At 70.0% G+C, this 57,671-nt stretch carries 46 protein-coding genes and 1 pseudogene (1 of these 47 running past the window's edge); 19 read left to right on the top strand and 28 right to left on the bottom strand.

The annotated features are described in order from the left end of the window. The 5 genes from ACIA8E_RS35185 to ACIA8E_RS35165 all read right to left on the bottom strand — a co-directional run. On the bottom strand, positions 1-582 hold the 5' portion of the coding sequence (locus ACIA8E_RS35185) for an SIS domain-containing protein (protein WP_399304421.1). 555 nt of this gene lie to the left of the window's left edge; 582 of the gene's 1,137 nt are visible here — the first part of the coding sequence; its start codon is at positions 580-582; its stop codon lies beyond the left edge, outside the window. Between the two features lie 101 nt (positions 583-683). Then, positions 684-866 (bottom strand): Trm112 family protein, encoded by a 183-nt coding sequence (locus ACIA8E_RS35180; RefSeq protein ID WP_399304419.1) that lies wholly within the window; start codon positions 864-866, stop codon positions 684-686. Between the two features lie 306 nt (positions 867-1,172). Further along, a complete protein-coding gene (locus tag ACIA8E_RS35175) occupies positions 1,173-2,564 on the bottom strand; it encodes a phosphomannomutase/phosphoglucomutase (protein WP_399304417.1) in 1,392 nt (463 codons plus the stop codon). A gap of 189 nt (positions 2,565-2,753) precedes the next feature. Then, positions 2,754-4,370 (bottom strand): L-lactate permease, encoded by a 1,617-nt coding sequence (locus ACIA8E_RS35170; RefSeq protein ID WP_399304415.1) that lies wholly within the window; start codon positions 4,368-4,370, stop codon positions 2,754-2,756. Positions 4,371-4,518: 148 nt separating this feature from the next. Then, complete coding sequence (locus tag ACIA8E_RS35165) at positions 4,519-4,896, bottom strand: DUF3499 domain-containing protein (protein WP_399304413.1); 378 nt, start codon at positions 4,894-4,896, stop codon at positions 4,519-4,521. Positions 4,897-5,218: 322 nt separating this feature from the next. Between ACIA8E_RS35165 and ACIA8E_RS35160 the strand changes: the two genes are divergently transcribed. Beyond that, positions 5,219-5,662 carry a metallopeptidase family protein gene (locus tag ACIA8E_RS35160; RefSeq protein ID WP_399304411.1) on the top strand — a complete coding sequence of 148 codons (444 nt, stop codon included), beginning with the start codon at positions 5,219-5,221 and terminating at the stop codon, positions 5,660-5,662. Positions 5,663-5,805: 143 nt separating this feature from the next. Here ACIA8E_RS35160 and ACIA8E_RS35155 read toward each other — a convergent pair whose 3' ends face one another. From ACIA8E_RS35155 to ACIA8E_RS35145, 3 genes are all read right to left on the bottom strand, one after another. Beyond that, a complete protein-coding gene (locus ACIA8E_RS35155; protein ID WP_399304409.1) occupies positions 5,806-7,329 on the bottom strand; it encodes a DUF5719 family protein in 1,524 nt (507 codons plus the stop codon). Next, positions 7,326-11,177, bottom strand: a complete 3,852-nt coding sequence (locus tag ACIA8E_RS35150; protein ID WP_399304407.1) for a glycosyltransferase — start codon at positions 11,175-11,177, stop codon at positions 7,326-7,328. The genes ACIA8E_RS35155 and ACIA8E_RS35150 overlap by 4 nt, the downstream gene beginning before the upstream one ends. Positions 11,178-11,627: 450 nt before the next feature. Further along, the gene (locus ACIA8E_RS35145) at positions 11,628-11,891 is read right to left on the bottom strand and encodes a WhiB family transcriptional regulator (RefSeq protein WP_030927001.1); all 264 of its coding nucleotides are present in this window, start codon (positions 11,889-11,891) and stop codon (positions 11,628-11,630) included. 751 nt (positions 11,892-12,642) lie between these two features. On the opposite strand from ACIA8E_RS35145, the gene ACIA8E_RS35140 reads away from it, so the two are divergent. The 3 genes from ACIA8E_RS35140 (at position 12,643) to ACIA8E_RS35130 (ending at position 15,596) form a co-directional block, all read left to right on the top strand. Then, positions 12,643-13,182, top strand: a complete 540-nt coding sequence (locus ACIA8E_RS35140; protein WP_399304405.1) for a cysteine dioxygenase — start codon at positions 12,643-12,645, stop codon at positions 13,180-13,182. Positions 13,183-13,278: 96 nt separating this feature from the next. Beyond that, positions 13,279-14,235: a 2-phospho-L-lactate transferase gene (gene cofD / locus ACIA8E_RS35135; RefSeq protein ID WP_399304403.1), complete on the top strand. Its 957-nt coding sequence runs from the start codon at positions 13,279-13,281 to the stop codon at positions 14,233-14,235. Beyond that, positions 14,232-15,596 carry a coenzyme F420-0:L-glutamate ligase gene (locus tag ACIA8E_RS35130; protein WP_399304401.1) on the top strand — a complete coding sequence of 455 codons (1,365 nt, stop codon included), beginning with the start codon at positions 14,232-14,234 and terminating at the stop codon, positions 15,594-15,596. Before cofD ends, ACIA8E_RS35130 begins: the two co-directional genes overlap by 4 nt. A gap of 146 nt (positions 15,597-15,742) precedes the next feature. On the opposite strand, the gene ACIA8E_RS35125 is transcribed toward ACIA8E_RS35130, so the two are convergent. The 3 genes from ACIA8E_RS35125 to ACIA8E_RS35115 form a co-directional block, all read right to left on the bottom strand. Continuing rightward, positions 15,743-16,804 carry a DNA-3-methyladenine glycosylase family protein gene (locus tag ACIA8E_RS35125; protein WP_399304399.1) on the bottom strand — a complete coding sequence of 354 codons (1,062 nt, stop codon included), beginning with the start codon at positions 16,802-16,804 and terminating at the stop codon, positions 15,743-15,745. 57 nt (positions 16,805-16,861) lie between these two features. Then, complete coding sequence (locus ACIA8E_RS35120; RefSeq protein WP_399304397.1) at positions 16,862-17,953, bottom strand: sugar phosphate nucleotidyltransferase; 1,092 nt, start codon at positions 17,951-17,953, stop codon at positions 16,862-16,864. Between the two features lie 124 nt (positions 17,954-18,077). After that, complete coding sequence (locus ACIA8E_RS35115) at positions 18,078-19,505, bottom strand: peptidoglycan recognition protein (protein ID WP_399304395.1); 1,428 nt, start codon at positions 19,503-19,505, stop codon at positions 18,078-18,080. 138 nt (positions 19,506-19,643) lie between these two features. On the opposite strand from ACIA8E_RS35115, the gene ACIA8E_RS35110 reads away from it, so the two are divergent. From ACIA8E_RS35110 to ACIA8E_RS35095, 4 genes are all read left to right on the top strand, one after another. Continuing rightward, entirely contained in the window at positions 19,644-20,396 is a 753-nt protein-coding gene (locus ACIA8E_RS35110) for a TIGR03089 family protein (RefSeq protein ID WP_399304393.1), read from the top strand. Between the two features lie 236 nt (positions 20,397-20,632). Next, positions 20,633-21,949 (top strand): LCP family protein, encoded by a 1,317-nt coding sequence (locus tag ACIA8E_RS35105; RefSeq protein ID WP_399304391.1) that lies wholly within the window; start codon positions 20,633-20,635, stop codon positions 21,947-21,949. Between the two features lie 223 nt (positions 21,950-22,172). Next, a complete protein-coding gene (locus ACIA8E_RS35100; RefSeq protein ID WP_399304389.1) occupies positions 22,173-23,933 on the top strand; it encodes an LCP family protein in 1,761 nt (586 codons plus the stop codon). 49 nt (positions 23,934-23,982) lie between these two features. Beyond that, positions 23,983-25,695 (top strand): LCP family protein, encoded by a 1,713-nt coding sequence (locus tag ACIA8E_RS35095; RefSeq protein WP_399304387.1) that lies wholly within the window; start codon positions 23,983-23,985, stop codon positions 25,693-25,695. A 68-nt stretch (positions 25,696-25,763) separates the two neighbouring features. On the opposite strand, the gene ACIA8E_RS35090 is transcribed toward ACIA8E_RS35095, so the two are convergent. After that, positions 25,764-26,777, bottom strand: coding sequence for a glycosyltransferase family 2 protein (locus ACIA8E_RS35090; RefSeq protein WP_399304385.1), 1,014 nt, complete (start codon positions 26,775-26,777; stop codon positions 25,764-25,766). A gap of 275 nt (positions 26,778-27,052) precedes the next feature. Here ACIA8E_RS35090 and ACIA8E_RS35085 point away from each other — a divergent pair, with 275 nt between their 5' ends. Further along, a complete protein-coding gene (locus ACIA8E_RS35085) occupies positions 27,053-28,417 on the top strand; it encodes an LCP family protein (protein WP_399304435.1) in 1,365 nt (454 codons plus the stop codon). A gap of 74 nt (positions 28,418-28,491) precedes the next feature. On the opposite strand, the gene ACIA8E_RS35080 is transcribed toward ACIA8E_RS35085, so the two are convergent. After that, on the bottom strand, positions 28,492-29,043 hold the full coding sequence (locus tag ACIA8E_RS35080) for an acyl-CoA thioesterase (protein ID WP_030977033.1): 552 nt from the start codon (positions 29,041-29,043) through the stop codon (positions 28,492-28,494). Between the two features lie 140 nt (positions 29,044-29,183). Here ACIA8E_RS35080 and ACIA8E_RS35075 point away from each other — a divergent pair, with 140 nt between their 5' ends. Further along, positions 29,184-30,488, top strand: a complete 1,305-nt coding sequence (locus ACIA8E_RS35075) for an LCP family protein (protein ID WP_399304383.1) — start codon at positions 29,184-29,186, stop codon at positions 30,486-30,488. A gap of 92 nt (positions 30,489-30,580) precedes the next feature. Here ACIA8E_RS35075 and ACIA8E_RS35070 read toward each other — a convergent pair whose 3' ends face one another. The 3 genes from ACIA8E_RS35070 to ACIA8E_RS35060 all read right to left on the bottom strand — a co-directional run bounded on the left by ACIA8E_RS35070 (position 30,581) and on the right by ACIA8E_RS35060 (position 33,174). Continuing rightward, positions 30,581-31,387, bottom strand: a complete 807-nt coding sequence (locus tag ACIA8E_RS35070; RefSeq protein ID WP_399304381.1) for a class I SAM-dependent methyltransferase — start codon at positions 31,385-31,387, stop codon at positions 30,581-30,583. Further along, complete coding sequence (locus ACIA8E_RS35065) at positions 31,384-31,860, bottom strand: hypothetical protein (RefSeq protein WP_399304379.1); 477 nt, start codon at positions 31,858-31,860, stop codon at positions 31,384-31,386. Before ACIA8E_RS35065 ends, ACIA8E_RS35070 begins: the two co-directional genes overlap by 4 nt. 156 nt (positions 31,861-32,016) lie before the next feature. After that, entirely contained in the window at positions 32,017-33,174 is a 1,158-nt protein-coding gene (locus ACIA8E_RS35060) for an acyl-CoA dehydrogenase (protein ID WP_093776593.1), read from the bottom strand. A 189-nt stretch (positions 33,175-33,363) separates the two neighbouring features. On the opposite strand from ACIA8E_RS35060, the gene ACIA8E_RS35055 reads away from it, so the two are divergent. After that, on the top strand, positions 33,364-34,707 hold the full coding sequence (locus tag ACIA8E_RS35055) for a UDP-glucose dehydrogenase family protein (protein ID WP_399304377.1): 1,344 nt from the start codon (positions 33,364-33,366) through the stop codon (positions 34,705-34,707). A gap of 101 nt (positions 34,708-34,808) precedes the next feature. Here the strand turns inward: ACIA8E_RS35055 and ACIA8E_RS35050 are convergent, their stop codons facing one another. From ACIA8E_RS35050 to ACIA8E_RS35040, 3 genes are read right to left on the bottom strand one after another with little or no spacing between them, the layout of a single operon-like run. Continuing rightward, positions 34,809-36,050, bottom strand: coding sequence for a dipeptidase (locus ACIA8E_RS35050; protein ID WP_399304375.1), 1,242 nt, complete (start codon positions 36,048-36,050; stop codon positions 34,809-34,811). Between the two features lie 21 nt (positions 36,051-36,071). Then, positions 36,072-36,611, bottom strand: coding sequence for a 5-(carboxyamino)imidazole ribonucleotide mutase (purE, locus tag ACIA8E_RS35045; RefSeq protein WP_399304373.1), 540 nt, complete (start codon positions 36,609-36,611; stop codon positions 36,072-36,074). Then, positions 36,608-37,747: a 5-(carboxyamino)imidazole ribonucleotide synthase gene (locus ACIA8E_RS35040; RefSeq protein ID WP_399304371.1), complete on the bottom strand. Its 1,140-nt coding sequence runs from the start codon at positions 37,745-37,747 to the stop codon at positions 36,608-36,610. The genes purE and ACIA8E_RS35040 overlap by 4 nt, the downstream gene beginning before the upstream one ends. 167 nt (positions 37,748-37,914) lie before the next feature. Here ACIA8E_RS35040 and ACIA8E_RS35035 point away from each other — a divergent pair, with 167 nt between their 5' ends. Then, entirely contained in the window at positions 37,915-38,418 is a 504-nt protein-coding gene (locus ACIA8E_RS35035) for a GtrA family protein (protein WP_399304369.1), read from the top strand. 132 nt (positions 38,419-38,550) lie between these two features. Here ACIA8E_RS35035 and ACIA8E_RS35030 read toward each other — a convergent pair whose 3' ends face one another. Both ACIA8E_RS35030 and ACIA8E_RS35025 read right to left on the bottom strand, forming a co-directional pair. Next, positions 38,551-39,816, bottom strand: coding sequence for an ATP-binding protein (locus tag ACIA8E_RS35030; RefSeq protein WP_399304367.1), 1,266 nt, complete (start codon positions 39,814-39,816; stop codon positions 38,551-38,553). Positions 39,817-39,831: 15 nt separating this feature from the next. Then, positions 39,832-40,509, bottom strand: a complete 678-nt coding sequence (locus ACIA8E_RS35025) for a response regulator transcription factor (RefSeq protein WP_030926954.1) — start codon at positions 40,507-40,509, stop codon at positions 39,832-39,834. 491 nt (positions 40,510-41,000) lie between these two features. Between ACIA8E_RS35025 and ACIA8E_RS35020 the strand changes: the two genes are divergently transcribed. The 4 genes from ACIA8E_RS35020 to ACIA8E_RS35005 all read left to right on the top strand — a co-directional run bounded on the left by ACIA8E_RS35020 (position 41,001) and on the right by ACIA8E_RS35005 (position 46,309). Continuing rightward, positions 41,001-42,491 carry an oligopeptide:H+ symporter gene (locus tag ACIA8E_RS35020; RefSeq protein ID WP_399304364.1) on the top strand — a complete coding sequence of 497 codons (1,491 nt, stop codon included), beginning with the start codon at positions 41,001-41,003 and terminating at the stop codon, positions 42,489-42,491. 527 nt (positions 42,492-43,018) lie between these two features. Next, positions 43,019-44,182 (top strand): transcription termination factor Rho, encoded by a 1,164-nt coding sequence (gene rho, locus ACIA8E_RS35015; RefSeq protein WP_399304362.1) that lies wholly within the window; start codon positions 43,019-43,021, stop codon positions 44,180-44,182. 72 nt (positions 44,183-44,254) lie between these two features. Continuing rightward, positions 44,255-45,253, top strand: coding sequence for an aldo/keto reductase family protein (locus ACIA8E_RS35010; RefSeq protein WP_399304360.1), 999 nt, complete (start codon positions 44,255-44,257; stop codon positions 45,251-45,253). A gap of 183 nt (positions 45,254-45,436) precedes the next feature. Next, positions 45,437-46,309 carry a sigma-70 family RNA polymerase sigma factor gene (locus tag ACIA8E_RS35005; RefSeq protein WP_399304358.1) on the top strand — a complete coding sequence of 291 codons (873 nt, stop codon included), beginning with the start codon at positions 45,437-45,439 and terminating at the stop codon, positions 46,307-46,309. A gap of 278 nt (positions 46,310-46,587) precedes the next feature. Here the strand turns inward: ACIA8E_RS35005 and ACIA8E_RS35000 are convergent, their stop codons facing one another. The 4 genes from ACIA8E_RS35000 to ACIA8E_RS34985 all read right to left on the bottom strand — a co-directional run bounded on the left by ACIA8E_RS35000 (position 46,588) and on the right by ACIA8E_RS34985 (position 51,822). Further along, entirely contained in the window at positions 46,588-47,949 is a 1,362-nt protein-coding gene (locus ACIA8E_RS35000) for an NAD(P)/FAD-dependent oxidoreductase (RefSeq protein ID WP_399304356.1), read from the bottom strand. Between the two features lie 133 nt (positions 47,950-48,082). Continuing rightward, positions 48,083-48,424 carry a hypothetical protein gene (locus tag ACIA8E_RS34995; RefSeq protein WP_399304355.1) on the bottom strand — a complete coding sequence of 114 codons (342 nt, stop codon included), beginning with the start codon at positions 48,422-48,424 and terminating at the stop codon, positions 48,083-48,085. Between the two features lie 43 nt (positions 48,425-48,467). Continuing rightward, a complete protein-coding gene (gene ctaD / locus ACIA8E_RS34990) occupies positions 48,468-50,180 on the bottom strand; it encodes a cytochrome c oxidase subunit I (RefSeq protein WP_399304433.1) in 1,713 nt (570 codons plus the stop codon). A 436-nt stretch (positions 50,181-50,616) separates the two neighbouring features. Further along, positions 50,617-51,822 carry a TetR/AcrR family transcriptional regulator gene (locus ACIA8E_RS34985; protein WP_399304353.1) on the bottom strand — a complete coding sequence of 402 codons (1,206 nt, stop codon included), beginning with the start codon at positions 51,820-51,822 and terminating at the stop codon, positions 50,617-50,619. Between the two features lie 648 nt (positions 51,823-52,470). Here ACIA8E_RS34985 and ACIA8E_RS34980 point away from each other — a divergent pair. Together ACIA8E_RS34980 and ACIA8E_RS34975 are read left to right on the top strand one after the other, a co-directional pair. Continuing rightward, positions 52,471-53,919 carry an aldehyde dehydrogenase gene (locus tag ACIA8E_RS34980; protein ID WP_399304351.1) on the top strand — a complete coding sequence of 483 codons (1,449 nt, stop codon included), beginning with the start codon at positions 52,471-52,473 and terminating at the stop codon, positions 53,917-53,919. A gap of 42 nt (positions 53,920-53,961) precedes the next feature. After that, positions 53,962-55,038, top strand: coding sequence for a zinc-binding dehydrogenase (locus ACIA8E_RS34975; protein ID WP_399304349.1), 1,077 nt, complete (start codon positions 53,962-53,964; stop codon positions 55,036-55,038). 304 nt (positions 55,039-55,342) lie between these two features. On the opposite strand, the gene ACIA8E_RS34970 is transcribed toward ACIA8E_RS34975, so the two are convergent. The 3 genes from ACIA8E_RS34970 to ACIA8E_RS34960 form a co-directional block, all read right to left on the bottom strand. Beyond that, complete coding sequence (locus tag ACIA8E_RS34970; RefSeq protein WP_399304347.1) at positions 55,343-56,206, bottom strand: 3-hydroxybutyryl-CoA dehydrogenase; 864 nt, start codon at positions 56,204-56,206, stop codon at positions 55,343-55,345. A 74-nt stretch (positions 56,207-56,280) separates the two neighbouring features. After that, positions 56,281-56,670 carry a Zn-ribbon domain-containing OB-fold protein gene (locus tag ACIA8E_RS34965; protein WP_399304345.1) on the bottom strand — a complete coding sequence of 130 codons (390 nt, stop codon included), beginning with the start codon at positions 56,668-56,670 and terminating at the stop codon, positions 56,281-56,283. 110 nt (positions 56,671-56,780) lie between these two features. Continuing rightward, the gene (locus tag ACIA8E_RS34960) at positions 56,781-57,482 is read right to left on the bottom strand and encodes a TetR family transcriptional regulator (RefSeq protein WP_399304343.1); all 702 of its coding nucleotides are present in this window, start codon (positions 57,480-57,482) and stop codon (positions 56,781-56,783) included. Between the two features lie 108 nt (positions 57,483-57,590). On the opposite strand from ACIA8E_RS34960, the pseudogene ACIA8E_RS34955 reads away from it, so the two are divergent. Continuing rightward, positions 57,591-57,671: pseudogene (locus ACIA8E_RS34955) on the top strand (electron transfer flavoprotein subunit beta); the annotation flags it as partial.

The following is a 57,671-nucleotide window of genomic DNA, read 5'->3' as shown; positions in this document are numbered from 1 at the left end:
CCGGTCGAGCAGTGCGAGGAGCGGCGTGAACAGGGCCCAGAGAGTGCCGGGGCCGGCGGCCGACGTCTCGGCGTCGTACTCGCCGTGCGGGGCGGACGCCATCGGTACGACGAGGCCGTGCACCCCGTCGACCGCTTCACGCAGCGGGGACTGCCGGGGGGCGACGGCGACGACCGTGCAGCCGCGCCGGTAGGCCTGTTCGGCGAGCAGGGCGAGGCCCGGTTCGGAGCCGTCCGCCGTGACGATGAGCAGCAGGTCGACGGAGCCGGCCCAGCCGGGGAGCGTCCAGCGCATGGCGCCCGCGGCGGGTGCGACACCCGTGGGGCGGATACAGGTGACGGGTGCGGACGCTCCGGCCAGCGCGCCGATCAGGTCGGCGACGCCGGATGCGGCGGTGCCGGAGCCTGCGACCAGGACGGCCCGCGGGCGGCCCTCCGGGGCCAGGTCGGTGATCCCGGCCTCCGCCGCGTGCCGGGCGGCGGTACGGACGCGCGCCCCGGCCTCGGCGGCGCCGCGGAGCAGACCGCGGCGGTCGGCTCGGGCCAGGGCTTCCGGGGCGTCGAGCAACGACTCGTCGAGCATGGGGACGGGCCTCCGATCACGTGCTGATCACCGTGCGGGCTGCGGGTGTACGGGGGTGGGGGCGCCCGGCCCGGTGGGCGGCGGCGCTCCCGTGCCTCGCGCTACGCGGGGCGGCGGGCCTCGTCGACCAGGAGTACGGGGATGCCGTCCCGTACCGGGTAGGCCAGGCCGCAGTCCCTGCCGGTGCAGACCAGCTCGGGGCTGTCGGCTGCCGACCGGTCGTCGAGCGGGGAGTGGCAGGCCGGGCAGGCGAGGATCTCCAGGAGGCCGGCTTCGAGCGGCATGGGGTGAGTCCCTTCAAGCATTCGAACAGAGGGTTCGGATTCGCGCGGATCGGGCGACGTCAGCCTACCGCCGGGGTGGCGGGGGCGCGGCCTGGCCGGGGGTGGTGCGGTCGCCCTGCGGGTGCGGGTGGGGGCACCTGCGGCCGGCGGTTCCCCTGCCCGCCCCTTCCCGGAACCGGGACTCCCCCCGGAAACCCCGGTCCTCGAGCGCCGGACGGGCTGGAAGCATTCCCTCGAACGGCCGGGCGGGCCGGGGCTGCCCGCGGCCCCGGAGGGGCCCGTCGGGCGCTCTGTCAGGTGGTGCCCTCACACATCGGGGTCGTTTGACGCTGCCTGGCTGCGGACCAAGGTCAGGACTTCGTCGCGTACCGCCGTCATCGTCTCTTCGTCCCGTGCTTCCACGTTCAGGCGCAGCAGCGGTTCCGTGTTGGAGGCGCGGAGGTTGAACCACCAGTCCGGTGCCGTGACCGTCAGGCCGTCGAGTTCGTCGAGCGTGATGTGGTCGCGGGTCTCGAAGGCGGCGCGCACCGCCGCTGTGCGGCCCGGCTGGTCGTCGACCGTGGAGTTGATCTCGCCGGAGCCGGTGTAGCGGTCGTACTGTGCGACCAGTTCCGACAGCGTGCCCGGCTGGCCGCCGAGGGCGGCCAGGACGTGGAGGGCGGCGAGCATGCCCGTATCGGCGTTCCAGAAGTCGCGGAAGTAGTAGTGCGCGGAGTGTTCGCCGCCGAAGATCGCGCCGTGCGCGGCCATCTCCGCCTTGATGAAGGAGTGGCCGACACGGGTACGGACCGGGGTGCCGCCGTGTTCGCGGACGACCTCGGGGACCGACCAGGACGTGATCAGGTTGTGGATGACGGTGCCCTTGCCGCCGTTGCGAGCGAGTTCGCGGGTCGCGACCAGGGCGGTGATGGCGGACGGGGAGACGCCCGCGCCGCGTTCGTCGACGACGAAGCAGCGGTCCGCGTCACCGTCGAAGGCGAGGCCCAGGTCGGCGCCCTCGGCCAGGACTCGGGCCTGGAGGTCGACGAGGTTCTTCGGGTCGAGGGGGTTGGCCTCGTGGTTGGGGAACGTGCCGTCCAGCTCGAAGTACATGGGGACGACGTCGAGCGGGAGCCCTTCGAGGACGGTGGGGACGGTGTGGCCGCCCATGCCGTTGCCCGCGTCGACCACGACCTTCAGCGGGCGGATGGCCGTCAGGTCGACCAGGGACCTCAGGTGGGCCGCGTAGTCGGTGAGGGTGTCGCGCTCGGTGACGGTACCGGGGGTGGCGGCCGGCTGCGGTACGCCCTGCTCGGCCCACTTCTCGATCAGGGCGCGGATCTCGGAGAGCCCGGTGTCCTGGCCGACCGGCGCGGCGCCGGCCCGGCACAGTTTGATGCCGTTGTACTGCGCCGGGTTGTGCGAGGCCGTGAACATCGCACCGGGCAGGCCGAGGCTGCCGGAGGCGAAGTACAGCTGGTCGGTCGAGCAGAGACCGATGAGGGTGACGTCCGCACCGCGCGCCGCCGCACCGCGCGCGAAAGCCGCGGAGAGGCCGGGCGACGAAGGCCGCATGTCGTGGCCGATCACGATCGCTTCGGCGTCCGTCACCTGGACGAACGCCGCCCCGAACTGCTCGGCCAGCGATTCGTCCCACTGGTCGGGCACGACTCCGCGCACGTCGTACGCCTTGACGATCTGCGACAGATCAGCAGCCACGGGCCGGTCCTCCTGAGGTTTCTGCGGACCGCCCAAACTACCCGGCGGCCTTCTGGGCAGGCCGTGGGGTCTTGTGGCTGAGCGATGGCGCAGTGGCGCGGCTGTGCGGTTGCCCGGCTGTGCCCACGATGACCGGGGGCGTCCGGTCACTGCTCGGTCGTCAATCGGTGGCCGGACCTGGTCCTGTGCTCAAGGGAGCATCCAGCCCAGCACCGTCGTGCTCTGCGCCAGCACGATCAGGCACATCACCAGCAGCAGTCCCAGGCTCCACGGCAGCACCTTGCGCAGCAGGTCCCCCTCGCGCCCGGCCAGCCCGACTGCCGCACACGCGATCGTCAGGTTCTGCGGGGAGATCATCTTGCCGAGCACCCCGCCGGAGCTGTTCGCCGCGGCGAGCAGCTCCGGCGAGAGACCCGATTCGCGTGCCGCCGAGACCTGGAGTGCGCCGAAGAGTGCGTTCGCGGAGGTGTCGGAACCGGAGACCGCGACGCCGAACCAGCCGAGCACCGGCGAGAGAAAGGCCAGCCCGGCGCCCGCAGCTGCCACGAACTGGCCGATCGTGGCAGCCTGCCCGGAGAGGTTCATGACGTACGCGAGTGCCAGTACGGAGGTCACGGTGAGGATCGCGTACCGCAGTTCATACACCGTGCCCGCCCACTCGCGCGCCGCGTCCCGGGGTCGTACGCCGAGTGCGACGGTGGCGACCAGGCCGGCCAGCAGGACGAGGGTGCCGCCCGTGGCGATGACCGGGAGCGTGAAGAGGTTGGCGCCGACCGGTTTGCCCGCCGGGTTCGCGACGTCGAGAAGGGGCCAGTCGAAGACCCGGGTCGCCTCGGCCAGCACCTCCTTGACCGGCGGGATCTGGGCGACGGAGAAGACGACGACGATGAGGGCATACGGGACGTAGGCACGCAGCACTTCGCGGCGCGGGTCCCCGTGATCGAGGTCCCCGCTCCGTACGCCTGTCAGGACTGCCGCACGCACCGGTTCCTCGGCCGGCCTGCGTGCCCCGGGGACGGCCATCAGCGCTGCCGCGCCCACGAGCGCGGCAGCGATGTCCGCGAGCTGGGCGGAAACGTAGTTGGAGGCGGCGAACTGGGCACCGGCGAAGGCGATTCCGCAGACGAGTGCGGGCAGCCAGGTCTCGCGCAGCCCGCGCCTTCCATCCACCAGGAAGACCAGAATCAGGGGTACGAGGAGGGCCAGCAGTGGGGTCTGGCGACCCACGACGGAGGCCACGTCGTCCAGCGGCAGCCCGGTGATCTGGGCGAGCGTCACCACCGGGGTGCCCATGGCGCCGAACGCGACCGGTGCGGTGTTGGCCACGAGCGAGACGACGGCCGCCTTCACCGGGTCGAAGCCGAGCGCCACCAGCATCACGGAGGAGATCGCGACGGGCGCGCCGAATCCGGCGAGGGCTTCGAGGAGCGCGCCGAAACAGAAGGCGATGACCAGCGCCTGGATGCGAGGGTCGTCCGAAAGCCGGCCGAAGGAGCGGCGGAGGATGTCGAAGTGCTGGGTACGCACGGTCATCCGGTACACCCAGAGGGCGTTGACGACGATCCACATGATGGGGAAGAGGCCGAAGAGCACGCCCTGAGCGCCTGCGGAGAGGGTCTGCCCGAGAGGCATGCCGTACGCGAGCGAGCTGACGGCGACCGCGACGACGAGGCCGATGAGTCCGGCGCGGTGTGCCCGCATCCGGACCACCCCGAGCAGCACCAGCACGGTGACCAGGGGAAGCGTCGCGACCAGAGCGGACAGGGCGAGCGAATCGGCTATGGGCTCGAGTTGCTGGACAAACACACAGACCTCCCCGGATTCCGTGATGCGGAAAACCATTTCTCACGGGTGGGGGAATAGTCGTGTCCACGACAAGATTTGGTCAATGGCCCGTGCGCGAAAACTTGTAACGGGAAATCATGGGCGGAGGACGCCGAGCAGCACGCCGTGGTCAGGAATCCGGCGAGCGCAGCACCCGAAGATGGCCGCGGCGCGCGACCTCCATCGGGTCCGCGGCGTGCGGGCCGCCGCCTCTGGTCTCGGCTGCGCGCTCGTGCGGACGCGCCGCTTCCCGTACGGCATTGGCGAGCGCTTCGAGGTCGTCACCGCTGGGGCGGGTGGGCGCGGAGGGGTCGGAGAGCCGGACCACTTCCCAGCCGCGCGGCGCGGTCAGCCGCTCACCGTGCTCGGCACAGAGGTCGTAGCAGTGGGGCTCGGCATAGGTGGCGAGCGGGCCGAGGACCGCAGTCGAGTCGGCATAGACGTACGTCAGTGTCGCGACGGCAGGGCGGCCGCACGCGGTGCGCGAACAGCGACGTACAGGGCTCACGATGTTGGACGGTACCGCACTCTTGAGCGGGCTGCGACGACTCTCCCTCAGGTCACCCCACCGTGTCGCACTGTGACCTCCGGCACAACCGCCTTTCGGGCAACTACCCTGACCTGCACCGGAAGAGAGAACCGCAGGTCGCAACGGCAACGATTCCGGTTACCACTCGATACAAAAGCTGTCATTACGTAAGAGATCAGCGATCGCGGACAGGGCCTGAAACGGGCTCAACGTTGGCCGGAATGTTCAACAGTGGACATGCCGCTGCCCTGCCGGTGAGCGGCGATCCCACTGCCCCGCCGGGAGTTACGCTGCGTCGGTGATGGACAGTCCTGTACCGCCGCCCCACCCGTCCGAGCCGCGATCCGAACCGCGTCCGCGCCGTCGTGACCGCCACGGCCGCGGCATGCGTGGGCCGGTGGCTCCGCCCCAGGTGCCGCTCTCGGTCAGCAGGGCGGAGACCTTCCGTGATCTCGTACAGGATTCGGTGGAGCGGCTGGAGCGCCGCTGGCCCCAGCTGGCCGATGTCGACTTCATGGTCCTCGATGTACCGGGGACGCACGAAGAGACCGTGCCGCTGGGGCATGCGGTGGCCGCGGCGAAGGACCGGCCCGCTCAGATCGTCGTCTACCGGCGCCCCGTCGAGATCCGGACCAAGAACCGCGACGAGCGTGCGCTGCTGGTGCACGAGGTCGTGGTGGAGCAGGTCGCGGAGCTGCTCGGGCTGTCGCCCGAGTCGGTGGATCCGCGGTACGGCCAGGACTAGGGCCTCCCGTTTCGATCAGGCTGGGCTCGCGGGTGTCCGACGGATCACGCGCGGCCCCGGCCACGGATCCGCCGGGAACTCCCTGAAGGGTGTGAGTGCGGTACGGGGCGGCGCTGCGTTCGGCGCCGCCCCGTACCGGTTGCTCAGTCGTCCAGGACCGAGAGGTCCTGCTCCGCCGTCGGCACCTCGACCGTTCCGCCGTCGTCCGGCAGCGTCTGCACCGTGAACATCGGGATGCCGTCCTCCGGAAGAGTGAGCGTGCGGGCGGCGTGCACCGGGCCGCCCGACTCCGTCTCGACGGTCAGCGCGTAGCTTCCCTTGAGCCCGGCCGGCACCTGCGGGGTGACCGCGAGCGTCGTACCGCCCTTCACCGTGTACGTCTTGACGGTCTGTTCGCCGCCTCCGCTGCCCGCGGACGCCGTGACCTTCACCGTACCGGTGGCGCCCGGAGCGGTGAGAGAGAGGACCGACCCCTTCGCCCGGTTGCCGGCCACCGTGGCCCGCGCGCCCACCGGTCCGGTCGCCGGGATGTACGCGACCTCCTGCTTGTCACCGGTGCCGCGGACCACACGCAGCGCGGCCACCACCGGGGTGGCCTGTCCGCTCTCTGCCGGGGTCAGCAGCAGGGAGCCCGCTTCACCCCTGGTGATGTCCTTCAGGTCGATACCCGCGGTCATGTTGGACTTGATGTGGAGATCCTCGTGCCCGGCAGGCGAGAACGCGCCGGTCTTGCCCAGCAGTTTCACCTTCAGGTCGGCGTCCTCCTCGCCCGGGGCGAAGGCCACCAGCCGTACGGAGGTGGCGTCCGCCGGGATGCCGGGGAGGACCAGGGTGCCCGTCGGGTCGACGGAGGCGGTGAGCCAGTCGCTGCCCGTCACGCCGTCCGCCGCCCTCACGACGGCTCCGACGCGTCCGGTACGGGTGGTGACGTGGATCGTCACATCGTCGGCGGCCTCGCTGGTCAGGGTGGAGATCAGGACCGGGACGCTGGATCTGGCGGGGACCGTGATGCCCTCGCCCACATCGGACTTGAGCGAGCCGTCCGGCCCGTACAGCTCGATGTCGGCGACGGCGGCGGTGTCGTCCGGGTTGGTGAGATGGACGTAGTCCTCGCGGGACTTCGCCGTACTGGCGGCCGGGAACCAGAAGTCCGTGTCGGGTCCGGTGCAGCTGAGCCCGAGCAGGCCGCGGGAGGCGCCCGTGCTGACCGTGGTGGTCTGCTGGGTGGTCCAGCCGGGGGCCAGCTTGCCGGTGGCGGTTCCGACCAGGGCGGGGGCGTCGGAGCCGGACGCTTCTGCGGTGGCCGGTTTGCCGGGCTCCTTGAGGGAGACGACCGGCTTGTCGGAGTCCGCGGCCTTCTTCTTCGTGTCCTTCTTGGCGGTGGTCCCGTCGCCCCCGTCCGCGTTGGTGGGCACGGACGGCTTGAGTTCCGCGGTGCCCGCCTCGCCGCCGCCCGCGGACGCCGGGGTGAAGGACGTGTATGCCGTCTCCGCGAGCTCCGAGAGGCCGGGTACCGGGCAGAGCAGGCTGGACCGCTCCACGGGCAGCCGCGCGGCGGCCGCCGCCCCCGTGGCGCCCGCGTCACCGGGCGCGGAGAGCGCGGCGAAGCCGGTGACGGCGGCGAGGGCTACGGTGCCCGCGATGAGGGACAGGTTGGTGGACTTCACTCGGACTCGCCTCGCGATGCGTTACCGGTCGGCCACGGGTTCTGGGCCGGGGCGGGGTTCTCGTCGGGGTGCTGCGGGTCGTACGGGGCCTGCGGGCTGTACGGCGCCTGCGGGTCGTACGCGCCCTGCTCGTACTGGCTGTACTGACCCTGGTCGTACTGGCCGCCCTGGTTCGGGTCGTACCGGCCCTGGTCGTACTGCTGCTGCGGGTAGCCGTACGGGTCGTACGCCTGGGCGGCGCCCTGCTGGTACGGATCGGCGTCGGGCTGCTGCTCGCCCTGGTACTGCGCGTACTCGCCGCCCTGGTACTGCTGCGCGTCCCACTCGCCGTACTGGTGCTGCTGCGGAACGGACGCATACCGGCCGTCCTCGCCCTGCGGCGCGTACTGGCCGTCGCCCTGCGGGTCGTAAGGATCGGGGGCCTGGTGCCGGTGGCCGTAGGCGTCGATCCCTTCCGGCTGCTGCGCGTACGGGTCGGTCGTCTGCTGTGCGGGGATGTATTCACCCGTCGCTTCCGCCGGCCGCTCCCCGCCGTCGCCGTAGTCATCGCCGTCGTAGTCGCCGTCCTCGGCCGCCGCCTCCGCCTGCGCGGCCGCGCGCAGCCTGCGGGCCCGGCGTCCCTCGCCCGCGACCGGCTCGGCCGGAACCGTCGCGGACTCCTCGGGCAGGTCGTCGTCGATCTCCCGGCGGCGGCCCGGCAGGGCCAGGACCAGCAGGACCACGCCGAGCGCAGCCTGGGCCCAGATCCATGCGGTGTGGGTGAGCGGCGTGTCGTGCGTGAGGTCCAGCCTGCCGCCCTCGGCGGGGAGCTCGAAGCCCTGCGCCCAGCCGTCGACGGTCCTGCCGGTCAGCGTCCGGCCATTGAGCGTGGCGTGCCAGCCGGAGTCCGCCGTGTCGGCGATCCGCAGCACCCGGCCGGAGGCTCCCGCCGGGATCTTGGAGTGTGCCTCGACGGGCTGGGAACCGACGGGCAGCTGTTCGCCGCCGGCGCCGGACGGAACGATCACGATCCGGGCGATCTGGCGGTCGACGCGCCACAGGGCGCTGCCGTCCAGCTGGCTCAGCCGGCTCAGCCCCGGGGTCGCGTCGAGCACTCGGCTCATCTCGCGCGGTGCGCCGTCCCGTACCAGTACGTAACGGATCGCGAACCCGCTGAGCTGGCTGCCCTGGTCGGCGCCGGAGCCCGCGACCAGGTTGGCGACGACCTTGTCGAGCCGGCTGTTACTGCCGCCCGACACGGCCAGCTCGGCGTCGCCCAGCCGCGCACCGGATCCGCGGACCAGGGTGTACGAGACGGAGGCCGGCGAACTTCCGCCGAGCACCAAGGTCCGCGGCTGGTCACGGGTGCTGCTCTCCTCCGCGACGAACGCGGGCACCTGCACCGGGTCCCGGCGCTCCAGCGGACCCGCGGCGCCGCCGATCATCCAGCCGACGGCGGCCACCGCGGGGGCCAGGACCGCGGCGACGACGATCAGCGCGGCAACGGGCTGGCGCCAGCCGAAGCTGAGCTCCGCGACGCGCACCCGCGCGCCGTCCGCACCGACGAGCGCGGCCGCGATCAGCGCGATGCCGTAGACGAGGGTGGCGGGTCCGGCCCAGCCGGAGCCGTTGGTGAGCCCGGCGAAGACCAGGGCGACGAGCGCGACGGCCCAGGCGGCGCGCACCGCGAACTGCCGCTCCCCGCGCAGCAGCGCGGCCAGTGCCGCGAGCACGATGCCGAGCAGCAGCACGCCGCCCGTGGCATTCGGGCCACCGGGGCTGATCCCGAGCAGATCGAGTGCGGAGGCCGAGCCCGTACCGAACTCCAGGCCCGCTTCCTTCAGGAACGACGAGGGGTTGCCCAGCAGCGACAGCGACCACGGCGCGAGGACGAGCAGCGGGGTGCCGATCGTGGCGAGGAGGCGGAGTCCGTACGCGGCGACGTCGTGGCGGCGCAGGGCGAGGACACCGATGCCGAGGACCACGGCCAGCGGCCAGACGACGGGCGTGAAGGCCATCGCCAGGGTGAGGAGCAGGGTGTACGCCCAGGTGGCACGCCAGCTGCCACGGGTGTCCCCGCTGCCGTGCATCCCGTACGCGGAGACGGCGGTGCGGGCGATGAGCGGCAGCAGGATCGCCAGTACGGCGGTGCCGAGGCGGCCGGTCGCGAGGGCGCCGGTCGCGGCGGGCAGGAAGGCGTACGCGATGCTCGCCCAGGCCCGCAGGAGCCGCGATTCGAGCAGCGGGCGGGAGACGAAGTACGCGGTGAGTCCGGCGAGCGGAACCGAGCAGACCAGCAGCAGAGTGAGCGCGAAGCCGGTCGAGCCGAGGAACAGCGCGGACAGGGCGGAGATCACGGCGAGGTACGGCGGTGCGGTCTGGGTGCCGCCGGTGCCGACCGGGTGCCAGCCGTCCGCGTACCGCCCCCACAGGTCGGAGACGTCGGCGGGCGCGGGCAGCAGCGCGCCGCCCGCCAGTGCCCCGCCACCGAGCAGGCCGCGGCAGGCGACGAGCGAGACGAGGAGCAGGACGGCGAAGAGCACCGGGCCGGGCTTGCGGCCGATCCGCTTGAGCCGTGCGAACTGCTCGATCTCCAGGAAGTCGGCGTCGTCACCGCCCGGTCCGGACTCGACGGCGCCGTGCCGTGAGCCGCCCGAGTCGGCTTCGGACCCGCTGCCGATGTTTCCGGCGACCTGTTCGAAGGTGGCACGGACGGTCGCGCCGGGCGGCGGGAACAGCCCGCGCAGTTCCGCCGCGTCCACCACTCCCTTGCCGCGTCTGCGCCGGGCCGCGAAGATCCTGCCGGGTCGCAGCAGAGTGCCGAAGAGTCCGGCGACCTCGTCGAGCGCCTGGCCGGGGACCTTGCCGACGAGATAGGCGAGGGTACGCACCAGGGTGCCGAGGACGAGCCTGAGCAGCACCCACGGCAGCATCTTGCCGCGGGCGTTGACGAGCATCGTGTAGACGGCACCGGCCTTGTCGACCCGGTGCGGGGAGGCGACGAAGCGGCCCGCGCAGTCAATGGGCCGGCGTTCCCTGGCGGAGGCCTCGGCATGCCGCAGGATGGCGTCGGGGGCGACGAGCACCCGGTACCCGGCGGCATGCGCGCGCCAGCAGAGGTCGACGTCGTCACGCATCAGCGGGAGTCTGCGGTCGAACCCGCCGAGCTCCTCCCAGAGGTCACGACGGATCAGCATGCCGGCGGAGGAGACGGACAGCACGGTACGGACCTGGTCGTGCTGGCCCTGGTCCTGTTCGCGCCGGTCGAGTCCGGTCCAGCGGCGCCCGCTGTTGGCGATGGAGACGCCGACTTCGAGGAGCTGCTTGCGGTCGTACCAGCCGCGGAGCTTGGGGCCGACGATCGCGGCGTGCGGGTCGGTGTCGACGACGCGGAGCAGCTCGGCGAGCGCGTCGGGCTCGGGCGCACAGTCGTCGTGGAGCAACCACAGCCACTGCACCGGTTCGCCGTGCGGCAGTTCGGGCAGGTCGTACGTGTCGTCGCGCCAGCTTCTGGTGACCGGGTCCCAGCCGCTGGGACGCTTCAGATACGGCAGGTCGTCCGGGGTGAGCTCACCGGCCGTGCGCACCGCCTCGTCGACGGCCGTGCCGAAGCTCGTACGGCGTGCGAGGTGCAGGACGCGCTCGGCACCGAGCGCGTCGGTGACCAGGCGCGCGGAGTCGTCGGCGCTGCCGGTGTCGGCGGCGACGACGTGCTGTACGGGGCGTTCCTGCCCGAGCAGCCCGGCGAGCACATCGGGCAGCCAGCGTGCGCCGTCATGGGAGACGAGCACGGCGGTGACGACATGCCGGGGGAACTCTGGGGCGGCGGCGGCCGCGTACGGCGCCGTCGATTGGCTGTGCACGGACATCGAGGTACGGGCCCTCCGGCCGGGTCCGGGGGGCGTCCCCCCGGGGGCTGCATCGGTGTACACGCGCGCTCTGTCGGGGCGTTGGCGCGTCTCGGACGGAGCCCCACACTAACGGTACGGATAGCCGGGGCGACGCGGAGCGGTTGAACGAGGACGGCGGCGGACCGGCCGCACGACGGTCCGTGGACATGACAATGACCCGTCGCCTGCGGGCAGGGTGCAGGCGACGGGCCATGGCGGTCGGGGGCCGCAGCGTTGTGCGGGCAGCGCGGAGAGGGTGGTCCGGAGCGTGGTCGGTGGCGCTCCGGCGGCCATGCGGCTCCGGTCCGACGGCCGGTTGCACTGCGGGCTTCGTGGACGTCGCGCCTTCGTGGACGTCGCGGCTCGTGGACGTCGCGGCTTCGCGGGCTCCGCGGCCCGGTCGGCTGCGTGGTCCTGTGTGCTTCGCGGTCAGACCGCGGCCTTCTTCAGCCGTCGCCGTTCCCGCTCGGAAAGGCCGCCCCAGATACCGAAACGTTCATCATTGGAAAGGGCGTACTCAAGGCATTCGGACCGGACTTCACAGGCGAGGCATACCTTCTTTGCCTCGCGGGTCGATCCGCCCTTCTCGGGGAAGAAGGACTCGGGATCGGTCTGGGCGCACAGTGCGCGCTCCTGCCAGCCGAGTTCCTCGTCCGCGTCCTCGACCAGCAGTTGCTGGAACAGCTCGGTCATGTGCGCCCCTCGTCTGTCTCTTGCGTCCCCGTGATGCAGCCGTTATCGAATCGGCCGAACGACACGAGTGAAATTACAAGTGTGTGGATCCAGGCCAGTCAAGCGGAGATCTGCTATTGGGCCCGGTATTCACTCTGCGGAACCAAGCCTATGCAGTAAGTGTGCAAATAACCAAAAACCTGACATATGCCACAGGCTCCGCCACGCCCCCGTCCGCCACAGAGTGAGACGCCCAAGAGGACGGTCATGTTTCGATTTGATCACCGAAGCGATCAAGATCACAGTCGGGTCACGAGACCGCTGCGACGTTTAAGGGTGCGGTTGTTGCGCCACATCTCCGTTACAACGACTGCACAAACCTTTCTCCGACTGGAGTAACCGGATGAGGTGAAACATTGCCGCCAAATCGGTCATTGAGTTGACAGTGGGAGCTTTGCTCGGTTCTCCTTGATGCCATGCCAGCAAACTCAGCGATGCGCACCACCCACGTCCGTGGGTTCCGTACCGCTGTCCAGGCTCGCTGTTGCTGTTCCAGCTGTCTCAGCTGTTGATGCCGTCCCCGCTGTCGAAGCCCTCGCGCTCCAGCTAGTCACGGCCCACCCCCGGACCCCGGCCTCTCCGGTTCCGCTCCGCCAAGCCGCTTCTCCGGCCCGGCGGCCGCTCGGCCTCCACGGCCTCCGGTCCACGCGACACCCCCGCATCTGCGTCCGCACTTCTGCCCGCACTCCCTTGCCGAGGAACCACCGCACCCATGAACAGCGACAGCGACCTCCAGATCGCCGGCGACATCCTCGAGGTTCAGCACCTCCTCCAGCCCGCACGCAAGCACCCGTCCACGGTGGCCGAGTTCGTCGGACTCGCCCGCACCATCGCCGCCGACCGTGAGCAGTGGGCACCGCTCGTCCAGTACGACGCGACCACCCGCTGGTACCACCGGCTCCGCGCCGTTCCTCAAGCTCTCGGCTCCGCTCGAGCAGGGGAGACCCCACTCGGCTACGAGGTGTGGCTGCTCAGCTGGGTCCCCGGCCAGGGCAGCGGGATGCACGACCACGGGCTGTCATCCGGCGTACTGACCGTTCTGGAAGGCGAGTTGACCGAGCGCACGGAGCGCGGCAGCCGGTCGCTGGGCTCCGGCGTGCAGCGCGTCTTCGCACCCGGATATGTCCACGAAGTGGTCAACGACTCCCTCGAACCGGCCGTCAGCCTGCACATCTACTACCCGGGTCTGACCGAGATGCCGATGCACACGGCGCAGTGCGCCCCGACGGCCGCCGACGTCGTACCCGCCTGACAGCCCACCCGCCACCCACCACCACCCCACCACCCCACCACCCCACCACCCCACCACCCCGCCAAGGATCAGGCTTCGCCTGACAGACTGTTGTGCATGCGCATTGTGGTTCTGGCCGGTGGTATCGGTGGTGCTCGTTTTCTGCGTGGCCTCAAGCAGGCCGCGCCCGACGCGGACATCACGGTGATCGGCAATACCGGTGACGACATCCATCTGTTCGGGCTGAAGGTCTGCCCCGACCTCGACACCGTGATGTACACCCTCGGCGGTGGCATCAACGAGGAGCAGGGCTGGGGGCGTACCGACGAGAGCTTCCAGGTCAAGGAGGAACTCGCGGCGTACGGCGTGGGACCCGAGTGGTTCGGGCTCGGCGACCGTGACTTCGCGACACACATCGTCCGTACGCAGATGCTGGGCGCGGGCTATCCGCTCAGCGCCGTCACCGAGGCACTCTGCTCACGCTGGAAGCCGGGAGTCCGGCTGCTGCCGATGTCCGACGACCGGGTCGAGACGCATGTCGCGATCGAGGTGGACGGCGAGAGCCGGGCGATCCACTTCCAGGAGTACTGGGTGAAGCTGCGCGCCTCCGTCGAGGCCCGTGCGATCGTGCCGGTCGGCGCGGATCTGGCCAAGCCGGCGCCCGGTGTGCTGGAAGCCATCGCCGAGGCCGACGTCATCCTCTTCCCGCCGTCCAACCCTGTCGTGTCGGTGGGGACCATCCTCGCCGTGCCCGGGATCCGGGAGGCCATCGCCGAGGCCGGGGTGCCGGTCGTCGGTCTCTCCCCCATCGTCGGGGACGCGCCGGTGCGGGGCATGGCGGACAAGGTGCTCGCCGCGGTGGGCGTCGAGTCGACGGCGGCGGCCGTCGCCCAGCACTACGGTTCCGGGCTGCTCGACGGCTGGCTCGTCGACACGGTGGACGCCGGGGCGGTCGAGGATGTGGAGGCAGCGGGCATCCGCTGCCGCGCCGTGCCGCTGATGATGACGGATGTGGACGTGACCGCCGAGATGGCGCGTCAGGCGCTGGCGCTGGCCGAGGAGGTACGGGCGTGAGCGGCGGCGCTGCCTCCGGCGAGGCACCCTCGTACCGGGTGTGGGCGCTGCCCGGGATGCCGGAGGTGCGGGCCGGGGACAACCTCGCGAAGCTGATCGCCGCCACCGAACCGGGGCTGGTGGACGGCGACATCCTCCTTGTCACCTCGAAGATCGTCTCCAAGGCGGAGGGCCGGATCGTCGAGGCGGCGGACCGGGAGGCGGCGATCGACGCCGAGACGGTACGGGTGGTGGCCCGCCGCGGCACGCTGCGGATCGTCGAGAACCGGCAGGGACTCGTCATGGCCGCTGCCGGGGTCGATGCCTCGAACACCCCCGCCGGGACGGTGCTGCTGCTGCCCGAGGATCCGGACGCGTCGGCCCGGACGATCCGCGACGGGCTGCGGGACACGCTCGGCGTCGAGGTCGGGGTCGTCGTCACGGACACCTTCGGGCGGCCGTGGCGCAACGGACTGACCGATGTCGCGATCGGGGCGGCCGGGGTGCGGGTGCTGGACGATCTGCGGGGCGGGACGGACGCCTACGGCAACCCGCTGAGCGCGACCGTCGTGGCCACCGCCGATGAATTGGCCTCGGCCGGTGACCTGGTCAAGGGCAAGGCCGAGGGGCTGCCGGTCGCGGTGGTGCGGGGGCTTTCGCATGCTGTGGACACAGGGGGCGGGGCGGAGGTGTCCGGGCGCGGTGCCGATGGCGGTGACGTCGAGCCGGGAGCTCGGGCGCTGGTGCGGGTCGCGGCCGATGACATGTTCCGGCTCGGGACGTCCGAAGCGGTACGGGAAGCGGTGACCCTGCGGCGTACGGTGCGGGAGTTCACGGACGAGCCCGTGGACCCGGGGGCGGTACGCCGCGCCGTGGCCGCGGCGGTGACGGCTCCGGCGCCGCATCACACGACACCGTGGCGGTTCGTACTCCTGGAGTCCGAGGAGTCGCGGACGCGGCTGCTCGACGCGATGCGGGATGCGTGGATCGCGGACCTGCGGCGTGACGGCAAGAGCGAGGAGTCGATCGCCAAACGGGTGCGGCGGGGCGACGTGCTGCGCCGGGCGCCGTATCTGGCGGTGCCGTGCATGGTGATGGACGGCTCCCACACGTACGGGGACGCGCGGCGGGATGCCGCGGAGCGCGAGATGTTCGTGGTCGCGGCGGGGGCGGGCGTCCAGAATTTCCTGGTGGCGCTGGCCGGTGAGCAGCTCGGGTCGGCGTGGGTCTCGTCGACGATGTTCTGCCGGGACGTGGTGCGTGAGGTGCTGGATCTGCCGCCGGAGTGGGATCCGCTGGGAGCGGTGGCCGTGGGGAGGGCTGCGGGGGTGCCGCGGGAGCGGGGCGATCGGGATGTGGCGGCGTTTGTCGCGGTGCGGTGAGGGGTGCGGGGTGGCTTCCCTCCCCGACCCGCCCCTTCCCGAGACCGGGGCCGGCCCCGGGACCCCGGTTTCGCGACCTCCGGCCGCGGTGCGTCCTCAATCGCCGGACGGGCTTGATTTTGCCGGCTGTGCTTGAGGCCTCGGGCCTACAGGCGGGCGATGTCGCCCCTTGTCATGCGGGGGGCTCGGCGCGGTGGGGTGTGGCCCGAGAGCAGGATCAGGCGGGTGGCCCGATGGCGTTGGCCCTCGTAGGGGGCGAGCAGGGTCAGCATTTCCTCGTCGTCGGCGTTCCTGTTGCCTGCCAGGGCGTGGCCGATGATGCCGGGGAGGTGGAGGTCGCCCACCGTGACCGCGTCGGCGGCGCCGTTGGCTCGTTGGAGCGTTTCCGCGGAGGTCCAGGGGCCGATACCGGGGATCAGTTCGAGCCGGGCGGCGGCCTCCGGGAGGGGCATCGTGGCCGCTTCCTCCAGCCGTCGGGCCACGCGTACCGCGCGCAGGATCGTGGCCGATCGTTTTGAGTCGACGCCCGCGCGGTGCCATTCCCAGGACGGGATCAGCGACCAGGTGCGCGGGTCCGGCATCACATGCAGGCCGTGCGTGGTGAACAGAGTGGCCGCAGGGCCGGGGGCCGGGGTGCCGTAGGTCCGGACCAGAAGGCGCCAGGCGCGGTAGGCCTCGTCGGTGGTGACCTTCTGTTCCAGGATCGACGGGATCAGCGACTCCAGCACCAGGCCGGTGCGCAGCAGCCGCAGCCCGGGGCGGCGGTGCTGGGCCGCGGCGACCAGACGGTGGCGCGGACGGAATGCCTCCGGTTCGTCCTCCGCACCGAGCAGGGTCGGGAGCTGATCCAGGAGCCATGAGGCGCCGGGACCCCAGGCCGTCGCCCCGATCCGGCCGCCCCGGTCGGTGATGTGCAGCGCGCCGGGGCCGGCCGGGGTACGGGTGGCACGCCAGACCGAGCCGTCCCGGTCGATACGGAACGTCGGATCGGCGGGGCCGCGGCGCAGTGGGGCGAGGACGAGGCGCAGGTCGAGCGGTCCGGGTGGGGTCCACTCCCGGGTCAGTGCCTCGGGTGCCTGCTGTGCCCCGGGTGCCTGTTGTGCCTCCGGTCGGTGCAATGCCCCCGGTGCCTGCGGCGCGTCGTCCGCTGCGGCCTGGCGCGGGACGGACCTGCTCGGGGCGCTGCGGGGGGCGAATCGTCCTGCCACGGGTGAGGTCCTCGGTCGTCGGGGATACCTACTGAGCGTACGCGCCGCGGGGGCCCGTCATTCGTCCGACGAGAAGCGCACGGACGCGTCGGGCAGAGTCGCCCCGCACCAGATGCGCACGCCGTCGCGCAGTTCGTTGTCGGCGCCGACCTGTGCGCCGTCGCCGACGACCGCGCCGGCCAGCACCGTACGGCTGCCTATCCTGGCACCGGCTCCGACCAGGGAGTCCGTGATCACGGCGCCGGGTTCGACGACCGCGCCGGCCAGCACCGCGGAGCCGTCGATCCGGACGCCCGCGCCGATCAGGGCGCCTTCGCCGATGACCGTACCGCCGCTGAGTTTGGCGTCGGGTGCGACGGAGGCCGTCGGCAGGACGAGCCGGTCGCCGCACCGTCCGGGGACGGCCGGGGACGGGGCGCGGCCGAGGACCAGGTCTGCGGAGCCGCGTACGAACGCCTGCGGGGTGCCGAGGTCCAGCCAGTACGTGGAGTCGACCATGCCCTGGAGATGTGCACCGGAGGCGAGCAGTCCGGGGAAGGTCTCGCGCTCCACGGAGACCGGGCGGTCGGCCGGGATGGTGTCGATGACCGACCGGCGGAAGATGTACGCCCCCGCGTTGATCTGGTCGGTGACGATCTCTTCGGGCGTCTGCGGCTTCTCCAGGAACGCGGTGACCCTGCCGGTGTCGTCCGTCGGTACGAGGCCGAAGGCACGCGGGTCCTCGACCCGGGTGAGGTGCAGCGAGACGTCCGCTCCGGACGTGGCGTGCGAGGTGACCAGCGCCCGGATGTCGAGGCCGGTGAGGATGTCGCCGTTGAAGATGAGGACGGGTTCGTCCGGTCCGGAGACGAGGCGGGACGCCACATTGCGGATGGCCCCGCCGGTGCCGAGCGGTTCGCGTTCGGTGACGTACTCGATGTGGAGGCCGAGTGACGAACCGTCGCCGAAGTGCGGCTCGAAGACCTCCGCCAGGTACGACGTGGCGAGGACGATGTGCTCGACCCCGGCGGCCCTCGCCCGCGCCAGTTGGTGCGTCAGGAACGGGACGCCGGCCGCCGGAACCATCGGCTTCGGAGTGTGCACCGTGAGCGGGCGCAGTCGAGTGCCTTTGCCACCGACCAGGAGAATCGCTTCTTTTGCCTCTGTCACAGCACTGTCTCTGCTTCCTGCTGGGGCCTGGCCTGGTTTCGGCTGGCCAGTGTAAGCAGACCGGTCGGATCTCCCCCGGTCGGCGGCCCGGCCGTCCGGGGCCCCGCCGGAGCCGCACGGGCCGTCAGCGGCCTTGCAGGTGGGCAGAGCTGGTCCGGGTCGAGCCGAGCTTCTTGTAGAGACGGGTTCCAGGGCATTCGGTTACGAAGCCGTCCCGATGTCCGGAGATGACGTTGAGTTTGACCTTTGTTCCCTTCTTGAACCGGTTTCCGCCGCCCGACACGAGGGTGGTCCTGGAGCTCGGGTTGGCGCCGAACAGGCCGAGTTTCCAGGCGGTGAGCTTCGCGACGGCGTTCACCGCGGCGGCGGGCGGGTCGGACGTGGTGAAGGTGCCGAGCACGGCAATTCCCATGCTGTCGGTGTTGAAACCGAGAGTGTGCGCGCCCTGGACCGCCTTCGTCACGCCCCCGGCACGTCCTTCGTAGATGTTTCCGCACTTGTCGACGGCGAAGTTGTAGCCGAGGTCGCGCCAGCCACTGCTCTTGACGTGGTAGCGGTAGATACCACGAAGGACCGACGGCGCCTGGGAGCACGTGTACTTGTTGCCCGTGGCGCTGTGGTGGATGAAAGCCGCCTTGACGCTCTTCGTGTACGCGAAGGCTTTCTCGCGGAGCTTCTCGTCGGCTCCCCAGCCCTTGCGGGTGATGATGGTCGGGCGGGGGCCGATGTACGGCTTGCTGCCCGGCGCGACACCGGCCTCGGCCTCGCTCTCCGTCTCGGTCTGCGCCTTGCTCAGTGCGGGCAGGACGCGGCCTTGGCCGGATGCCTGGAGAGATGTCCGGGCGGATCCCTGAAGGGACGCCTGGAGAGATGTCGCGAGGCCGCTGCCGGACCCGACGCCCGCGAACTCGGCACCTGCGGCTTCGAAGTCGCCTTCGTCGGTGCCTGCCACGGGCGACTGCTGCGGGTCCTCGCCGGGGTCGACGAGTTCGAGCCGCAGGCCTTCGGGCAGCGGTACGCGGGCGGTGGCCCGGTCATGGGCGTCGGGCACCTCCGGGATGACCCGGACCTCGACGCCGTCGCAGTTGCCGACCCAGAGCGGAGCGGTGGAGCCGCGGACGGTCCCGGAGTCACGCTCGGCTGTCCCGGGGTCGGCGGCGTGCTCGGCATTGTGGGTCTCCAGGTCCTGCCAGTCGGACCAGCGATCGGAGCCGATGGCGCGGGTGCGGACCTCGACGGCGCCGTGGAGTTCGACGTCGGCGTCGTCCCAGACGACGCCGACCAATGAGAAGGGGTGGACGTCGCGTCGAGACAGACCTTGTACGGCATTGGCCTCGGCGGTGCCGCTGGGGGCGTCGGTCGCCCGCGTGGACGCGTCGGGCAGTGGCGACAGCGGCAGGGACTGCGTCGACCCGGGCACTTCCGCGGGATCGGCGGCCTCGGTCGCTGCGGTGGCGGAGGTGTCGGGGGCGGCGCCCGCGGGCGCGGCGTTCGGCAGCACAAGGACTGCCGAACAGGTGACACCAATGGCAGATGTGATGAAGGCACGCATACGAATGATATTGACCACAATGCGACAACGACGGCTACCGGGGTATCTCAGGACAATTGACGGGCCGTCTGCCGAACCGGTGTACCCGATGCCTGTGGCATCAGGCCCCGCCCGGCACCGCCGCGTACCCTTGCGCGGATGAACGCCAGCGACCGCACCCCTGCCGACCTGCTGCGTTCCGCGCTCGCCGCGGACCCGGCCCGCCCCATGGTCACTTTCTACGACGACGCCACCGGAGAACGGGTCGAACTGTCGGTGGCCACCTTCGCCAATTGGGTGGCCAAGACCGCCAACCTGCTGCAGGGAGACCTGGCCGCGGAACCCGGGGACCGGCTCGCCCTCCTGCTCCCCGCGCACTGGCAGTCCGCGGTCTGGCTGCTCGCCTGCTCCTCGGTCGGCGTCGTCGCCGATGTGCAGGGCGACCCCGCCGCCGCCGACCTCGTCGTCACCGGTCCGGACACGCTGGACGCCGCACGCGCCTGCCGCGGCGAACGGATCGCTCTGGCCCTGCGCCCGCTGGGCGGCCGGTTCCCGCAGCCCCCCGAAGGGTTCGCGGACTATGCCGTGGAGGTGCCGAGCCAGGGCGACCGGTTCGCGCCGTACGCGCCGGTGGACCCGGACGCGCCCGCGCTGACCGTCGGCGGGCTCGGGCTGACGGCGGCGCAACTGGTCGCGCGCGCCCGCGAGGACGCCGTGGAGCTGGGGCTGACGCCCGGATCGCGACTGCTGACGGGGCGCACGTACGACAGCTGGGACGGACTCAGCGCCGGGCTCTTCGCCCCGCTGGCCGCCGGCGGCTCCGTGGTCCTGTGCCGACATCTGGGGCAGCTGGACGAGGGCGGACTCGCCAAGCGCGTCGAGAGCGAGCGAGTCACCAACACCGCGGTGTGACAAGCCCGCTGACGGCCACTCGTCCGGCCCACAGCGGGCCGAGCCCCCGGACCTGCGCATCAACTCCGGTACATCATCGGCGGTACAGACCACTCAGGCCCTGGGGTCTTCCGTCTTGACCGGGCCGGGCCCCGCGAGCCCGGCCCGGTCAAGACGAATCCCTGGGCACAACCAAGCGTGAGGTTCAGCCGTCTACTCCTGCAACCGGCGGCCCAGCGCGCCGCCGAACGTGAAGGATGGACGCAGACGTGACCGAAAGCGCCGGCACGCCGGCCGACCCCGACCGCTCGGCCGCGGACCAGGACGGGCACAGCGACGAGTCGCAGGACAGGGACGAGTCTCAGGGCGAGGGCGGCTCTCGGGGCGACGGCAGCTCTCAGGACGGGCCGGAAGGCGAAGGCCGCCCTGAGGAGCCACTCGACCCGGACGTCCCCGCCGAGCGCAGACACCGCTGGCTGCGTTGGGCTGCGCTCGCCACGTCACTCTTCGTCCTGGTCGCCGCGGGCGGCGGCTGGTGGCTGTACAGGAAGCTCGACAGCAACATCAGGACCGATACGTCCGCGGCCGCCGAACTGCGGGTGTACGAAAAGGAACGCCCCGTGTCCGTCGTGCACGACGCGGAGAACATCCTGCTCATCGGTTCCGACAGCCGCACCGGCGACAACCGCAAGTACGGCCGCTCCTACGGCAGCAGCCAGCGCTCCGACACCACGATCCTGCTGCACCTCGCCGCGGACCGGAAGAGCGCCACGGCCATGTCCATCCCGCGCGACCTGATGGCGGAAATCCCCAGTTGCCACCAAGCGGACGGAAAGCCCACCAGGAAACAATTCGCCCAATTCAACTGGGCCTTCCAATTCGGCGGCACCGCCTGCACGATCCGCACGGTCGAGCGGATGACGGGCATTCGCATCGACCACCACATGGTCGTCGACTTCAACGGCTTCAAGGACATGGTCGACGCGGTGCACGGCGTCGAGATCTGCCTCAAGGAGCCGATCGACGACTCGGACGCGCACCTGAAGCTCCGCGCGGGACGCCAGAAACTCGACGGCGAGGAGGCACTGGGGTACGTACGGGCCCGCAAATCCATCGGCAACGGCAGCGACACCGACCGGATGGAACGCCAGCAGAGATTCCTCGGCGCCCTGGTGAACAAGATGCAGAGCAACGGTGTCCTGCTCAACCCGACCCGGCTCTATCCGGTACTGGACGCGGCCACCAAGTCGCTGACCACGGACCCGGGCCTGGACAGCCTCAAGGACCTGTACGAGCTGGTGCGCGGCATGCGCAACGTACCGACCAAAAAGGTGCAATTCCTGACAGTTCCTCGACAGCCGTACGCTGCCGACCCGAACCGGGACGAACTTGTCCAGCCCGAGGCCAACAAGCTCTTCAAGCGGCTGCGCGAGGACACCCCTGTCGCAGTGGTCCCGGCGGATGACCTGAAACACAAAAAGGGCAAGAATTCGGACAGCGCGGACTCCATGAGTCCGACGCCCACACCGACCTATTCAGGCAGCAATGCGGCCACCGACCTGTGCAAGCAGTAAAGCAATTCCCAAGTAGGCACCGACAATCGGAGCGTAATGAGCAGTATGACCGGTTGTAAGGGCCGTGGAATGTGTCACGCTCGTCGCTTGACACCGAACCGGGCGGATAGTGTGACGCGATCCGGTGCTTCCGACCGTCAGGTCGCGCACTGCTGGAGCGAAAGATCGAGCGCCTCTCGGGGGATGGCGCCTCGCGTGGCACCGACGGAGGACTCAAACAACCGTGGATGCGCAAAGCCGTGGGCGGGCGGACGAAATCGACCCCGCAGACCAGTGGGTCCTCAACCCGCAGACCGGCGATTACGAATTGCGACTGCCCCAATCCGGAGGGGATTCACACCGCACGCCGAGTGCGTCGGGCCCGCGTGGTTCCGGGCGCAGAGGCACGGCGCATGAGGGCGGCGGCGAGCGCAGAAGCGGTGGACGGAACGGCGAGGGCCGGGGGCCGGTGCCCGCGCAGCGTGGTCGCCGTGCCAATGGCCCGCGCGGTCAGGAGGGTTCCGGTCCCGACTCCGCCGGTCGGCGCAAGCGCAAGCAGCCGAAGGCCCGCCGCAAGAAGGCGCTGCTCTGGACGGGCGGCGTGATGGCCTTCGTGCTGGTCGGCCTGTCGGTGGGCGGGTACGCGCTGTACCAGCACTTCAACGGCAACCTGAACTCCGTGGACATCGGCGACGCCGGCAACAAGGACGTCATCACCGCCAACGCGCCCCTCAACATATTGGTCATCGGCACCGACAAGCGGACCGGTAAGGGCAATGAGGGGTACGGCGACAAGAGCAGCCCCGGCCACGCCGACACCAACATCCTCTTCCACGTGTCCAAGGACCGGACCAACGCCACGGCGCTGAGCATCCCCCGCGACCTGATCACCGACATCCCGGACTGCACCACCAGGCAGCCGGACGGTTCGGACAAGGTCATCCCGGGCACCCAGAACATCCGGTTCAACGTCAGCCTCGGTCAGGAAGGCCGCGACCCGGGCTGCACCATGCGTACGGTCGAGGAGATTACCGGCGTGAAGCCCGACCACTTCATGATGGTCGACTTCAACGCGGTCAAGGAACTGACCACGGCGGTCGGCGGCGTCAAGGTGTGTCTGGCCCACCCGGTCAAGGACCCCGACTCGCACCTCGATCTCCCGGCGGGCGAGAGCAAGATCCAGGGCGAGGACGCGCTGGCGTTCGTGCGGACCCGGCACAGCTTCGGCAATCAGAGCGACCTGGACCGGATCAAGGTCCAGCAGCAGTTCATCGGCTCGATGATCCGGCAGATGAAGTCGGACGACACGCTGAGCAGTCCGACGAAGATGTACAGCCTGGCGGACGCGGCGACCAAGGCGCTGACGGTCGACAAGGGCATCGGCTCGATAAAGAAGCTGACCTCGCTCGCCAAGGAACTCGGCAAGATCGACACGAAGAACATCACCTTCGTAACGGCCCCGGTGATAGACAACCCGGCCGAGAAGGTCCATGCGACGGTGGTGCTCAACAAGGCCAAGTCCGACCCGCTGTTCCAGATGATGCGCGAGGACACCTCGCTGACCGAGGTGAAGAAGCAGAAGAAGGCCGCCCAGAGCAAGCAGGACGCGCTGCTCAAGGGCACCAAGGCCGCTGCCACCGACGTACGGGTCGATGTCCTCAACGGTGGCGACCGGGCGGGCGCCGCCCAGGAGACGGTCACCTGGCTGCAGAACGAGCAAGGCGTACTCAAGTCGACGAACAAGGCCAACGCCCCGGAGAAGATCTCCAAGACGACGCTCGAGTACGCACCGAACCAGGCCGACCAGGCCCGGGCACTCGCCGCGATGATGGGGCTGCCCGGCTCGGCCCTGAAGATGGGCACCACGGACGCCGAGGGGCTCCAGGCGATGGTCCTGACCCTGGGTGCGGACTTCAAGGGCGCAGGTGTGCCCGTCACCGGACCGGCAAAGGTGCCGGACGACATACCGCTGGCAAACGCCGACAAGGCAGTGTGCGCCAAGTGACACGGGGTCACTGCGCCATTCCGAGAGTCTGAGCAGCAGGGGGGACCTGGTGGGACGGAGCAGCACACCCGGGGAGGGAACGCGACCACGCGTCCGGCATGCCGGACAACTCGGCTGGGACGACGGCCTGTACGACGACGGCCCGTCGGCCGGTCCCGACGACGGGCACGACAGCGGACGGGACGGCCGGCGGAACAGCGGCGGCGCCGGGGACCGGGACCGCCCGGACCCCGGCCGCGCCGGGCGCCGCCGCGGGCAGTCACACCGGCACGGCCGACGCGGGAAGCGCCGCATACTGCGCTGGATCGCCTGGGTTCTCGCTGTGGTCATACTCGCCGGCGCCGGCGCCGGATACCTCTACTACCAGCACCTGAACGGGAACCTCAAGAAGGCGGACCTGACGCTCGGCGACAAGAAGATGACCGAGCACAAGGCCAACGCCGCCGGTCAGACCCCGCTGAACATCCTGCTCATCGGCTCGGACGCACGGGACTCCAAAGAGAACCAGAAACTCGGCGGGGCCAAGGACACCTTCGGGGCGCCGCCCCTCGCCGATGTGCAGATGCTGCTCCATCTCTCCGCGGACCGAAGCAACATGTCGGTGATCAGCATGCCGCGCGACACGCTGCTGAAGATCCCGAACTGCACCGATCCGAAGTCGGGGCACGTCTACCCGGCCACCACGAGTCCGGCAATGACCAACGAGACCCTCGGCCGTGGCGGCCCCGGGTGCACCGTGGCCACCTGGTACGAGCTCACCGGCATCACCATCGACCATTTCATGATGATCGACTTCTCCGGTGTGGTCTCGATGGCCGACGCGATCGGCGGCGTCCCGGTCTGTGTCAAGGGCAACGTCTACTCCCACACGAGCGACGGCAAGGGCTCCGGACTGAAGCTGGAGGAGGGCACCACGAAGGTCAAGGGCAAGCAGGCCCTCCAGTGGCTGCGGACTCGCTACGGCTTCGAGGACGGCACCGACCTCGGCCGTACGCACGCCCAGCACATGTACATGAACTCGATGGTCCGTGAGCTGCGCAAGGGCACCAAGCTCACCGACCCCAGCAAGCTGACGGGCCTCGCCGAGGCGGCGACCTCCGCGCTGACCGTCGACAAGGGTATCGACACGGTCAAAAAGCTGTACGACCTCGCGGGCGAGCTCCAGAAGGTCCCCACCAAGCGCATCACGATGACGACGATGCCGAACGTCTACGGAACGGGTGCGAACAACGGCCGCGTGCTCCCCAAGCCCGTCGACGCGGACCAGCTGTTCCAGATGGTCCGCGACGACATCCCGCTCGATGGCAAGGCGTCCAAGCGCAAGGCTCCGGCCGCCAAGGAGCCCACGGCCCCCGTCGCCGAGATTCCGGTCAGTATTCGCAACGGGACCCGTACCGACACCGAGTACCCGGTCGAGGGACGCGCCTCGGCGATCAAGAAGCTGCTGGCCGGGAAGGGCTTCGCCCAGGCCACGGTCGACGTGCAGAACACCGACGCAGCGGCGCGGACCGGGGTGCTCTTCCCGAGCGAGGACGTGGAGGGCAACGCCCAGGCCGTCGCCAAGGCGCTCGGCATCCCGCTGACGGCGGTGAAGAAGTCGACCGCCGTCTCGGGCATCACGCTGACCGTGGGGGCCGACTGGCGCGAGAGCGGGCCCTATCCCGCCCCCAGTGCCGAGGAGAAGACGCCGAAGAGCGCACGTGCCCTCAACGGCGACGACGAAACGGCCTGCATGGACATTCAGCCAGGTTTCGGCTGGTAGCTCCGAACCGGGTACAACGCACTGTGGGGGCCTTCCGGCACATCGGAGGGCCCCCACGGTGTCCTCACTTACACGGTAACCACCGGGCGGCGGCCGGCCATGACCTTCTTCGCCAGAGAGCGCGGGCTGGTCAGGAAGCCGTAGCCCCAGGACATGTGCATGGTGGCCAGCGCCACCGGGATCTGCAGCCGTGCCTTCAGCGGCAGGCCCTTGCCCGCCGGGAGGGACCCGGCGACTATGGCCGCGGCGTAACCGGCCGGGACGACGAAGGCCCACGGGGTGACGGCCGCGCCGACGACGATGCCCGCCGCGATCGCGCAGACGGCGGTCGGCGGGGCCAGGTAGCGCAGGTTGATCGAACCGGCGTGGTAGCGGGCGACGACGTGGCGCCAGCGGCCGTAGTCCTTGTACTGCTTGGCGAGGGCCTTCACCGAGGGACGCGGCCGGTACTGCACCTTCAGCTCCGGCGAGAACCAGATCAGCCCGCCCGCCTCGCGGATCCGGAAGTTCAGCTCCCAGTCCTGGGCGCGGATGAACTCCACGTTGTAGCCGTCCGCCTTCTCCAGCGCCTCTCGGCGGAAGACCCCCAGGTAGACGGTCTCGGCCGGGCCCGCCTGGCCGCCGGTGTGGAAGGCCGCGTTGCCGACGCCGATCCTCGACGTCATGGCCGCGGCGACGGCGTCCTCCCAGGCGTTCTCGCCCTCGGCGTGCATGATGCCGCCGACGTTCTGCGCGCCGGTCTCCTCCAGGAGCCGGACGGCGGTCGCGATGTAGTTCGGCGAGAGCATTCCGTGGCCGTCGACCCGCACCACGATGGGGTGTGAGGAGGCCTTTATCGCGGCGTTGAGCGCTGCCGGGGTGCGGCCGGTCGGGTTCGGCACCGTGTGCACCCGGGAGTCCTCGCGTACGAGCTCAGCGGCGATCTCGTCCGTACGGTCCGTGGACGGGCCGAGCGCGATCACGACCTCCATCTCACCGGCGTACTCCTGCTCGAGGATGTGCCGGACGGAGTTCCTGAGATGGCGTTCCTCATTGAGCACCGGCATGATCACGGAGACGGCGGGGCACTGCGCGGCAGACATGTGGTCCTCGGGGGGTCCTCGGGGGCGCCGGGGGTTCGCACCCCAGGAGGCGGCGTTATTCGGCCGCCACGTTACCGCGAATGGGGGACACGGGCGCGCGCCACCGGGTCGCTTCCCGGAGTGGTGATCGTATGGACCTACTGTGCGAACGGTCCCCCATGCACCGCGGAGGTCCCCCCGTGCCCACACCGCACAGCTCCCCCCGTCCGCCGCGCCGCCACGCCACTCCCCCGCAGCGCAGGTCGAGAAAGCAGGACGAGCGGCCCCGCTGGGGCATGCGGGTGGCGACCAGTCTGTCCGTGTTGGTGCTCGGGGCAGGCGGGATCGGTCATGCGGTCGTGACCAGCCTGGAGACCGGGATCGACCGGGTCGACCCGTTCAAGGACATGAAGAACCGGCCGCGGGCCGGCAACGGCATGAATCTGCTGCTCGTCGGCACCGACGGCCGCGACAAGGTCGGCCGGGAGGAGAAGCGGAAGTACCGGCTGGGCGGTGCGCCCTGCCACTGCACCGACACGATCATGCTGGTGCACCTGTCGGCGGACAGGGAACGCGCGACCATCGTCTCGCTGCCACGCGACACCTACACCGAGCTCCCCGAGCGCCGGGACCCGGCCACCGGCGCCGAGCGCGCCGCGCATTCGGTGAAGCTGAACGCCGCCTATGCGGAGGGCGGCCCGAGTCTGACCGTACGGACGGTCGAGCGCCTGACCGGTGTCAAGGTCGATCACTACCTGGAGGTCGACTTCACCAGCTTCATGAAGACGGTGGACACCCTCGGCGGGGTGCAGATCTGCACGGCCCGGCCGATGAAGGACTCGTACACCGGACTCGATCTGGCCGCGGGCACCCACTGGCTGGACGGCGGGCAGGCGCTTCGCTACGTGCGCTCACGCCATATCGACGCGGCCGCCGACCTGGGCCGGATGCAGCGCCAGCAGAGGTTCCTCGCGTCGCTGATCAAGCGCGCGACGAGCAGCGGTGTGCTGATGAACCCGGTGAAGTTCCGGGACGTCGCGTCGACGATGCTCCGTTCGGTCCGGGCGGATCGGGGGTTCGGCACGGACCAGCTGCTGGACCTCGGCCAGGCGATGCGCGGCTTCACCCCGGCGTCGTCCGAGTTCGCCTCCGTACCGATCAGCGATCCCTCCTTCCCGGTCAAGGGCATCGGCTCGACGGTCAAATGGGACCCGGAAAAGTCGAAGAGGCTCTTCGAGGCGCTGCGCGAGGACAAGCCGCTCGCTTCGAAACCGCCGAACGCGCCGGTGGCGAAGCCGGTCGATGTCGCACCGGGTGAGATCCGCGTCCAGGTCTACAACGGAACCGTGCAGGACGGACTCGGCAGAAGGGTCGACGACGCACTGCGCGCCACCGGCTTCGTCACGACACGGGCCCCGCTCAACGCGGAGCCGCGCAGCCTGAAGCACACGCTGGTCGAGTACGACCCGCGGTGGGACCGGTCGGCGAAGACCCTGACGGCAGCTCTGCCGGGGGCCGAGCTGCGGGCGGTCACGGGGCAGGGCAAGACGATGAAGGTGACCGCGGGCGAGAATTTCGGCAAGGTGGAGCGGGTGCAGGCGGAGGCGAGGCACGGGGGCGAGTTCGGCACGGTCACGGGCGACCAGGTGGTGTGCCCGTAGGGGGCGGTGCCCCGTGCGGGGCGATGCCCTGGGGCGGCGGCCACCGGGGCCCACGCCGGACCCGGGGCCTGCCGTCAGTCGACGTCGATGCCGTCCGCGATGCGCTTCTCGCGCAGTTCCTTGATCGCGCGGCGCCGGGCGAGGCGGTGCGTACGCCGGATCTGCGCCTCCTGGTAGCGCCGCTTGTCGCGCTCCGTCTCCGGGATCACGGGCGGTACGGGGCGCGGCTTGCCGTCCCCGTCGACCGCCGCGAACACCAGGTACGCGCTGCCGACCTGCTGGGCGGGGGTCGATTCGTTCCACCGCTCGGCCATGACCCGGACGCCGACCTCCATCGAGGAGCGGCCGGTCCAGTTCACCTGCGCGCGGACGTGAACAAGGTCACCGACACGGACCGGCTCCAGGAAGACCATCTCGTCCATCGAGGCCGTCACCGCGGGGCCGCCGGAGTGCCGTCCGGCCACGGCGCCCGCCGCGTCGTCGACGAGTTTCATGATCACGCCGCCGTGCACGGTGCCCAGCAGGTTGGTGTCACTGCCGGTCATGATGTGGCTGAGGGTGGTCCGGGACGCCGCGGTCGGCTTGCCCGGAATATCGCCCTCCGGGCGCGGGGCCTGATCTGTCATGCCGTCCACCTTATGCGGGGGCCATGCGCCCTTATGCGGGGGCCGTACGCCGCGGACATTGCATCAGCTTGGCAACAGCCCAGGCCCGATATCTCACACCCCCTGTAATACCGACAGGTCCGGCCTGCACACTGGTCCGCATGAGCGACAGGCCCGGTGGATGGACCGACGACAACCGCGACGACCGCTACGGACGGGGCAGTGACAACGCCCAGCCCGAAGGTGCCCGTGTGATGCGGCACGTCCAGCGGCACCCCGCACCGCCGCCGCAGCGCCCGGCGCCGCCGCGGCAGTATCCGGCGCCGCCGCAGCAGCGCCGTCCGGAGCCGCCGCGGTACGCCGACGGCTATGACGACAACGCTGGGTACGACAACGGTTACAGCAACGGTCAGGTCTACGGCGGCGGCAACGGCGGCGGCCGGGGGTACGGCGGCGGTGACGGCGGTTACGTCCAGGGCCGGCCCGCACCGGACTGGCGCCGTCGAATAAAGATAGGCGCGCTGACCCTCGTGGTCGTGGTGCTGGCCGTCTCCATCAGCACGTACTTCTGGGCCGACTCCAAGCTGAAGCGCGAGGTCGACCTCTCCAAGGTGATCGAGCGTCCCGGCGAGGGCGACGGCACCAACTATCTGATCGTCGGTTCCGACAGCCGCGCGGGCATGTCGGCCGATGACAAGAAGAGGCTCCACACCGGCTCCGCCGAGGGCAAGCGGACCGACTCGATGATGATCCTGCACGACGGATCGAACGGCCCGACGCTGGTTTCCCTGCCGCGTGACTCGAACGTCGAGATCCCCACCTTCGTCGGCTCGGAATCCGGCAAGACCTTCAAGGGCACGGGCCGCATGGTGAAGCTGAACGCCGCGTACGCGGAGGACGGCCCGGAGCTGCTGGTCCGCACGGTCGAGTTCAATACCGGACTGCACATCGACCACTACGTCGAGATCGGCTTCGGCGGCTTCGCCAAGATCGTGGACGCGATCGGCGGGGTGGAACTCGACATCCCCAAGGCGTTCAAGGACAAGAACTCCGGCGCCGACTTCCAGGCCGGCAAGCAGACCCTGAACGGCGAGCAGTCGCTCGCTTTCGTACGGACCCGGTACGCGTTCGCGCGCAGCGACCTGGACCGTACGAAGAACCAGCAGAAGTTCCTCGCGGCGCTGGCGAGCCAGACGGCGACGCCGTCCACCATCCTCAACCCGTTCAAGCTGTATCCGACGATGGGCGCCGGTCTCGACACCCTCATCGTCGACAAGGACATGTCGCTGTGGGACCTGGGCAACATGTTCTTCGCGATGAAGGGCGTCACGGGCGGTGACGGCAAGTCGATGAACATGCCGATCTCGGGCAGCACCGGCGGGAACCTGGTCTGGGACAAGGCCAAGGTCAAGCAGCTGGTGCAGCAGCTCAACGACGACGAGAAGGTCACCGTCTCCGGCAACTGACGGCAGACAGAAGCCGGGCCCGGACGGTTCGCCGACCGGGCCCTGCCGCACGCCACGGTCGTCACCGCACGTGCGACCGCGGCCCGCCGCCGCTACACGCTCCCCCGTGCCAGCAGCGCCACGTGCGGCAGAGCCAACTCGCCGTCCCCCTTGGCGAATTCGGCGCACAGCACGTCGTACTCCCGCTTGGCCGCGGCCACTCCTTCCGGCCCCCGGCTGTTGACCAGCTGCCCGATCTCGGCGACCCCGGACGCGGGGCCGGCCCACCAGTCCTCCGCGCCTACGTGGTGATCCCATGCGAGGGCCTCGGCCCGTACGTCTCCGAGGCCGGCCGCCGACATCAGCGCACCCAGCCCTTCCGGGGTGCGCGGGAAGTTGTGCTCGGCTTCGACCGTGGCCAGCCACTGCGGGCGGGTCAGCCCCGCCGCCTGCGCGGCCCGTCCCACCAGTGCCTGCCCGGCGGCGCTCGGCACCTGCCAGATGGTGACCGCGACCCGGCCGCCGGGACGGGTGATCCGGCGCAGCTCCTCGATGGCGGCCGCCGGACGGCCCACGTGGTTGAGCACGAAGTTCGCCACAACCGCGTCGAACTCGCCATCCTGGTAAGGAAGTTCGGGCAGCCGACCGAGTCGGACATCGACTCCGGGCGCGGCCCGGCGGGTCGCCTCGACCATGCCGGGTTCGGCGTCCACGGCCCGTGCGACGGCACCGCGCCCGACGGCCGCCACCGTCACGCTGCCACTGCCGCACCCCACATCGAGCACCTGTGTCCCGGTACCGACCCCGGCCGCGTCCAGCAGCGCGGGCACGGGGTGGGCGCACAGGCCCGCGAAGGTGCGCGCGTAGGCTTCGGCGCGGCCGTCCCAGATCCGTCGCTCACTCAGATCGAACGCGGTCACCGCACACCTTCCACAGGTCCCTGCGGTTCGAGCTCGTCCAGGTCCTCGTACAGCGCATCCAGAATCCGTCCTGTGGGCTTGCCCTGCGGGGACAGCTCCGCCAGGCACCAGCCGGGCAACTGTTCCTCGACGTCGGGCGGAAGATCGCCGTCCGTCGAATCGGCCAGGCTGTAGAGCAGGCCGAACGCGGTCTCCTTCGCCACCTCGCGGGCTATCTCGCCCAGTTCACCGGCGGTCAGCCCGAGCCGCACCGCCCGCTCGACGGCACCGCCCGCGAGGCCCTCCTTCCGGTACACCTCGACCCAGTCGGGTGCCGCCGAGCTCCAGGCGTCGATGTCCTGCCAGACCTTGCGCAGGAACCGGTAGCGGGCGAGCTGCGGAATGTTCTCCTCGACTTCCGAGTCGGCCCAGTCCGGTGCGTCGTCGGCCCCCAGCGCTTCGAACAGGCCGGTGAGCTTGTCGATGTCGGTCATGGACAGGGAAGTTACGCCATCGCGAGCCACCGCTCCCGCAGCGTCCACGAACCCGCTGTGCCGGGGAAACGCGATCGGCCCCCGGCAGGGAGCCGGGGGCCGGTCAATGTACGCAACCCGTTCGGAACGGACGACGAGTCGGGAGATCCCGCCGGGTTACGGCAGGTTCCGCGCCATGACTATGCGCTGGACCTGATTCGTGCCTTCATAAATCTGCGTGATCTTGGCGTCGCGCATCATCCGCTCCACCGGGTAGTCCCGCGTGTAGCCGTAGCCGCCGAGCAGCTGGACCGCGTCCGTGGTGATCTCCATCGCGACGTCGGAGGCGAAGCACTTGGCCGCGGCGCCGAAGAACGTCAGGTCGCCGTCGAGGCGCTCGGACTTGGCGGCGGCCGAGTAGGTGAGCTGGCGGGCCGCCTCCAGCTTCATGGCCATGTCGGCGAGCATGAACTGGACACCCTGGAAGTCGCCGATCGGCTTGCCGAACTGCTTGCGCTCCTGGACGTAACCCTTGGCGTAGTCGAGGGCGCCCTGCGCGATGCCGAGGGCCTGCGCCGCGATCGTGATGCGGGTGTGGTCCAGGGTCTTCATCGCCGTGGCGAAGCCGGTGCCCTCCTCGCCGATCATGCGGTCGGCGGGGATCCGGACGTTGTCGAAGTAGACCTCGCGGGTCGGGGAACCCTTGATGCCGAGCTTCTTCTCCGGGGCGCCGAAGGAGACGCCCTCGTCCGACTTCTCGACGACGAACGCCGAGATGCCCTTGGAGCGCTTGGTCGGGTCGGTGACGGCCATCACCGTGTAGTACTCGGAGACACCCGCGTTGGTGATCCAGCGCTTCACGCCGTTGAGGACCCAGAAGTCGCCGTCGCGGACGGCCTTGGTCTTCATGCCGGCGGCGTCGGAGCCCGCGTCGGGCTCGGAGAGGCAGTACGAGAACATCGCGTCGCCCTTGGCGAGCGGGCCCAGGTACTTCTTCTTCAGCGCCTCGGAGCCGGAGAGGATCACCGGGAGCGAGCCGAGCTTGTTCACGGCCGGGATCAGGGAGGAGGAGGCGCAGACGCGGGCCACCTCCTCGATCACGATCACGGTGGCGAGGGCGTCGGCACCGGCGCCGCCGTACTCCTCGGGGACGTGCACGGCCTGCAGGTCGGAGGCGACCAGGGCGTCCAGCGCCTCCTGCGGGAAGCGGGCCTCCTCGTCGACCGCCGCCGCGAACGGGGCGATCTTCGCCTCGGCGAGCGCACGGACCGTCTCGCGGAGCATGTCGTGCTCCTCGGCCGGACGGTACAGGTCGAAATCGGTGGAACCCGCCAAGACTCTCACTCCCCAGGGATGCTAACTACCGTTAAGTAACCCAATTTTAGGCGCCGTGCCCCGCAAAGACCTATGCGAGCCGTACGTGAGCTACGCGACAGGGGTCCGCAAGACCGGTAAAACAGGGCGTCAGGGGGCACGACTATGCTCGTTCACCGCACGTCCGTCCGCATCTCCCAGGAGCACTTCATGGCCCTCAGGATCACTGTGATCGGCACCGGCTACCTCGGCGCCACCCACGCCGCGGCCATGGCGGAGCTCGGCTTCGAAGTGCTCGGGCTCGATGTCGTGCCCGAGAAGATCGAGATGCTGAGCGCCGGCAAGGTCCCGATGTACGAGCCGGGTCTGGAGGAGCTGCTCCGCAAGCACGTCGCGGGCATCGAGGGATCCAGCGGCCGGCTGCGGTTCACCACCTCGTGGGAAGAGGTGGGTGCCTTCGGCGATGTGCACTTCGTCTGCGTGAACACCCCGCAGAAGCACGGCGAGTACGCCTGCGACATGTCCTATGTGGACAGCGCCTTCGAGTCGCTGGCGGCGCAGCTGACCCGGCCCACCCTGGTCGTCGGGAAGTCGACCGTGCCGGTGGGCTCCGCGGCCCGGCTCGCGGCGCGGCTGGCCGAGCTGGCGCCCGTGGGTACGGACGCCGAGCTGGCCTGGAACCCGGAGTTCCTGCGCGAGGGCTTCGCCGTGAGGGACACCCTGCACCCCGACCGGATCGTCGTCGGTGTGGAGAGCGAGCGGGCCGAGAAGCTGCTGCGCGAGGTGTACGCGGTTCCGGTCGTGGAGGGGTCGCCCTTCGTGGTGACGGACTTCCCGACCGCCGAGCTGGTGAAGACCGCCGCGAATTCGTTCCTGGCGACCAAGATCTCGTTCATCAACGCCATGGCGGAGGTCTGCGAGGCCGCCGACGGTGATGTGAAGAAGCTCGCCGAGGCGATCGGCCACGACGAGCGGATCGGCAGCAAGTTCCTGCGGGCCGGGATCGGCTTCGGCGGCGGCTGTCTGCCCAAGGACATCCGCGCGTTCATGGCGCGCGCCGGTGAGCTGGGCGCGGACCAGGCGCTGACGTTCCTCCGCGAGGTCGACTCGATCAATATGCGGCGCCGCGGCCACATGGTGGAGCTGGCCCGGGAGGCCGTGGGCGGCGACTCGTTCCTCGGCAAGCGGGTGGGCGTGCTGGGTGCGGCGTTCAAGCCGGACTCGGACGACGTACGCGACTCGCCCGCGCTGAACGTGGCCGGGCAGATCCACCTCCAGGGCGGCCAGGTCACCGTGTACGACCCGAAGGGCATGGACAACGCCCGACGGCTCTTCCCGACGCTCGGATACGCGGAGTCGGCGCTGGACGCCGTGCGCGGCGCGGATGTGGTGCTGCACCTGACGGAGTGGCACGAGTTCCGTGAGCTGGACGCGGTGGCGCTGGGCGAGGCCGCGGCGCACCGGATCATTCTGGACGGCCGTAACGCGCTGGACAGTGCGGTGTGGCGCGAGGCGGGCTGGACGTACCGGGCGATGGGCCGGCCCCGGGCCTGAGCCGCTGGTTCATGGGCCGGCCGCTGAGCGCCGGTCCGCCTTGAGCCGTTGAGGGCCCGAGCCGCCTCCCTTGGAGCGCTCGGGCCGCTGTCGGGTCGTTGTTAGGCCTCGGGAGCGTCGAGTTCGTCGATCGTGGCGTGGGACGGGCCGCGCCGTGTACGCAGCTCGCGGGCGACGTCCTCCGCGCCGCGCAGCACCCGTACCGCGTTGCGCCAGGTGAGCTTGGCGAGGTCGGCGGCGGACCAGCCGCGGCCCAGGAGTTCCGCGATCAGGTTCGGGTAGCCCGAGACGTCCTCCAGACCGGCGGGGAGGAACGCGGTGCCGTCGTAGTCGCCGCCGATACCGACGTGGTCGATCCCGGCGACCTCACGCATGTGGTCGAGGTGGTCGGCGATCGTCGCCACCGTGGCCATCGGGCGCGGGTTGGCCGCCTCGAACGCGGCGTGGATCTTCATCGCCTGCGAGGTGGTGTCGAGATGGTGCAGGCCGTGGGCGCGCATGTTCTCGTCCGCGGCCCGGGTCCAGGCGACGGCGGCCGGCAGGACGAACTTCGGTACGAAGGTCGCCATGGCGATGCCGCCGTTGGCCGGGAGCTGCGCGAGGACGTCGTCGGGGATGTTGCGCGGGTGGTCGCAGACCGCCCGTGCCGAGGAGTGCGAGAACATCACCGGCGCCCTGGAGGTGGCGAGCGCGTCGCGCATCGTCGTGGCCGCCACGTGCGAGAGGTCGACGAGCATGCCGGTGCGGTTCATCTCCCGTACGACCTCGTGGCCGAACGGGGAGAGTCCGCCGACGCCCGGTGCGTCGGTCGCCGAGTCCGCCCACGCGATGTTGTCGTTGTGGGTCAGCGTCATGTAGCGGACGCCGAGAGTGTGCAGGGCGCGCAGGGTGCCCAGCGAGTTGTTGATGGAGTGGCCGCCCTCGGCGCCCATCAGGGAGGCGATACGGCCCTCGGCGCGGGCCGCCTCCATGTCGTCGGCGGTCAGGGCACGCCGCAGGTCGGCGGGGTGGCGGTCCAGTAGCTCGGCGACCACGTCGATCTGTTCGAGGGTGGCGCTGACGGCGGCGTCACCGGCCATGTCGGACCGTACGTAGACGGACCAGAACTGGGCGCCGACGCCACCGGCGCGCAGCCGCCGGATGTCGGTGTGGAGGTGGGCGGACTGGTCGGTGGCGATGTCCCGGGCGTCCAGGTCGTAGCCGACCTGTTCCCGCAGTGCCCAGGGCAGGTCGTTGTGGCCGTCGACGACGGGGTACTCGGCAAGCAGTTCCCCGGCCCGGGTGAGCCGTTCCGCCAGGCGGTCGGCAGTGTGGTCCGCGATGTTGTCGGCGCTGTGATCCATGGTCGCCCTCCCCCTCTGCCGCTACTTGCCGAAGCCGAAGGAGTCGCTGCCCTCGACCTTGTTGCGCAGCCGCTTGCCCTTCTCCGTCGCCTGGTCGTTCAGCTCCTGCTGGAACTCCCGCATCCGGGCCAGCAGCTCGCTGTCGTGGGCGGCGAGGATGCGCGCGGCGAGCAGGCCCGCGTTGCGTGCGCCGCCGACCGAGACGGTCGCGACCGGGACACCGGCCGGCATCTGCACGATGGAGAGCAGGCTGTCCATGCCGTCCAGGTACTTCAGCGGGACCGGGACACCGATGACGGGCAGCGGGGTGACGGAGGCCAGCATGCCGGGCAGGTGGGCGGCGCCGCCCGCACCCGCGATGACCGCCTTGAGGCCGCGGTCCGCCGCGTTCTCCCCGTACGCGATCATTTCGCGCGGCATCCGGTGGGCGGAGACGACGTCGACCTCGTACGGGATCTCGAACTCGTCGAGGGCCTTGGCCGCTGCTTCCATGACGGGCCAGTCGGAGTCCGAGCCCATGACGATGCCGACGACGGGCGCGGCGGAGGCGGGGGAAGTCATTCGGTGATCGTTCCTCGCAGGTAGTCGGCCGCGTGCCGGGCGCGCTCCCGCACGTCCGCCAGGTCGTCGCCGTAGGTGTTGACGTGTCCGACCTTGCGGCCGGGCTTCACGTCCTTGCCGTACATGTGGATCTTGAGCTGCGGGTCACGGGCCATGCAGTGCAGATACGCCTGGTACATGTCCGGGTAGTCGCCGCCGAGGACGTTGGACATGACCGTCCAGGTGGCGCGCGGGCGCGGGTCGCCGAGCGGCAGGTCGAGGACGGCCCGGACGTGGTTGGCGAACTGCGAGGTGATCGCGCCGTCCTGGGTCCAGTGCCCGGAGTTGTGCGGGCGCATCGCGAGCTCGTTGACGAGGATGCGGCCGTCGCCGGTCTCGAAGAGTTCGACCGCGAGGTGCCCGACGACGCCGAGCTCGGCGGCGACCCTGAGGGCCAGCTGCTGGGCCTCGCCGGCGAGCTTCTCGCTCAGCTCGGGGGCCGGGGCGATGACCGTGTCGCAGACCCCGTCGACCTGGATCGACTCGACGACCGGGTAGGCGACGGCCTGCCCGTGCGGCGAGCGGACGATGTTCGCCGCCAGCTCCCGTACGAAGTCGACCTTCTCCTCAGCGAGGACCGGGACGCCGGCCCGGAACGGTTCGGCCGCGTCCGCCTCGGAGCGGACCACCCAGACACCCTTGCCGTCGTAGCCGCCGCGGACCGTCTTCAGGATGACGGGGAAGCCGCCGACCTCGGCGGCGAACGCCGCGGCGTCGGCCGGGTCCGTCACGATGCGGTGGCGGGGGCAGGGCACACCGATCTCCGAGAGCTTGGCGCGCATCACCCCCTTGTCCTGGGCGTGCACCAGCGCGTCGGGACCAGGGCGCACGGGGATGCCGTCCGCCTCCAGGGCCCGCAGGTGCTCGGTCGGGACGTGCTCATGATCGAAGGTGATCACGTCACAGCCGCGCGCGAAGGCACGCAGCGTGTCCAGGTCGCGATAGTCGCCGACGACGACTTCGCTCACCACCTGGGCCGCCGAGTCCTGAGGGGTGTCGCTGAGGAGCTTGAATCTGATGCCGAGGGGGATACCCGCCTCGTGGGTCATACGGGCGAGCTGACCGCCGCCGACCATGCCGACTACCGGAAACGTCACTCCTCCAGGGTATCCGGCGTCCCGGGGACCACCGGACGATGCCCCTGCGGGCGGTCCCGTGACGGTTCCATGTCGCCGGGTTCTGCGTCAGCTCACAGGCATCCCACAGGGGTGCTGGTTAGCATGACCGGGTTGACCGAATCCACGGACGGGGCTGAGCGATCACCATGAGCGAACGGGGCGCACTGCGAACCCGGCTGGATCGGCTGGCCCGGGAGGTCGCCAAGTTCGGCGCCGTCGGCGCGCTGGGTCTGCTGGTCAATATCGCGGTCTTCAACCTGCTGCGGCACAGCACGGACCTTCAGGTGGTGCGGGCCAGTCTGCTGGCGACGTTCGTCGCCATCCTCTTCAACTACGTGGGCTTCCGCTACTGGACGTACCGGGATCGTGACAAGACCGGCCGGACCCGGGAGCTGATGCTGTTCCTGCTGTTCAGCGCGGCGGGCGCAGTGATCGAGAACGGTGTGCTGTACGCGGCGACGTACGGGTTCGGTTGGAACAGCCCCGTCCAGAGCAACGTGTTCAAGATCCTGGGAATCGGGATCGCGACGCTGTTCCGGTTCTGGTCCTACCGGAGCTGGGTCTTCAAGGCGCTGCCTGCCAAAGACGGTGTAGGTGTGGTGGCGCAGGGGCGGGTTCCGGTGGCGCCGGCGGAAGCGGTACGGCGTTGAGGCACCGGGGCCGCCCGGTGACCGGTCTGCCCTCGATCTCCCCCAGAGTCCCAAGGGCATGGGGGGGACCCCTCGACGGGCTCGATCCCGGCTGATGCCGTCCTGCGCGTGTGCAGGCGGACCTCGCTCGCGTCAGCGCACCGGGCGTTCCGGTTCCTGGCGAGGGACGGGCACTCGGCTCAGGAAGAGGGCGAAGACCGCCGGCTGCTGCTGGAGCAGTTCCAGACGGCCGCCGTCCGCCTCCGCCAGGTCGCGGGCCACCGCCAGGCCGATCCCCGTGGAGTTGCGGCCGCTGATCGTCCGCTCGAAGATCCGGGCGCCCAGGTCGGGCGGGACCCCCGGGCCCTCGTCCGTCACCTCGATGACCGCCTGGTTGCCGGTGACCCGGGTGCGCAGCGCCACCGTGCCGCCACCGTGCATCAGTGAGTTCTCGATCAGTGCGGCCAGCACCTGGGCGACCGCACCCGGGGTGCCGACGGCCCGCAGGCCCTGCTTGCCGGAGCGGACGATGGCGCGGCCCTCGCCGCGGTAGGCCGGGCGCCACTCCTCGATCTGCTGCTTGACGACCTCGTCGAGGTCGAAGACGACCGCGGAGCCGGTGCGCGGGTCGCGGGCGTTGGTCAGCAGCCGTTCCACCACGTCGGTGAGGCGCTCGACCTGGGTGAGGGCGAAGTTCGCCTCTTCCTTCACCGTGTCCGGGTCGTCGGTGACGGAGATCTCCTCGATCCGCATGGAGAGCGCGGTCAGCGGGGTGCGCAGCTGGTGGGAGGCGTCGGCGGCGAGCCGGCGTTCCGCGGTCAGCATCCGCGCGATCCGCTCCGCGGAGGAGTCGAGGACGTCGGCGACCCGGTCCAGTTCCGGCACCCCGTACCGCTTGTGGCGCGGTCGTGGGTCACCGGAGCCCAGGCGTTCCGCCGTCTCGGCGAGGTCGGTGAGCGGCGAGGCCAGTTTGTTGGCCTGGCGTACCGCGAGGAGCACCGCGGAGACGATCGCGAGGAGCGCCACCGCGCCGATGATCATCAGGGTGCGGCCGACCTCGCGGGTGACGGCCGAGCTGGACTCCTCGACGGTGACCTTCTCGCCCCGCTCCCCGGACGCCGTACTGCTGATCACTCTGCCGGTGGGGCGCGTGCCCACCTCGAGGGGGGCACGGCCGGGGATCCTGACGAGCGCGTACCGGTTGTCGTCGACCTGTTCGGCCAGCACCGAGGGGTTGATCCGCTCGGCCCCGAGGAGCCGGCTCTCGACGACGCTGATCAGCCGCAGCGCCTCGGAGTCGACGCTCTCCTGGGCGCTGTTGCTGATGGTGCGGGTCTCGACGATGACGAGGGAGACGCCGAAGACGGCGATCACCACGAGCACCACGGCGAGGGTGGAGTTGATCAGTCGGCGGCGCATGACTGTTTCTGTACGTCAGCTCTTCTCGAAGCGGAAGCCGACGCCCCGGACGGTCGCGATGTAGCGGGGGTTGGCGGCATCGTCGCCGAGCTTCTTGCGGAGCCAGGAGATGTGCATGTCGAGGGTCTTCGTCGACGACCACCAGGTGGTGTCCCAGACCTCGCGCATCAGCTGGTCGCGGGTGACGACCCGGCCCGCGTCGCGGACCAGGACCCGAAGCAGATCGAACTCCTTCGCGGTGAGCTGGAGTTCCTCGTCGCCCATCCAGGCCCGGTGCGACTCGACGTCGATTCGCACGCCGTGCGTGGCGGGCTGCGGCGAGGGCTCCGTGGCACCGCGCCGGAGCAGCGCCCGGACCCGGGCGAGGAGCTCGGCCAGGCGGAACGGCTTGGTGACGTAGTCGTCGGCTCCGGCGTCCAGGCCGACGACGGTGTCCACCTCGTCGGCACGGGCGGTGAGCACCAGGATCGGCACGGTGTGGCCGTCGGCGCGGAGCCTTCGGGCCACTTCGAGGCCGTCCATCCCGGGCAGGCCCAGGTCGAGCACGACCAGGTCGATGCCGCCCTGGAGGCCGGCGTCGAGAGCGGTCGGACCGTCTTCGCGGACTTCGACCTCGTAACCCTCCCGACGCAGGGCGCGAGCCAGGGGCTCCGAGATGGAGGCGTCGTCCTCGGCGAGCAGTACACGGGTCATGGGGTGATGGTAGTCCGCATGAGGCGGCTGTCGTGAGGTGATCGACAAGGCCTGCGGGTCCCCGGCCCGAACCGAGGCACGCCTTCGAATATGCGACCCTGGTTGCATTCCTCCCTGTGATCCATCTCTCAAGTCCTTCCATATCCCGCACTGTGGTGTCGTATGGTGGTTCGACGCCTGTTGCACTACTCAAAGACCTTTGGGCAGCTTTAAGCGCCGAGGGTCTCTTTTGTATGCGGGCTGGTATTCGCCAGCCTTTGGTTCAGTGAATGACCTGTGGCCGGGCCCGGAGCGCAAAGAAGTACTCCGGGCGTGGATCCCGATGCGGTCCGTCCCGCGACTCCGACATCGACTCCGTACCCAGGTACGGGGTCCGGAGCGAATCCCCTCTCAGGCGTGAGGGGTGGGCGCAGCCACATCGGTGCCGGCCTCCCCCCACCGGGCGCTCAACGCTCACAAGGCGTCGCGTCCCGAGCAAGCAAGGATCGACCATGGCGTCCAGCCTGACGAAGGACTCAGCCAGCACGTCTGGCTCCGAGAAGACCTTCTTCGGCCACCCCCGCGGCCTGGCCACTCTCTTCATGACCGAGATGTGGGAGCGTTTCAGCTACTACGGCATGAGGGCCCTGCTCCCCCTCTACTTGATCGCCCCCAACGGGCTTCACATGAACCCCGCCACGGCCACGGCGATCTACTCGGTCTACGTGTCGCTGGTGTACCTGCTCGCGATGCCCGGTGGCTGGTTCGGTGACCGCGTCTGGGGTCCCCGCAAGACCGTCGCCGTCGCCGGTGTGGTCATCATGATCGGCCACCTGGCGCTGGCGCTGCCCACGCAGGGCACGTTCTTCGCGGGTCTCGGCCTGGTGGCCATCGGCTCCGGTCTGCTGAAGTCCAACATCTCGACGATGGTCGGCCAGCTCTACGACGGCCCGGACGACGCGCGCCGCGACGGTGGCTTCACGATCTTCTACATGGGCATCAACGTCGGCGCCTTCGCCGCGCCGCTGGTCATCGGCACCGTCGGCGAGAACGTGAACTGGCACCTGGGCTTCGCGCTCGCCGCGGCCGGCATGGCGCTGGGACTCGTCCAGTTCCTGCTGGGCACCCGCCACCTGAACGAGCGCAGCCTCGTCGTCCCGAAGCCGCTGTCCGCCGCCGAGCGCACGAGCACGCTGCGCAAGGGCATGATCTGGATGGCCGTCGCCGCGGTCTTCTACATCGTCACGGTCGTCACCGGCGTCTACACGCTCAACTGGATCCTCGTCCCGATCACCGTCGCGGGCCTGGTCATTCCGGTGCTGGTCCTGGCGCGGATCAAGCGCGACAAGGAGCTCAGCGCCACCGAGCAGTCGAAGATGTCCGGCTACATCTGGTTCTTCGTCGCCGCTGCCATCTTCTGGATGATCTACGACCAGGGTGGTTCGACCCTGGCGATCTTCGCCGACTCCTCGGCCGACAACAGCGTCCTCGGATGGGACTTCCCGGTCTCCTGGTACCAGTCGGTCAACCCGGTCCTGATCATGGCGCTGGCCCCGGTCTTCGCCGCCTTCTGGCTGTCGCTGAACCGGCGCGGCAAGGAGCCCAGCACCATCGTGAAGTTCAGCTCCGGCCTGGTGCTGGTCGGTGCGTCGTTCTTCCTGTTCCTGATGCCGCTGGCGATCGCCACCGACGGCCACAAGGCCGCCGCGATGTGGCTGGTCGCGATCTACTTCGTCCAGACGGTCGCCGAGCTCACGCTGTCCCCGGTGGGTCTCTCCGTCACCACGAAGATGGCTCCGGTCAAGTACGCCAGCCAGATGATGGGTGTCTGGTTCCTGGCCGTCACCGCCGGTGACTGCACGACGGGTCTGCTCTCCATCGCGGGTGTCGACCTCAACGGCACCGGTGTGGTCACTCTGCAGGCCGCCCTCGCGGTGGCCGCGGGTGTTGCGATCTTCATGTACCGCAACAAGGTCAAGCAGCTCATGGGCGACGTGCGCTGACGCACCGATCGCTGATGCGCTGATGCGCTGACCGCTCGTACGAAGGGGGGGGGGGGGGGGGGGGGGGGGGGGGGGGCGGGCCCCGGGGGGGGGGGGGGGGGGGGGCCCCCCCCCCCCCCCCCTTCCCGCATTCCCGGAACCTAAGGCCTGTCCCGTAGCCCCCGGTGGATCAGCGCGCGGCGTCAGATGCGGTGCATCGCAAGGCGGAGGGGCGTCCTCGTACTGGGCGTATTCGGGCGTTCCGACAAGGCAGGGGGGTGCCGAAACTGTCGCCGTGCGCCCGCCAGGGGTTACGGGACAGCCCTTACCGCGTCCGCCAGGTGGTAGAGTGCAAGCGGCACGCGTGTAACGCCCCGATTCGGGCGCCGGTGCCGGTTCTCCTTCCTGTTGCTGCTCCGTCCGTCCTTTTTTGACCGGCGACGCAGCTTCCCGCATCACCTTCCTCCAGTCCGGTACGGACTTTCCTGCCCGTCGTCCGGGGCGTGATCCCACCGCCCTTTCGCATCCGCCGGGCCCCTTCATTCGCCATGTCCGCGAAAGGACCACCCCGCATGACCACCACCCTGAAGCACCCTCTCGACCAGCAACAACTCCCCACGAACGTGGCAGGAGTCCTCGACCTGACGCACCAGGGGCACGGCGCGCTGCGCACTGACGGCGGCCACCCCTCCCCCGCCGACGTCCAGGTGTCTGCGGCCCTCGTCCGCCGGCACGCCCTGCGCAGGGGCGATCTCATCGAAGGCCTCTGCGACCGGCCGCGCGTCCTGTCAGCGGTCGAGCGGATCAACGGCCGCCCCCCGAAGGCGCTGAGCGGCCGGCCGCGCTTCGCCGACCTCACTCCGCTCCACCCCGGGCAACGACTGCGCCTGGAGACACCCGGCGGCAGCCCGGCAACCCGCATCGTCGATCTCGTCGCCCCCGTCGGCAAGGGACAGCGCGGACTGATCGTCGCCCCGCCGAGGACCGGCAAGACAGTGCTGCTGCAGCAGATCGCCGCCGCCGTCGCAGCCAACCATCCCGAGTGCCATCTCATGGTGGTGCTGCTCGACGAGCGCCCTGAGGAGGTCACGGACATGCGCCGCTCCGTTCGGGGCGACGTCCTCGCCTCGACGTTCGACCGGCCCGCGAAGGAGCACATCGCCCTCGCCGAACTCGCGGTGGAACGCGCCAAGCGGCTCGTCGAGCAGGGCCAGGACGTGGTGATCCTGCTCGACTCGCTCACTCGCCTGTGCCGGGCCCACAACAACGTGGCGTCCGCCGGAGGCCGCACCCTCAGCGGTGGCGTGGACGCCGCCGCCCTGCTCGGCCCCAAGCGGCTCTTCGGCGCCGCACGCCGCGCCGAGGAGGGCGGCTCGCTGACCATCCTCGCCACCGCGCTGGCGGACACCGGGTCCCGTGCCGACGACTACTTCTTCGAAGAGCTCAAGAGCACCGGGAACATGGAACTCCGGCTGGACCGCGCACTGGCGGACAAACGGATCCACCCGGCCGTGAACATTCCGCAGTCCGGCACCCGCCGCGAGGAGCTGCTGCTCCCCGCCGCCGAGCTGACCGCCGTACGAGGGCTGCGGCGCGCGCTTCACACGAGGGACCCGCAGGCGATGCTGGAGGTGCTGCTGGACAGGATCCGGCAGACGCCCGACAACGCGACCTTCCTCCGCCGGATCCAAGGCACCGTGCCCGACGCCTGAGTCCTCCCGGCAGTCACGGTGGCGCACACATAGCATGACGTGTTCACGCACCAGCACAGGGAGAGCAGGCACATGGAATTCCGCCGACTCGGCCGCAGCGGTCTGACGATCAGTGAGATCGCCTACGGCAATTGGATCACCCACGGCTCCCAGGTGGAGGAGGACGCGGCCGTCGCCTGCATCCAGGCCGCCCTGGACGCCGGAATCACCACCTTCGACACCGCGGACGTCTACGCCGAGACCCGGGCCGAGGCCGTCCTCGGCCGGGCGCTGAAGGACCAGCGCCGCGAGAGCATCGAGGTGTTCACCAAGGTCTACTTCCCGACCGGCCCCGGGCACAACGACCGCGGTCTGGGCCGCAAGCACATCCTCGAATCGATCGACAGCTCGCTGCGCCGGCTGCAGACCGACTATGTGGATCTGTACCAGGCACACCGCTACGACCACAGCACCCCGCTGGAAGAGACCATGGAGGCGTTCGCCGACGTGGTCCGCTCCGGCAAGGCCCTCTACATCGGCGTCTCGGAGTGGACGGCGGACCAGTTGCGCGCCGGACACGGTCTGGCCCGCGAGCTGAACGTTCCGCTCGTCTCCAACCAGCCGCAGTACTCGGCACTGTGGCGGGTCATCGAGGGTGAAGTCGTTCCCGCGTCCGAGGAGCTCGGCATCGGTCAGATCGTCTGGTCGCCGATCGCCCAGGGCGTGCTGACGGGCAAGTACAAGCCGGGGGCGCAGCCGCCGGCCGGTTCGCGGGCGACGGACGACAAGGGCGGTGCATCGTTCGTCGCCGGGTGGCTCCGCGACGACGTCCTGGAGCGGGTCCAGCGGCTGCGGCCGCTGGCGGACCAGGCCGGTCTGAGCCTTGCTCAGCTGGCCGTCGCCTGGGTGCTGCAGAACCCCAACGTCTCCGCCGCGATCATCGGTGCCTCCCGGCCCGAGCAGGTCACGGAGAACGTGAAGGCAGCGGGCGTGAAGTTCGACGCGGATCTGCTGAAGGCCATCGACGACGTACTGGACCCGGTGGTGGAGCGCGACCCGGCGCTGACCGCGGGTCACGAGGGCAACGACTGAGCCGGCCGGTCACGGCTCCGGGAGGCCGGTGCCCGCTGTCCGGCGGTCACCGCCTCCCGCCCGGGGCGACGCGGCGGCGTGTCGGCGTGTCGGCGTGTCGGCGTGTCGGCGCCCGGAGCGTGTCACAAAGGCCTGGTCCCATGGGTCACTTGTCCGACACGGAGCGACGGAGGAAAGTGACCGATGGACGAACAGGAAATTCTGGCGGCCCGCTTCGAGGAGCACCGGCCCCGGCTGCGGGCAGTGGCCTACCGGATGCTCGGTTCGGCCGCCGAGTCCGACGACGCCGTCCAGGGCACCTGGCTGCGGCTCATCCGTACCGACTTCGGTGACGTGGCGAACCTCGGCGGATGGCTGACCACGGTCGTCGCCCAGGTCTCCCTCAATATGCTGCGCAGCCGCGAGACCCGCCGTGAGGATCCCTGGGATTCGCATCTGCCGGGGCCCACCGTGGGCCACGACGTCGGCATCGGGCCCGAGGAGCAGGCAGAGCTCACCGACTCGGTCGGGCTGGCGCTGCTCGTGGTGCTGGACACGCTGTCGCCCGCGGAACGTCTGGCGTTCGTGCTGCACGACATGTTCGCCGTGCCGTTCGACGAAATCGCCCCCATCGTGGAACTCACACCGGCCGCGACCCGGCAGCTCGCCAGTCGCGCGCGCCGGCGTGTGCAGAGCACGGTCCCGGATCCCGGGACCGACATGTCCCGTCGGCGCGAAGTCGTCGACGCGTTCCTGACCGCGTCGCGCGGCGGCGACTTCGAGGCGCTGCTGGCCCTGCTCGACCCGGACGTCGTACTCCGCGTCGACCCCGCGGCGGCCCTGTCGGGCGTGGCCGGGTCGGTGGGGGCCGCTGCGGTCGCGGCCACGTTCGCGGGGCGTGCCTCGGCAGCACAGCCCGCCCTGATCGACGGGCTCGCCGGCGCCGTCTGGGCCCCGGGCGGAGGGCCGATGGTCGTCATCGGCTTCACCATCGAGGCCGGGCGGATCGTCTCGATCGACCTCGTCTCGGACGCCGACCACCTCGGCCGGATGGATCTGCGGATCCGCGACGTGTGAGAGACCGGCGGCCCGCTGCTCCCCCTACGCGAAGCCGGCAGGCCCCGCCGCTCCCCTTGGAGAAGGAACGGCGGGGCCTGCGAGCACGGCCCATGACCTCGGGTCCGCTGAATGAGGCCGATCACGTTGCCGTCCGTGTCCTTCACCGAGGCGGTCCGCCGGCCGCCGTCGATCGGGTGGCTCTTCATGCTGCATGTCACTGCGGCGGAATCCGGTCCGTCGGTGGCACGACCCGCGGCGCCGGAGGAATGTGACCGCCGAGGGAGTCCAGTCCCGGATCAGCCTCGGGCGGTCAACGAGGCGGTGTGCTGGCGGACCTGCTCCGGGGTGAGGTAGGAGTCCGTGTACTCGAAGTCGCGCAGCGTGGCCGGCTTGCGGGACTGGAATCCGGTGCGTACGAAATCGTCACCGGCGATGGCGTTGAGCATCCAGTTCGTCATGACCCGTGCCTTGGCCACATTGGTTCGCATCGCCGACCAGTGGTAGCCGCGGGCCACGGCCTGTGCGGCGATCCCGTGCATCTCGACGCCGAGCGGCTTGGAGACCGCGTCCTTGCCGCCGAGGTCCACAACGAGCCCGAGGTCCCGGTGTTCGTAAGGCTTCAGCGGCTGGTGGCGGAGCGTGGCAATCAGATTGTCGGCCAGCCTGCGGCCCTGCCGCATGGCGTGCTGGGCGGTGGGCGGGCAGACCGCGCCGTCGCCCTTGACCAGGTCGGGTACGGCGGCGGCGTCGCCGAGCGCGAAGACACCGTCGAAGCCCGGCAGGGTCATCTCCGGGGTCACCGCCAGACGCCCGCGTACGGTCTCCGCGCCGAAGGTGGCGACCAGGGGACTCGCAGTGACACCGGCGGTCCAGATCAGCGTGCGGCAGGGCAGCACCCGGCCGTCGGTGAGCGTCACCTTGTCCGGCCCCGCCTCTGCGACCGACACGCCGAGCGACACGTCGATCCCGCGTTCGCGCAGCACCTCCATGGCGCTGAGCCCGAGCTTGTCGCCCAGCTCGGGCATCAACTTCGGGGCGATGTCGATCAGATGCCACTTGATGAGCTTCGGGTCCAGCCGGGGGTAGTACCGGACGGCACTTGTGGTGAGCCGCTGCAGACAGGCCGCGGTCTCGGTGCCCGCATATCCGCCGCCGACCACCACGAACTGCAGCCGGGAGGCTCGCTCGTCCTCGTCGTGGCTGGCGTCCGCCAGGTCCAGCTGTGCGATCACATGGTCACGCACGTAGGCGGCCTCGGCCAGTGTCTTCATCCCGCGGGCGTTGTCGAGCAGGCCCGGGATGTCGAAGGTGCGCGTGACACTGCCGGGGGCAAGGACGATGTAGTCGTACGGCTCGTCGACGATCTCGTCGGTGATCTTGCGGATGACGCAGATCTTCGCCGTCGTGTCCACGCCGATCGCCCCGCCGGGGATGATCCGGGTACGGTGCCGACGGCTGCGGCGCAGCGACACCGCGACCGACTGCGGTGTGAGCACGCCCGACGCCACCTGCGGCAGAAGTGGCAGGTAGAGCTGGTAGGAGAACGGCGCGACGAGCGCGATGTCCGCCTCACCGGGTTTGAGTGTGCGCTCCAGACGGCGTACGCACTCGACCCCGCCGAATCCGGCGCCGACGACGAGAATCCTGGGTCGTGCCACGGTGTTCGTCCCTTCTCGGGTCTGCGCGGGCGCCCGTTCCCCTGCCCGGTCACACGCGCCCATCACCCACCATCCTCACGAACCGGGTCCGAGTTCGCCTGCTGAGGACGACAGAACGGACGACCGCCCGGTGTCAGCGGGTCAGCAGGGTGAGCGCCGTGCAGGTACCGCTGACCGCGCCGGCGGTGACGACTGCGGCCGCCACACAGCGCGCCCGGAGCCTGCGGTAGCGGTCGTTGTACTCGCCGCGCAGTTCGGTGGAGCGGGCGGCGATACGGGCCAGCATCGCCCGAGATGCAGCGACACGGTCCGCGGTGTAGACGCGGGCCACGTCCTCACGCTGGGTGGTGGTGAGCCAGGGCAGCTCGTCGGCGAAGCGGAGGGCCAGCCTGCGCGCCTCCTCGACCTCGGCGCTCCACAGCAGATAGCCCTCCATCTGTGCCAGTCCGCGGGCGCTCTCCTTGTCGGGGTCCACTCGGTGCTCCTTCCTCCTTGTCGGCGGACTGCCGCGCTCACGCCTACCGGTCCCCGGGGGTCGCGGGAGTGGCGCCTGGATGGTGGGCGCCCTCGTCGAGGGTCCGTACCGAGGGGTGATGCAGGTCGAACGCCGGGGATTCGGAACGGATCCGCGGCAGGGTGACGAAGTTGTGCCGCGGCGGCGGGCAGGAGGTCGCCCACTCCAGTGAACGGCCGAAGCCCCACGGGTCGTCGACCTCGACCTTCTTCCCGTACTTGGCGGTCTTCCACACGTTGTAGAAGAACGGCAGCATCGACAGGCCGAGCAGGAACGAGGAGATCGTCGAGACCGTGTTCAGCGCGGTGAAACCGTCGGCAGCGAGATAGTCCGCGTAACGACGCGGCATGCCCTCGGCACCGAGCCAGTGCTGCACCAGGAACGTGCCGTGGAAGCCCACGAACAGCGTCCAGAACGTCATCTTGCCGAGCCGCTCGTCCAGCATCTTGCCGGTGAACTTCGGCCACCAGAAGTGGAATCCGGCGAACATCGCGAAGACCACGGTGCCGAAGACGACGTAATGGAAATGCGCGACGACGAAGTACGAGTCCGAGACATGGAAGTCCAGCGGGGGTGAGGCCAGGATGACGCCGGTCAGACCGCCGAAGAGGAACGTCACCAGAAAGCCGATCGCCCAGAGCATCGGCGTCTCGAAGGACAGCGATCCCTTCCACATCGTGCCGATCCAGTTGAAGAACTTCACACCGGTCGGTACCGCGATGAGGAACGTCATGAACGAGAAGAACGGCAGCAGCACACCGCCGGTGACGTACATGTGGTGCGCCCACACGGTCACGGACAGGCCCGCGATCGCGATCGTCGCACTGATCAGACCGACGTAGCCGAAGAGCGGCTTACGGCTGAAGACAGGGATGACCTCGCTGACGATCCCGAAGAACGGCAACGCGATGATGTACACCTCCGGATGGCCGAAGAACCAGAAGAGGTGCTGCCAGAGCAACGCACCGCCATTCGCCGCCTCGAAGACGCGCGCCCCGAACTTGCGGTCCGCCTCCAGCACCAGAAGTGCCGCCGCCAGCACCGGGAAGGCCAGCAGGACCAGCACACCGGTCAGTAGCACGGTCCACACGAACATCGGCATGCGGAACATCGTCATACCGGGTGCGCGCAAGCAGATGATCGTGGTGATGAAGTTGACCGAGCCGAGGATCGTGCCGAAGCCGGAGAAGGCCAGACCCATGATCCACATATCGCTGCCGATCCCCGGCGAATGGACCGCGTCGGTCAGTGGGGAGTAGGCGAACCACCCGAAGTCCGCGGCGCCGTTCGGGGTGAGGAAGCCGGCCACCGCGATGATCGAGCCGAAGAGGTACAGCCAGTACGCGAACATGTTCAGCCGCGGGAACGCCACGTCGGGCGCACCGATCTGCAGCGGCATGATCCAGTTCGCGAACCCGGCGAACAGCGGCGTCGCGAACATCAGCAGCATGATCGTGCCGTGCATCGTGAACGCCTGGTTGAACTGCTCGTTCGAGACGATCTGCGTGCCGGGACGGGCCAGCTCGGCGCGCATGACGAGAGCCAGCACGCCGCCGACGACAAAGAAGGAGAACGACGTGACCAGGTACATCGTGCCGATCGTCTTGTGATCGGTGGTGCTCATCCACCTGACGACGACGTTTCCCGGCTCCCTGCTGCGTACCGGCAGCTCGTTCGCGTACGACTCCTCTGTCTCGTCCGCCCCTGCTGTGCCCATCGTCGTCACTACGACGCTCCTTCGATCGGTCCTTCGCGGGTGGGCTCGGCACCCGGCAGGGCGCCGCTTCCACCGGGGGCGGCCGGCGGCCCCCCGGAGCGTCGCGCCAGTTTCCAGCTGCAGCAAACCAGCCATGGGGGCGACATGTGCGGCCCGGCGCCCGCCGGGGCGGGACATTCACCCGTCAGGGCGTGCTGACACACGCAGCTGTGCGCGTCCCATCGCGACACTCAACACACAATGAGAAAAACTGAGTTGGACGTCGCTCCGGCAATGACTTCACCGACGGAGCTCACGGAGCACCCGGAACCCCTCAGCCGCTTCGTCGAAGCACCCTTGCGTGAACGTGCCACCGCCGACGGACGGGTGGCGACACAGTCACCTGATCAGCGGCGAGCGGTCTCGGCAGGCGGCAGGAAGCGCCCCGACCCGGCCATCAACCGGTGGACTCGCCCTCGTCGAGGAGCAGGACCGTACCGAGATCCGCCAGGCGGTCCGCGATGTCAGGGCGTTCGCCGAGGCGTCCGGTGCGGGCCGCGTTGTCGACCGTGGTGAGCATCGCGTTCACAATGATCTTGGCCTCGGCCGTGTCGAGCCCCGGCCTGACCTCGTCGAGCAGGCGGACCCACAGTGCCAGATAGTCCCGCTGCGTCTGGCGGGACGCCTTGTTCTCCTTCTCGGGGAGCTGGTCCAGCTCCCCGACCAGTACGCCGATCAAGTGGCTCTGGTTCAGGGCGAATTCGATGTACGAGCGGAGCAGCGCGTCGAGGCTCTCGCGCGGGCCCGTGGCGCTCTCCAGCGCCCGCGCGGTGGCGGCCCTGCGCTGCTCGCCGCCGCGGAGCACGGCGGCGACGAGCAGATCCGTCTTGCTCGGGAAGTGCTTGTAGATGCTGGGGCCCGAGGCCCCCGCGGCCTCGCCGATGTCGTCGGTGCTCACCGACTGGAAGCCCCGCTCGTCGAAGAGCCGGATCGCCTCGGTGAGGATCTCTTCGCGGCGGGAGTGTGCCAGCGATGCGTAACCACCGTTCATGGGTGCTTGCGGGGCGTCGGCGGCTTCCGTGGACGGGGTGCCCACGGGGCAGAACGCGGCGGCGCGGCCCAGACGGTGGAGCAGCTCCTCGAAGCGGCGCCGGGGCAGTGAGACACGATGCCCGGAGAGGGATCCGTAGACGGACAGCACAGCCCATGCGAGCAGTTCGGCGTCGGGCTCGGCGAGGCCGGGGCGTGCGGTGCGGATCAGCGAGGCGACCTGGGTAGCGATGTCGGCCAGGGCGCGGCGCAGTTCCTCGCGGTTCCCCTCAGACAGATGCCGGGCTTCGCGCTGCCACAGCGTGGCAGCGCATCGGCGGTCCGGGCTGTGCGCCGCCGACGCCCGGAGATAGCTCTCCAGATCGGGTGCTGATCGGACCGAGTCCGCGATCCGGTCGATCGTGCCCGTGACGACCTGGAGCAGCAGGTCGGGCTTGCCGCGGAAGTGCCGGTAGAGGGCGGGGGCCGTGATGCCGACCGCCGCCGCCACATCGGCGACCGACACATTGTGGTAGCCGCGCTCGCAGAACAGCGCCGCGGCGGCGTCGACGATGCGCGCCTTGCGGTCCGGGGGTCTGCGTACGGGTGACCGCCCCGAGGCTTCCGTCCGCATATCTGTCAGCCCCTCGCTGCCCTGAACCCTCCGCAGTGCCGCGGAACTGCCCCCAGGCTAATACAGCAGGCCGGACGCCCACCGACCCGGTTCGGCGGGTACTGCCCGCTCAGCCGGACGAGCGCGGCGACCGTTCCTCCACCAGGTCGACGAGGGCTGCGCGGCCGATGGCAGCTGACCGGGCCGGTGACGGACGGCACCGACGGGGCACGGTGAGGCCGGCCCGGCGGACCACCGCACCCGGCAGCCCGAGCAGCCGACGCGGGCGACCACGGCGCCGACGGCCGCGTCCACCCTCACCAACACTCTGGACAGATACGTTAGCGTGAATTAACTTCTTCCTTACTTGACGCTCTCGGCAAGTCCGGAATTGCCGTGTCAGTGCAGGCTCCTAGGAATTTATGCATACCGCCGCCTCGCAGTGATGGGCATCGAGTCAGCAGTACGAGCCGCACGGTCGATTCACTTAGTCAGTCACCAGGAGAGTCGATGGCGGTACGGATCGCAGGCCCGCACGCCCCGGCGGCCTCCTCCGATGTGCGGCGACACAGCCGGCGGCAAGAGCGTCCGCCACATCCCCCGTGCCCTCTCGTGACCCATCCCGCCCTGCCCACCTCCGCCCCATCGCAACGAAGCGAGGACCACGCCATGACCGACATCGTCGATCACCACAAGCTCTTCATCGGAGGGCGGTGGGTCGAACCCACGGGCGACGACACCATCGAAGTGGTCTCGCCGGTCACCGAACAGATCGTCGGGCGCGTCCCGCACGCGACGCCCGAGGACGTGGACAGGGCCGTGGCGGCCGCCCGCACCGCGTTCGACCACGGCCCGTGGCCTCGGATGACGATGGCCGAACGGATCGCGGTCGTCACCCGGATCAAGGACACCGTCGCCGCCCGCCACCAGGAACTGGCCGAGCTGATCACCCTGCAGAACGGCTCACCGATGCTGTTCGCCGTAAGGGGACAGGCCCTGTCCACCGTCGGCGTCCTCGCCATGACGCTCGCCGCCGCCGCGCAGTTCGAGGAGGAGCACGAGCGGCAGGGCACCGGCGGCCCGGTCCTGGTGCGTCGGGAGGCGGTCGGCGTCGTCGCGGCGATCACTCCGTGGAACGTGCCCCAGCTGACCATCGGAGCAAAGCTCGCCCCGGCGCTGCTCGCCGGCTGCTCCGTCGTCCTCAAGCCGTCCCCGGAGACCCCCCTCGACGCCAACTGGCTGGCCGGCGTCTGCGCAGAGGCCGGGCTGCCGGAGGGGGTGCTCAGCGTGCTGCCTGCCGGCCGCGAGACCGGTGCGCATCTGGTGGCGCACCCCGGCATCGACAAGGTGGCGTTCACCGGTTCGGTCGCGGCCGGCAAGGCAATCATGGCCGCCGCCGCGCAGAACCTCACCCGCGTCTCGCTGGAGCTCGGCGGCAAGTCCGCGGCGATCGTCCTCGACGACGCGGACCTGGCCGTCGCCGTGCCCGCCATCGTCGGTGGCACCTGCGCCGCCAACAGCGGCCAGGCGTGCGTCGCGCTCACCCGGGTACTGGTTCCGGCCTCCCGGTACGACGAGGTGGCCGGCGCACTGACCGCCGCCTTCGGCGGGCTCAAGGTCGGCGACCCCGCCGACCCGGCGACCGTGGTCGGCCCGATGGTGACGAAGAAGCAGCAGGAGCGGAACCTCGACTACATCCGCATCGGCCAGGAGGAAGGCGCCAAGGTCCTCACCGGCGGTGGCGTTCCCGCGGGCCTGACCACCGGCTGGTACGTCGAGCCGACGCTGTTCGGCGACGTCACCAACGACATGCGGATCGCCCGCGAGGAGATCTTCGGCCCGGTCGTCTGCCTGATCCGTTACGAGACGGAGGACGAGGCGGTCGCCCTCGCCAACGCCTCCGAATTCGGCCTGTCCGGCGCCGTGTTCACCGCGGACACCGAGCGTGGCACCGAAGTTGCTCGCCGGGTGCGCACCGGGACCGTCACGGTCAACGGCTTCCGCCTCGATCTGGCTGCCCCCTTCGGCGGCTACAAGAACTCCGGGATCGGTCGTGAATTCGGCCCGGAGGGGCTGTCCGCCTACTTCGAGTACAAGTCCGTCAACCTGCCCGCCTGACCCCGTACGCCCGTACGCCCGTACCAAAGAGGAGTTCCGACCATGCGCGCAGCCTTCCTGCACAAGACCGGTGACGAGACCCTGGACGTCAGGGACGTCGAGTCCGTCTCCTTCGGCCCCGGCCGCGTCCGGGTGAAGATGCACAAGGCCGGCCTGTGCCACTCCGACCTGTCGGCGATGAGCGGCGTGCTCACCCACCCCGCGCCGTTCGTCCCGGGCCACGAGGGCGCGGGCGAGGTCGTCGAGGTCGGCGAGGGCGTGACGCACGTCAGGCCCGGCGACCGCGTCATCGTCTGCTGGATGCCGCCCTGCGACAGGTGCCCCTCCTGCCGGGCGGGCGACGGCCACCTCTGCCGCAGCGGGTACCGCAACCTCGCCCACCCCAACTTCAAGGACGGCCACGCGATCGTCCCCGGCATGCTCGGCGCCGGCACCTTCGCCGAGGAGGTCGTGATCGCGGCCTACGCGGCGATCCCGATCCCCGACGACGTCCCGTACGACATCGCCGCGCTGATCGGCTGCGGTGTCACCACCGGCATCGGTGCGGCTCTCAACACAGCAAAGGTGCGGCCCGGTTCCTCGGTCGTCGTGATCGGCCTGGGCGGCGTCGGCATCTCCGTCCTGCAGGGTGCGAAGGTCGCGGGCGCGGCACGGATCATCGCGGTGGACCCGACCGCGAACCGCCGCGAGTGGGCACTGAAGTTCGGCGCCACCGAGGCGATCGCTCCCGAGGAGCTGGCCGAGGTCTCCGAGCGTGTCACCGGCGGCTTCGGCTTCGACTACGCCTTTGAAGCGGTCGGCAAACCGGGCACCCTCCGTGCCGCATACGACGCCACCCGCCTGGGTGGGACGGTCTGCCTGGTCGGCGCCGGCTCCCGCACCGACGAGAGTGGCCTGAGCATGGCCGAGCTGGTCCTCAACGAAAAGGCGGTTCTGCCGTCCTTCTACGGCGGCGACGACGTCCGCCGCACGTTCGCCAAGATCATCGACCTGTGGCGTGCGGGCCGAATCGACCTCGACTCGATGATCACGCACCACGTGCCGCTGACGGAGATCAACGAGGCGATCCGACAGATGCACACGGGTGAGGCGCTGCGCACCGTCATCGACATCGTCTGAGCGCCGGGCTCCACACGACCCGCCGGAGGCCCGCACCACCGGGCCTCCGGCGCCTGCACCATGCGCCACGTCGTGTTCAGCATGGTGCGGGAGGCCGTGCTGCGCCCGCTGGGACACCGACGAACGCCACTGCGGAGCCCCCCGATTCCCTGAGGACCGGGGGGCTTCGCAGTACGTGGAGATCCTTGTCGGACGCGTCGGCCCTGAGGCACCAGCGCGGCAATGGCGTCGGCGTCGAGGCCCCCCTCGGCCCGAGGGAGCACGGAGCAGAGTTACCGCCTTGACTTACGGAAGTGTTCGGAGGTCAGTCGCCGTACGCGTAGAAGCCGCGCCCGGACTTGCGGCCGAGGGCTCCCGCGGCCACCATGCGCCGCAGCAGTGGCGGCGGCGCGTACAGCGGCTCCTTGTACTCCTCGTACATCGACTCGGCGATGGACTGCGCGGTGTCCAGGCCGATGAGGTCGAGGAGGCGCAGCGGTCCCATGGGGTGGGCGCAGCCGAGCACCATGCCGTTGTCGATGTCCTCGGCGGAAGCGACACCCGACTCGAGCATCCGGACGGCGGAGACGAGGTAGGGAATGAGGAGGGCGTTGACGACGAAGCCCGCCCGGTCCCTGGCCCGTACGACTGTCTTGCCGAGGGTGTTCGCGGCGAAAGCGGTCACCTGCTCGGTCACCGCGTCCGATGTGAGCTGGGTCGGGATGATCTCGACGAGCCGCTGCACGGCAACGGGGTTGAAGAAGTGCACGCCGACGACCCGCTGGGGGCGCCCGGTGACGGCGGCGAGATCGATGATCGGGATCGACGAGGTGTTGGAGGCGATGACCGCGTCGCCGCCCGCCAGCACCCGGTCGAGCTCCTTGAAGACGGTTGTCTTCACGTCCGGCAGCTCCGCGACCGCCTCGATGACCAGGTCACGGTCGGCGAGCTCGTCGAGGCCGACGGTGAACGCGAGTCTGTCGAGCGCGGCTTGACGCTCCGTCTCGCTCAACTTTCCGCTGCGCAGCCCCCGGTCGAGCGACGCGACGATCCGGGACCGGCCCGCTGCCCGGGCTTCCTCACCACGCTCGGCAACCTTGACGTCCAGGCCGGCCCTGGCACAGATCTCTGCGATGCCCGACCCCATCAGGCCGCAGCCCACGACGCCGATCCTGCTGAATTCACGCATGCCTGGATGTCCTCTCTGGAGGCAGCTCGCGGCTGCCGGTGATGTCCGGGTCCACCGGCTGCCCGGGGACCGGTTCACTGCCAGTCGGCGCGCCCGACCGGGTCGCAGAGTTCGAGGAGGGGCTCCCCGGAATCCGGGTCGGCGCCGGTGACGGGTCGCACCCGCGCGCCCACGTACACCAGATGCGGTGCGGCACCCACGACCTGGCATCGGAACACGAAGCCTTCGGGCAGCCGGACCAAGGACTCGTTGCGAGCAGCCTCGGTGTAGCGGTGCACCACGCTGGACCGCACCACGACACCAAGGCCGTCGCTGCGTACGGAGTCCAGATCGCTCGACGCGCACACCGGACACAACAGCCGCCGGAACGACGCCGTACCGCACCAGCGGCAGAGCTGGTAGATCAGTCCGGCTTCACCCGGCGCCGTCGGCGCGGCATTACTTGCTGAAACGGAATGGGACACGTCTCGACCCCTTGGACTCGGCTCGGGTGCGTCGGCGCCGTGCTTCGACGCAGACGCACCATATGGCACTGAGTGCCGGAACGTAAAGGTACTGAGTACCTAAGTCGAGGTCAGTCCCCGGCGAGGGCCGACTCGACCTTCTGCACCACGCGCCACATGGGCGTGCCCTTGGCGGCGACCACCACGACGACGTCGTCGCCCGCGGCCGGCGTGACGACGCCTTCTGCGGCGCCCCAGACCTGCTGCACGACCCCTAGTGCGTGGTCCACCGCGGCCTCCGCGTCCCCCTTGCCGCCCGAACGCAGCCACGACCGCAGGCCGTTGTTGTGCGCGGCGACCACGGCCGCGGCTACCACCTCGGCGTGCAGCGGGCCGTCCGGGGTGCCTGCGTAGCGGCCGCGGAGATATTCGGCCAGCGTGCGTTCGTACCGGCGGACCACGGACAACTCGTAGGTCCGCAGGCCGGGAACCTCGCGCGTGAGGTGGTAGCGCTGGACGGAGAACTCCGGATTCGCGGCGTACATCCGCAGCACGAGCCGGGCCGCGTCGCACACCGTGCCCACCGGATCGCCGCCGTCGGCCGCCTCCAGAAGCGCGGTCATATCGGCGAGACAGCGCTCGTGGTCGGGGAAGACCACGTCCTCCTTGGAGGGGAAGTAGCGGAAGAACGAACGCCGCCCGACCTCGGCCCGCGCCACGATGTCGTCCACCGTCGTCCGCTCGAAGCCCCGTTCCAGAAAGAGCTGGAACGCCGCCTCTGCGAGCACCTCCCGCATGGGTGGCTTCTTCACTGGTCTGCGTGCCTCGGTCATGCCGGGAACCTAACACCAACGACGGCCGTTTGACACTACGTACCTTTACAGAGGGTACTGAGTGCCATATGGTCCACTCAGGAACCACACCCAGGTAGGAGAGCCGGCGTGAGCTTGAGGATCGTTGTCTGTGTGAAGTACGTGCCCGACGCCACCGGTGACCGGCATTTCGCCGATGATCTGACGCTG

Origin of the sequence: Streptomyces sp. NPDC051664 (assembly GCF_044453545.1) — a bacterium.
Taxonomy (GTDB): Bacteria; Actinomycetota; Actinomycetes; order Streptomycetales; family Streptomycetaceae; genus Streptomyces.
The sequence above is the reverse complement of the archived record's forward strand: the minus strand, read 5'-3'. Positions and strand labels throughout refer to the sequence as shown.

Bases quoted from the DNA above. Each gene is read 5' to 3' on its own strand.
- ACIA8E_RS35145 (WP_030927001.1), bottom strand. From the start codon at position 11,891: ATGACCGAGCTGTTCCAGCAACTGCTGGTCGAGGACGCGGACGAGGAA.
- ACIA8E_RS35110 (WP_399304393.1), top strand. From the start codon at position 19,644: ATGAACGCCAGCGACCGCACCCCTGCCGACCTGCTGCGTTCCGCGCTC.
- ACIA8E_RS34985 (WP_399304353.1), bottom strand. From the start codon at position 51,822: ATGCGGACGGAAGCCTCGGGGCGGTCACCCGTACGCAGACCCCCGGAC.
- ACIA8E_RS35160 (WP_399304411.1), top strand. From the start codon at position 5,219: ATGGACAGTCCTGTACCGCCGCCCCACCCGTCCGAGCCGCGATCCGAA.
- ACIA8E_RS35140 (WP_399304405.1), top strand. From the start codon at position 12,643: ATGAACAGCGACAGCGACCTCCAGATCGCCGGCGACATCCTCGAGGTT.
- rho (WP_399304362.1), top strand. From the start codon at position 43,019: ATGTCCGCGAAAGGACCACCCCGCATGACCACCACCCTGAAGCACCCT.
- ACIA8E_RS34975 (WP_399304349.1), top strand. From the start codon at position 53,962: ATGCGCGCAGCCTTCCTGCACAAGACCGGTGACGAGACCCTGGACGTC.
- cofD (WP_399304403.1), top strand. From the start codon at position 13,279: ATGCGCATTGTGGTTCTGGCCGGTGGTATCGGTGGTGCTCGTTTTCTG.
- ACIA8E_RS34960 (WP_399304343.1), bottom strand. From the start codon at position 57,482: ATGACCGAGGCACGCAGACCAGTGAAGAAGCCACCCATGCGGGAGGTG.
- ACIA8E_RS34980 (WP_399304351.1), top strand. From the start codon at position 52,471: ATGACCGACATCGTCGATCACCACAAGCTCTTCATCGGAGGGCGGTGG.
- ACIA8E_RS35030 (WP_399304367.1), bottom strand. From the start codon at position 39,816: ATGCGCCGCCGACTGATCAACTCCACCCTCGCCGTGGTGCTCGTGGTG.
- ACIA8E_RS35055 (WP_399304377.1), top strand. From the start codon at position 33,364: ATGGCCCTCAGGATCACTGTGATCGGCACCGGCTACCTCGGCGCCACC.
- ACIA8E_RS35180 (WP_399304419.1), bottom strand. From the start codon at position 866: ATGCCGCTCGAAGCCGGCCTCCTGGAGATCCTCGCCTGCCCGGCCTGC.
- ACIA8E_RS35065 (WP_399304379.1), bottom strand. From the start codon at position 31,860: ATGACCGACATCGACAAGCTCACCGGCCTGTTCGAAGCGCTGGGGGCC.
- ACIA8E_RS35010 (WP_399304360.1), top strand. From the start codon at position 44,255: ATGGAATTCCGCCGACTCGGCCGCAGCGGTCTGACGATCAGTGAGATC.
- ACIA8E_RS35150 (WP_399304407.1), bottom strand. From the start codon at position 11,177: ATGTCCGTGCACAGCCAATCGACGGCGCCGTACGCGGCCGCCGCCGCC.
- ACIA8E_RS35080 (WP_030977033.1), bottom strand. From the start codon at position 29,043: ATGACAGATCAGGCCCCGCGCCCGGAGGGCGATATTCCGGGCAAGCCG.
- ACIA8E_RS35025 (WP_030926954.1), bottom strand. From the start codon at position 40,509: ATGACCCGTGTACTGCTCGCCGAGGACGACGCCTCCATCTCGGAGCCC.
- ACIA8E_RS35075 (WP_399304383.1), top strand. From the start codon at position 29,184: ATGAGCGACAGGCCCGGTGGATGGACCGACGACAACCGCGACGACCGC.
- ACIA8E_RS35090 (WP_399304385.1), bottom strand. From the start codon at position 26,777: ATGTCTGCCGCGCAGTGCCCCGCCGTCTCCGTGATCATGCCGGTGCTC.
- ACIA8E_RS35115 (WP_399304395.1), bottom strand. From the start codon at position 19,505: ATGCGTGCCTTCATCACATCTGCCATTGGTGTCACCTGTTCGGCAGTC.
- ACIA8E_RS34970 (WP_399304347.1), bottom strand. From the start codon at position 56,206: ATGCGTGAATTCAGCAGGATCGGCGTCGTGGGCTGCGGCCTGATGGGG.
- ACIA8E_RS35085 (WP_399304435.1), top strand. From the start codon at position 27,053: ATGCGGGTGGCGACCAGTCTGTCCGTGTTGGTGCTCGGGGCAGGCGGG.
- purE (WP_399304373.1), bottom strand. From the start codon at position 36,611: ATGACTTCCCCCGCCTCCGCCGCGCCCGTCGTCGGCATCGTCATGGGC.
- ACIA8E_RS35105 (WP_399304391.1), top strand. From the start codon at position 20,633: ATGGACGCAGACGTGACCGAAAGCGCCGGCACGCCGGCCGACCCCGAC.
- ACIA8E_RS35020 (WP_399304364.1), top strand. From the start codon at position 41,001: ATGGCGTCCAGCCTGACGAAGGACTCAGCCAGCACGTCTGGCTCCGAG.
- ACIA8E_RS35035 (WP_399304369.1), top strand. From the start codon at position 37,915: ATGAGCGAACGGGGCGCACTGCGAACCCGGCTGGATCGGCTGGCCCGG.
- ctaD (WP_399304433.1), bottom strand. From the start codon at position 50,180: ATGGGCACAGCAGGGGCGGACGAGACAGAGGAGTCGTACGCGAACGAG.
- ACIA8E_RS35050 (WP_399304375.1), bottom strand. From the start codon at position 36,050: ATGGATCACAGCGCCGACAACATCGCGGACCACACTGCCGACCGCCTG.
- ACIA8E_RS35005 (WP_399304358.1), top strand. From the start codon at position 45,437: ATGGACGAACAGGAAATTCTGGCGGCCCGCTTCGAGGAGCACCGGCCC.